The organism is Algoriphagus sp. 4150 (assembly GCF_031457395.1).
Classification (GTDB): Bacteria; Bacteroidota; Bacteroidia; order Cytophagales; family Cyclobacteriaceae; genus Algoriphagus.
The window spans coordinates 1-57,671 of the sequence record NZ_JAVDWS010000007.1; the positions used below are offsets into that span (position 1 = coordinate 1).

45 protein-coding genes (1 of these 45 running past the window's edge) are annotated in these 57,671 nt (G+C 42.3%); 23 read left to right on the plus strand and 22 right to left on the minus strand.

The genetic code is table 11. The features are described from left to right. Positions 1-336 precede the first annotated feature (336 nt). Positions 337-1,401 (minus strand): PA0069 family radical SAM protein, encoded by a 1,065-nt coding sequence (locus J2X69_RS11135; protein WP_310103102.1) that lies wholly within the window; start codon positions 1,399-1,401, stop codon positions 337-339. Between the two features lie 400 nt (positions 1,402-1,801). Here J2X69_RS11135 and J2X69_RS11140 point away from each other — a divergent pair, with 400 nt between their 5' ends. The 4 genes from J2X69_RS11140 (at position 1,802) to J2X69_RS11155 (ending at position 7,928) form a co-directional block, all read left to right on the plus strand. Further along, the gene (locus J2X69_RS11140) at positions 1,802-3,151 is read left to right on the plus strand and encodes a Gfo/Idh/MocA family oxidoreductase (protein ID WP_310103105.1); all 1,350 of its coding nucleotides are present in this window, start codon (positions 1,802-1,804) and stop codon (positions 3,149-3,151) included. A gap of 372 nt (positions 3,152-3,523) precedes the next feature. After that, on the plus strand, positions 3,524-5,887 hold the full coding sequence (locus tag J2X69_RS11145; protein ID WP_310103108.1) for an FtsX-like permease family protein: 2,364 nt from the start codon (positions 3,524-3,526) through the stop codon (positions 5,885-5,887). Between the two features lie 30 nt (positions 5,888-5,917). Beyond that, complete coding sequence (locus J2X69_RS11150; protein ID WP_310103111.1) at positions 5,918-6,601, plus strand: ABC transporter ATP-binding protein; 684 nt, start codon at positions 5,918-5,920, stop codon at positions 6,599-6,601. Further along, the gene (locus tag J2X69_RS11155; protein ID WP_310103113.1) at positions 6,579-7,928 is read left to right on the plus strand and encodes a TolC family protein; all 1,350 of its coding nucleotides are present in this window, start codon (positions 6,579-6,581) and stop codon (positions 7,926-7,928) included. The genes J2X69_RS11150 and J2X69_RS11155 overlap by 23 nt, the downstream gene beginning before the upstream one ends. Positions 7,929-8,055: 127 nt before the next feature. Here J2X69_RS11155 and J2X69_RS11160 read toward each other — a convergent pair whose 3' ends face one another. The 3 genes from J2X69_RS11160 to J2X69_RS11170 all read right to left on the minus strand — a co-directional run bounded on the left by J2X69_RS11160 (position 8,056) and on the right by J2X69_RS11170 (position 10,225). Then, positions 8,056-8,466 (minus strand): GxxExxY protein, encoded by a 411-nt coding sequence (locus J2X69_RS11160; protein ID WP_310103116.1) that lies wholly within the window; start codon positions 8,464-8,466, stop codon positions 8,056-8,058. A gap of 111 nt (positions 8,467-8,577) precedes the next feature. Next, positions 8,578-9,426 carry an OmpA family protein gene (locus J2X69_RS11165; protein ID WP_310103118.1) on the minus strand — a complete coding sequence of 283 codons (849 nt, stop codon included), beginning with the start codon at positions 9,424-9,426 and terminating at the stop codon, positions 8,578-8,580. 217 nt (positions 9,427-9,643) lie between these two features. Further along, positions 9,644-10,225: a DUF4136 domain-containing protein gene (locus J2X69_RS11170; protein ID WP_310103123.1), complete on the minus strand. Its 582-nt coding sequence runs from the start codon at positions 10,223-10,225 to the stop codon at positions 9,644-9,646. Positions 10,226-10,434: 209 nt separating this feature from the next. On the opposite strand from J2X69_RS11170, the gene J2X69_RS11175 reads away from it, so the two are divergent. Next, positions 10,435-11,019, plus strand: coding sequence for a uracil-DNA glycosylase family protein (locus J2X69_RS11175; RefSeq protein ID WP_310103125.1), 585 nt, complete (start codon positions 10,435-10,437; stop codon positions 11,017-11,019). Between the two features lie 24 nt (positions 11,020-11,043). On the opposite strand, the gene J2X69_RS11180 is transcribed toward J2X69_RS11175, so the two are convergent. The 3 genes from J2X69_RS11180 to J2X69_RS11190 all read right to left on the minus strand — a co-directional run bounded on the left by J2X69_RS11180 (position 11,044) and on the right by J2X69_RS11190 (position 13,199). Beyond that, entirely contained in the window at positions 11,044-12,288 is a 1,245-nt protein-coding gene (locus tag J2X69_RS11180; RefSeq protein ID WP_310103128.1) for a DUF6596 domain-containing protein, read from the minus strand. Positions 12,289-12,366: 78 nt separating this feature from the next. Beyond that, complete coding sequence (locus J2X69_RS11185) at positions 12,367-12,720, minus strand: YciI family protein (protein ID WP_310103132.1); 354 nt, start codon at positions 12,718-12,720, stop codon at positions 12,367-12,369. Between the two features lie 26 nt (positions 12,721-12,746). After that, a complete protein-coding gene (locus J2X69_RS11190; protein ID WP_310103135.1) occupies positions 12,747-13,199 on the minus strand; it encodes a carboxymuconolactone decarboxylase family protein in 453 nt (150 codons plus the stop codon). 546 nt (positions 13,200-13,745) lie between these two features. Here J2X69_RS11190 and J2X69_RS11195 point away from each other — a divergent pair. Together J2X69_RS11195 and J2X69_RS11200 are read left to right on the plus strand one after the other, a co-directional pair. Further along, the gene (locus tag J2X69_RS11195; RefSeq protein ID WP_310103138.1) at positions 13,746-14,900 is read left to right on the plus strand and encodes a hypothetical protein; all 1,155 of its coding nucleotides are present in this window, start codon (positions 13,746-13,748) and stop codon (positions 14,898-14,900) included. Positions 14,901-15,115: 215 nt separating this feature from the next. Continuing rightward, a complete protein-coding gene (locus J2X69_RS11200; protein WP_310103140.1) occupies positions 15,116-16,279 on the plus strand; it encodes a hypothetical protein in 1,164 nt (387 codons plus the stop codon). A gap of 2 nt (positions 16,280-16,281) precedes the next feature. Here J2X69_RS11200 and J2X69_RS11205 read toward each other — a convergent pair whose 3' ends face one another. Further along, positions 16,282-17,205: an NAD-dependent epimerase/dehydratase family protein gene (locus tag J2X69_RS11205; RefSeq protein WP_310103142.1), complete on the minus strand. Its 924-nt coding sequence runs from the start codon at positions 17,203-17,205 to the stop codon at positions 16,282-16,284. Between the two features lie 313 nt (positions 17,206-17,518). Here J2X69_RS11205 and J2X69_RS11210 point away from each other — a divergent pair, with 313 nt between their 5' ends. The 5 genes from J2X69_RS11210 (at position 17,519) to J2X69_RS11230 (ending at position 25,499) form a co-directional block, all read left to right on the plus strand. Continuing rightward, the gene (locus J2X69_RS11210) at positions 17,519-17,860 is read left to right on the plus strand and encodes a PadR family transcriptional regulator (RefSeq protein WP_310103146.1); all 342 of its coding nucleotides are present in this window, start codon (positions 17,519-17,521) and stop codon (positions 17,858-17,860) included. Continuing rightward, positions 17,850-20,456 (plus strand): FtsX-like permease family protein, encoded by a 2,607-nt coding sequence (locus J2X69_RS11215; RefSeq protein ID WP_310103149.1) that lies wholly within the window; start codon positions 17,850-17,852, stop codon positions 20,454-20,456. The genes J2X69_RS11210 and J2X69_RS11215 overlap by 11 nt, the downstream gene beginning before the upstream one ends. Positions 20,457-20,766: 310 nt before the next feature. After that, on the plus strand, positions 20,767-23,247 hold the full coding sequence (gene lon, locus J2X69_RS11220; RefSeq protein WP_310103152.1) for an endopeptidase La: 2,481 nt from the start codon (positions 20,767-20,769) through the stop codon (positions 23,245-23,247). A gap of 108 nt (positions 23,248-23,355) precedes the next feature. After that, positions 23,356-24,753 carry an ATP-dependent protease ATPase subunit HslU gene (hslU, locus tag J2X69_RS11225; protein WP_310103154.1) on the plus strand — a complete coding sequence of 466 codons (1,398 nt, stop codon included), beginning with the start codon at positions 23,356-23,358 and terminating at the stop codon, positions 24,751-24,753. Between the two features lie 11 nt (positions 24,754-24,764). Next, positions 24,765-25,499: an SDR family NAD(P)-dependent oxidoreductase gene (locus J2X69_RS11230; RefSeq protein ID WP_310103157.1), complete on the plus strand. Its 735-nt coding sequence runs from the start codon at positions 24,765-24,767 to the stop codon at positions 25,497-25,499. Positions 25,500-25,670: 171 nt separating this feature from the next. On the opposite strand, the gene J2X69_RS11235 is transcribed toward J2X69_RS11230, so the two are convergent. Next, on the minus strand, positions 25,671-26,159 hold the full coding sequence (locus tag J2X69_RS11235) for a histidine phosphatase family protein (RefSeq protein ID WP_310103159.1): 489 nt from the start codon (positions 26,157-26,159) through the stop codon (positions 25,671-25,673). 88 nt (positions 26,160-26,247) lie between these two features. Between J2X69_RS11235 and J2X69_RS11240 the strand changes: the two genes are divergently transcribed. After that, on the plus strand, positions 26,248-26,439 hold the full coding sequence (locus J2X69_RS11240) for a cold-shock protein (RefSeq protein ID WP_057935595.1): 192 nt from the start codon (positions 26,248-26,250) through the stop codon (positions 26,437-26,439). A 40-nt stretch (positions 26,440-26,479) separates the two neighbouring features. Here the strand turns inward: J2X69_RS11240 and J2X69_RS11245 are convergent, their stop codons facing one another. Further along, a complete protein-coding gene (locus tag J2X69_RS11245; RefSeq protein ID WP_310103170.1) occupies positions 26,480-29,038 on the minus strand; it encodes a mechanosensitive ion channel domain-containing protein in 2,559 nt (852 codons plus the stop codon). 345 nt (positions 29,039-29,383) lie between these two features. Here J2X69_RS11245 and J2X69_RS11250 point away from each other — a divergent pair, with 345 nt between their 5' ends. Further along, positions 29,384-30,883, plus strand: a complete 1,500-nt coding sequence (locus tag J2X69_RS11250) for a trypsin-like peptidase domain-containing protein (protein WP_310103172.1) — start codon at positions 29,384-29,386, stop codon at positions 30,881-30,883. Positions 30,884-31,017: 134 nt separating this feature from the next. Beyond that, positions 31,018-32,310: a serine hydrolase domain-containing protein gene (locus J2X69_RS11255; protein WP_310103176.1), complete on the plus strand. Its 1,293-nt coding sequence runs from the start codon at positions 31,018-31,020 to the stop codon at positions 32,308-32,310. A 171-nt stretch (positions 32,311-32,481) separates the two neighbouring features. On the opposite strand, the gene J2X69_RS11260 is transcribed toward J2X69_RS11255, so the two are convergent. From J2X69_RS11260 to J2X69_RS11270, 3 genes are all read right to left on the minus strand, one after another. After that, the gene (locus J2X69_RS11260; protein WP_310103182.1) at positions 32,482-33,858 is read right to left on the minus strand and encodes a DUF6600 domain-containing protein; all 1,377 of its coding nucleotides are present in this window, start codon (positions 33,856-33,858) and stop codon (positions 32,482-32,484) included. A gap of 714 nt (positions 33,859-34,572) precedes the next feature. Further along, complete coding sequence (locus tag J2X69_RS11265) at positions 34,573-35,193, minus strand: dihydrofolate reductase family protein (protein WP_310103185.1); 621 nt, start codon at positions 35,191-35,193, stop codon at positions 34,573-34,575. Between the two features lie 6 nt (positions 35,194-35,199). After that, positions 35,200-36,525 carry a Gfo/Idh/MocA family oxidoreductase gene (locus tag J2X69_RS11270; protein ID WP_310103189.1) on the minus strand — a complete coding sequence of 442 codons (1,326 nt, stop codon included), beginning with the start codon at positions 36,523-36,525 and terminating at the stop codon, positions 35,200-35,202. Positions 36,526-37,501: 976 nt separating this feature from the next. Here J2X69_RS11270 and tnpA point away from each other — a divergent pair. Next, complete coding sequence (tnpA, locus tag J2X69_RS11275) at positions 37,502-37,948, plus strand: IS200/IS605 family transposase (protein WP_310103193.1); 447 nt, start codon at positions 37,502-37,504, stop codon at positions 37,946-37,948. Between the two features lie 914 nt (positions 37,949-38,862). Further along, the gene (locus tag J2X69_RS11280; protein WP_310103196.1) at positions 38,863-39,741 is read left to right on the plus strand and encodes a hypothetical protein; all 879 of its coding nucleotides are present in this window, start codon (positions 38,863-38,865) and stop codon (positions 39,739-39,741) included. A 782-nt stretch (positions 39,742-40,523) separates the two neighbouring features. On the opposite strand, the gene J2X69_RS11285 is transcribed toward J2X69_RS11280, so the two are convergent. Further along, the gene (locus J2X69_RS11285) at positions 40,524-40,928 is read right to left on the minus strand and encodes an XRE family transcriptional regulator (protein WP_310103199.1); all 405 of its coding nucleotides are present in this window, start codon (positions 40,926-40,928) and stop codon (positions 40,524-40,526) included. Positions 40,929-41,335: 407 nt separating this feature from the next. On the opposite strand from J2X69_RS11285, the gene J2X69_RS11290 reads away from it, so the two are divergent. From J2X69_RS11290 to J2X69_RS11300, 3 genes are read left to right on the plus strand one after another with little or no spacing between them, the layout of a single operon-like run. Then, positions 41,336-41,593, plus strand: coding sequence for a hypothetical protein (locus J2X69_RS11290; protein ID WP_310103202.1), 258 nt, complete (start codon positions 41,336-41,338; stop codon positions 41,591-41,593). A 21-nt stretch (positions 41,594-41,614) separates the two neighbouring features. After that, a complete protein-coding gene (locus J2X69_RS11295) occupies positions 41,615-41,923 on the plus strand; it encodes a hypothetical protein (protein ID WP_310103207.1) in 309 nt (102 codons plus the stop codon). 36 nt (positions 41,924-41,959) lie between these two features. After that, positions 41,960-42,154 carry a helix-turn-helix transcriptional regulator gene (locus J2X69_RS11300; protein ID WP_310103210.1) on the plus strand — a complete coding sequence of 65 codons (195 nt, stop codon included), beginning with the start codon at positions 41,960-41,962 and terminating at the stop codon, positions 42,152-42,154. On the opposite strand, the gene J2X69_RS11305 is transcribed toward J2X69_RS11300, so the two are convergent. The 6 genes from J2X69_RS11305 to J2X69_RS11330 all read right to left on the minus strand — a co-directional run bounded on the left by J2X69_RS11305 (position 42,140) and on the right by J2X69_RS11330 (position 52,383). Beyond that, on the minus strand, positions 42,140-43,312 hold the full coding sequence (locus tag J2X69_RS11305; protein WP_310103213.1) for an alpha/beta hydrolase-fold protein: 1,173 nt from the start codon (positions 43,310-43,312) through the stop codon (positions 42,140-42,142). The two genes, J2X69_RS11300 and J2X69_RS11305, sit on opposite strands and share 15 nt — an antisense overlap. 588 nt (positions 43,313-43,900) lie before the next feature. Next, positions 43,901-46,708 (minus strand): PQQ-dependent sugar dehydrogenase, encoded by a 2,808-nt coding sequence (locus J2X69_RS11310; protein ID WP_310103216.1) that lies wholly within the window; start codon positions 46,706-46,708, stop codon positions 43,901-43,903. 1,124 nt (positions 46,709-47,832) lie between these two features. Beyond that, positions 47,833-48,627 carry an SDR family oxidoreductase gene (locus tag J2X69_RS11315; protein WP_310103217.1) on the minus strand — a complete coding sequence of 265 codons (795 nt, stop codon included), beginning with the start codon at positions 48,625-48,627 and terminating at the stop codon, positions 47,833-47,835. Between the two features lie 303 nt (positions 48,628-48,930). Then, a complete protein-coding gene (locus J2X69_RS11320; RefSeq protein ID WP_310103220.1) occupies positions 48,931-49,932 on the minus strand; it encodes a Gfo/Idh/MocA family oxidoreductase in 1,002 nt (333 codons plus the stop codon). 452 nt (positions 49,933-50,384) lie between these two features. Beyond that, a complete protein-coding gene (locus J2X69_RS11325; protein WP_310103222.1) occupies positions 50,385-50,642 on the minus strand; it encodes a sialidase family protein in 258 nt (85 codons plus the stop codon). Positions 50,643-50,922: 280 nt separating this feature from the next. Further along, positions 50,923-52,383: a Gfo/Idh/MocA family oxidoreductase gene (locus J2X69_RS11330; protein WP_310103225.1), complete on the minus strand. Its 1,461-nt coding sequence runs from the start codon at positions 52,381-52,383 to the stop codon at positions 50,923-50,925. A gap of 408 nt (positions 52,384-52,791) precedes the next feature. Here J2X69_RS11330 and J2X69_RS11335 point away from each other — a divergent pair, with 408 nt between their 5' ends. The 3 genes from J2X69_RS11335 to J2X69_RS11345 are packed head-to-tail and all read left to right on the plus strand — an operon-like array spanning position 52,792 to position 55,605. Then, entirely contained in the window at positions 52,792-53,916 is a 1,125-nt protein-coding gene (locus tag J2X69_RS11335) for a Re/Si-specific NAD(P)(+) transhydrogenase subunit alpha (protein WP_310103228.1), read from the plus strand. 19 nt (positions 53,917-53,935) lie between these two features. Further along, complete coding sequence (locus tag J2X69_RS11340; RefSeq protein ID WP_057935611.1) at positions 53,936-54,223, plus strand: NAD(P) transhydrogenase subunit alpha; 288 nt, start codon at positions 53,936-53,938, stop codon at positions 54,221-54,223. Then, complete coding sequence (locus tag J2X69_RS11345) at positions 54,220-55,605, plus strand: NAD(P)(+) transhydrogenase (Re/Si-specific) subunit beta (RefSeq protein ID WP_310103233.1); 1,386 nt, start codon at positions 54,220-54,222, stop codon at positions 55,603-55,605. The genes J2X69_RS11340 and J2X69_RS11345 overlap by 4 nt, the downstream gene beginning before the upstream one ends. A 131-nt stretch (positions 55,606-55,736) precedes the next feature. Here the strand turns inward: J2X69_RS11345 and J2X69_RS11350 are convergent, their stop codons facing one another. Together J2X69_RS11350 and J2X69_RS11355 are read right to left on the minus strand one after the other, a co-directional pair. Then, positions 55,737-56,678 carry a dihydrodipicolinate synthase family protein gene (locus J2X69_RS11350; RefSeq protein WP_310103236.1) on the minus strand — a complete coding sequence of 314 codons (942 nt, stop codon included), beginning with the start codon at positions 56,676-56,678 and terminating at the stop codon, positions 55,737-55,739. Positions 56,679-56,751: 73 nt separating this feature from the next. After that, a protein-coding gene (locus J2X69_RS11355; RefSeq protein ID WP_310103239.1) for a hypothetical protein crosses the window boundary here: on the minus strand, positions 56,752-57,671 show its 3' portion. The gene runs 874 nt beyond the window's last position; 920 of the gene's 1,794 nt are visible here — the last part of the coding sequence; its start codon lies off the right edge, out of view; it ends in the stop codon at positions 56,752-56,754.

Consider the following 57,671-nt stretch of genomic DNA (forward strand, 5'->3'; position numbering starts at 1 on the left):
TCTGCCCAACTCAGAGATCCTATGCCCCTTGTTTTTTTTTCTTTTTGTCGTTTCATAGTAGTTTACTTTGTGTAAACTCAATTCAGGACGAGTCAAATCCTAGAAATCCCCCTTGCCCCCTTAAAAAGGGGGAATTGTCTCGATGGAACTTCTAGTATTAATAGTGATATTGATCACTTTTTTAATTGCAGATCTGAAGTACAGTTGACACGACTCTCCCTTTACAAAGGGGGCTAGGGGGATTTATTTTAAAAATTAATGTAAGTCCCTCTGCCGTGAAGGATGGCAAAGTGGGTAGGTTATCTTGATACTAAATTCTTGCTACTTAGTACTCTTTTAAAACAAATTCAAATTTCCACCCTTTCGAAACTTGCTAAGGTCAAATTCGGGCATGGCTTTGCCCGCAAAATGTTTCCGTTTTGATGTAGCAAATAGCAGATTGATCATTTCTGCGACTTTGCCTTCTCCCCGCATCCTTCTTCCAAACAGCGAATCATTGAGTTGCCCGCCATGCATCGAGCAGATTTGAGCTATTACTTTATGTGCCCGGTCGGGAAAGTTTTTATGAATCCAGTCTTCGAAAATCGGCCCTACACTGCCATTGAGCCGAACTACGGTCATTCCTGCGGTAAGAGCTCCGTGGTCTGCAGCGGCTTTGAGGATGGCGGGAGTCTCGTGATCAGTCAGACCCGGGATGATGGGGGCACACATGACCCCCACCGGAATACCTGCCAAAGAAAGTTCTTCTATTGTTTTCAGCCTCTTGGATGCACTGGCAGTTCGCGGTTCCATGGTACGTCTCACATGCTCATCGAGTGAAGTGATGGAAATAAAAACTTTGATCAGTCTATCCTGAGCCAGATCCTGAAGCAGATCTTTGTCCCGTAAGATCAGGCTGTTTTTAGTGATCATTCCTACAGGATGACGATACCGGGCAAAGATTTTCAGCAGACTTCTGGTAAGTTCCATCTTACGCTCCAGCGGCTGGTAGCAGTCGGTGTTGCCTGCTATGCTGATCGGCACGGGTTTCCAGGTAGCTTTATGAAACAATTTTTCCAGAAGCTGGGCTGCATTTGCCTTAGCTATAATTTTACTTTCGAAGTCCAGTCCCGCATCAAACCCATAGTATTCATGCGTATTTCTTGCATAGCAATAGCTGCACCCGTGTTCGCAACCTTGGTACGGATTAAGTGAGTACATCATGCCCAAGTCAGGGCTTTCGATTTTGTTTACTATACTTTTGGAATGCTCGTGATAGACTTTGGTGTGAGGTGATTGGATCAGCGGTTCATCCAGTCCCTCAATATGCTCGCTGACATAGCGGTACTTGAGGAATTTGTTGTCAGTTTTAATCTGTGACCCACGTCCTTTGAAATAGCTTTCTGCTTCGTTCTTCTCCATTTGATATCAATGTAGTGGTAGTTTGGGATACGAAAAAGGAAAGAAAATGATCCGGACGGTAGATGTCCGGTTTAGGAGGGGTAGGTTCTGTTGACAGTGCGATTTGGGATAATCATAAAAAACTATCTTTTCCAAAAAAATCAATAAATAACCAGTGACGTAAATAAAATTTTTAATTAAGTTTTTTACGCCAAAATTGGTTTGAAAAGTTAAATTGCATTTCGATTATTCTTATAATCCAATACTTAGAACAAATGAACTTCTTAGTGACAAAATTCGAGCTTCTGATTTTTACAGCAGTTTTCCCCGGTGCTGTCCTTATATTGTCCTGTAGTAGTCCGTTTTGAAAATATCAGAATCAAAGAACTATAAAATAACCTGGAAATAAATTCATTAAAACATGAGTAAGAATATTGAAAGTATTGACCGTAGAGATTTTGTCAAAAAGAGTGGTTTAGGACTGTTAGGCGCTGCTTTGGCTCCTTCACTCTTAGCCAGATTAAATGCCGGTGAACGTCTGAGGACGGCTCATATCGGTCTTGGAATGATGGGGATGGCTGATTTGGATGCGATTTCTTCCCATGAGCTGGTAGATGTGGTGGCGCTTTGCGATGTAGATTCCGCCATGATGGCCAATGCAAAGGCACTTCATCCAAATGCCAAAACCTATGCTGACTATCGGGAGATGTTGGCAGATATGAAAAATGAAATAGATGCAGTGATCGTTTCTACCCCGGATCATACGCATGCTCCTGCATCTATGATGGCTATGGAAATGAACAAGCCTGTTTATTGTCAAAAACCACTTACGCATCATGTCAGTGAAGCAAGGGCGATGAATGAGTTAGCTACAAAGAAGAATCTAGTAACCCAGATGGGTATTCAGGTTCATTCTTTTTATGATTACAAGTTGGCGACCTTACTTATTCAATCCGGAATCATAGGTAAAGTGCATACCGTTCGCGCCTGGTCACCAAAAGACTGGGGGTACGATGGGCCTGAGCCAGAAGGAGCAGATCCTGTGCCTGCTAATTTGGATTGGAATCTATGGCAAGGAACTGCCCCGGAGCGTCCATACAAAGAAGATTTCTATCATCCGGGAAACTGGAGAAAAGTCATGGATTACGGTTGTGGTACACTTGGTGATATGGGGGTGCATATTTTTGACACCCCATACAATGCGCTTGAACTCGACGTGCCCCGTACGATTATCAATGAGTGCCGGGAGCCTACAGGATTCGGTTTTCCTGCAAATAATGTAGTAACCTATGAATTTCCCGGGACTAAGCATACTGCTGAGACGTTGAAATGGGTATGGTATGATGGAATCGGGGCTCCGGCGTCACATGAGGATTTGGTATTGCCAAATGGAGATGAGCTGCCAGACCAAGGGGCAATGTTTATGGGAGAAAAGGGCAGACTGTTGCTTCCGCACTTCCAACAGTTGCCTCGAAAAATTGTCGATGGCAAGTATGTAGAGATGGATATAGAATCATTTAATCTGGGTAAGCCTGTGAAAGATTACGATTCCGAAAGCAAGAAACATTACCATCAGTTTGTGGATGCATGCCTAGGAAAGGGTGAAACCACTGCACCATTCTCCTATGCATCTAGATTGACAGAAACTATTTTGCTTGGAGTGATTGCAGGCCGGTTCCCCAACGAGACACTGCACTGGAATAGCAAAAAAGCGAAGTTTACTGAGAAGAAGGCCAATAAATTCCTGAAAGGAAAGTATCGCAAGTTTTGATTCTAGTAGAAAGTATCAAGATATAAGATTTTAGATTCAAGAGCCAAGATTTTAGATTGGATTTGAGGTGTGACATTGGTCTTAAGAATTGATCATTGAATTTGAAACTTGGTCATTGATAATTTTTTTTGTTCGCCAGCGAACAAAAATGTTCGAGATAGTAATCCTGCCAAAAGTATAAAAATGCCTCTGGAGTTTATTCAGAGGCATTTTTTTGTGGCATAAAAGTGGAAAAGAATAAAAGCAGTAGTAAGTCACAGTCACAGTGGGGCAATGAAATCCTGCAACACAGTTCTTAACGATTAGCATTTAAATTTTCCAGTCTTCCAATTCCTTATGTGGAAAAACTACCTTAAAATATCCTTTCGCAATTTGCAGAAACGCAAACTGTACACCGGTATCAATCTTATTGGATTGACGGTAGCCATTGTGAGTTTTTTGGCTATTTGCCTCTATATCCAGCATGAGTGGAGTTATGATAAAATGTATTCCGGGTATGAGCGCATTTATAAGTTCAATCAGGAATTTGTGTCTGAGGGAGAAAGTCAGTTAGTCAGTTCCACTCCCTCCAGTCTGATCCCTACACTGATCGATGAAATTCCTGATGTGGAGACAGGCACACTGCTTTTTGACCTTAGTATTTTCTCCTCTGTACTGATAGATGCCGGCGAAGGAAATCAGGAGGAGGAATCCTTCGCATATGCAGATGAAAACTTTTTTAAGGTATTTGACTTTGATCTTTTGTCAGGGAATCCAAGCCAGGTATTGTCGGAACCAAATCTTCTTGTGCTGACCAGAAGTACTGCTGATCGCTATTTCGGTGATGCCGGATCGGCTGTGGGCAAAGTTCTAAAGGTTGAAGGTATGGACTTCACGGTATCCGGAGTGATGGAAGATTTCCCAAGCAACAGTCACATGGTATTTGACTTTTTGGCATCTTTCAAATCCCATAGACATGGGAAAAATCCTGAATGGTCTCCAAGCAATTACTACACTTACGTAAAACTGAAATCAGGAACGAATGTGGTTGATTTTCAGGATAAAGTAGAGAAAATCAAAGAAAAATATCTTGGCAAAGAACTGGCGCAATATGGCTATAGGACGTTTTTCCACCTGCAGCCGGTCAGTGATATACATTTGGGAGACCAATCGCTGGGCAGCATCAAGCCGGGAACCGACATTCGCTACTTATATATTTTCGGAATAGTTGCCTTGTTGCTTATTGCGATAGGGATTATCAATTATGTGAATTTGGCCACGGCAGAAGCTACCGAGCGTAACAAGGAAGTTGGGCTTCGCAAAGCGATGGGAGCGGGTAGGGGACAACTGTTTGGTCAGTTTGTCTCTGAATCTACGCTACTCACCTTTGCAGCTTCGGTATTGAGCGTGCTGCTTTTGTATTTGATTCTACCCAAATTCTCAGCAATCAGTGGCGTCTCGCTTAGCGCGGATTCTTTAATTAATCTTGGTGGGCTTGGCTTTATTATAGGATTGATTCTGATCGTTGGCTTGTTGGCAGGCATGTATCCGGCTTTGATTTTGTCAGGCATGGAGCCGATCAAAGCGCTGGCAAATAAAACGAAAATGGGTGGAGGAGCTTGGGTGAGAAAATCTCTGGTTGTATTCCAATTCTTTGTTTCCATCGGGCTGCTGATAGCTACTTTTATCGTGAAAAATCAGCTGGATCACATGCAAAATGTCAGTTTGGGCTACGATAGGGAACAAGTGATAACGTTACCCTATCACTATAGTATGCGAAATGCAGTAGAAACAATGAAGGCTGAAATGCTGAAAAGTGGTGCTGCGAGTTCCATAGCCCTTGCGGGAGATATACCTGTACATATCAAGGCAGGATATAGGATATTTCCGGGTGGAGACAATCAGCGTGAGTTTATGATTACGGGATATTCCACAGATGAAGATATAGTGAAAACATTAAACCTTACAATTCTCGCAGGTACTGATCTCAATGATAATGATTTCTCCAGAGAGGAAGCTAATGATAAGGAAGACTTGGTTCCGATTATCCTTAATGAATCAGCTATCAGGGAAATGGGCTGGAATGCTGAAGAGGCCATTGGAAAAACGGTGAATTTTGGGCATTCAGATGCAAGAATTAAAGCTGTGGTGGGGGATTTCTATTTTAATTCCTTGCATGAAAACATTGGCCCGCTGGGTATATTTAAGGATCAGGGAAATGCGAACGTGCTTCTGGTGAAAATACCTCCAGGAAATCCAGCTGCTACTCTTGCTACTCTTGAAGAAGTTTGGAAAAAACTTGTTCCGGAACGACCATTCAACTATAAATTCATAGATCAGGAATATGCACAGCTTTATCGCTCAGAAGAGCGGGTAGGTGTGATTTTTACCCTGTTCTCGGGCATAGCTGTTTTGATTGCATGCATGGGTTTATTTGGATTAGTCTCCTATGTAGCACTTCGCAGGACACGGGAGATCAGTATCCGAAAAGTGCATGGTGCTACTCAAAAGGATGTCATCTCGGTATTGGCATCTGATTTCTTCAAGTTGCTCTTAGTAGCCTCAGTATTGGCGATTGGTTTTGGACTTTGGTTTAGTGATACTTGGCTGCAGTCCTTTGCTAACCGGGTTTCATTCTCCCCATGGCCTTATATTTTGTCGATTTTGCCGGTGTTATTGCTGGCAGGATTGACTATAGGATATAGAAGCTGGAAGGTATTCAGATTGAATCCTGCCAAAACACTAAAAACAGATTAATTAAATACTAACTATATAAGTATCATTAAAATGATTGAACTCAAAAACTTAGATAAATACATAGAATCAAGATTCCAGCGTGTATTTATTCTCAAAGGAATAGATCTTACTATAAAAGAAGGGGAATTTATCACTCTTATGGGGCCGAGTGGAGCAGGTAAATCCACCTTGATGAATATTTTGGGTTTGCTGGATGAGGACTACGATGGGGAATATTTTTTTGGTGATAGAAATATTAAAAAAATGAAAGAGCGCGAACGGGCAGCACTGCATAAAAGTGAATTCGGATACATCTTCCAAGCCTATCATTTGATCGATGAATTGACAGTGTATGAGAATATAGAGACTCCGCTTCTGTACAGAAACGTATCTTCCAATGAGCGTAAAAGCATCATAGCGAATCTTCTGGATAGATTCAATATGGTAGCCAAAAAGGATCTTTTTCCAGCCCAACTTTCCGGAGGACAGCAGCAGCTGGTCGGTATAGCGAGAGCTGTGGCGGGAAAACCCCGGGTGCTTCTGGCTGATGAGCCTACGGGAAATTTACACTCCGGTCAGGCGAAGGAAATCATGGAGGTCTTTCAGGAATTGCACCGCGAAGGTACTACTATAGTTCAGGCTACGCATGCTAGAGAAAATGCGGATTACGGCACACGGCTAATCGATATGCTGGATGGTAAAATAGAAAAAGATGAAGCGATTGTTCATGTGTAAGAAGTATTTAGGCCTTATTACGGCAGTCTTGCTTGCAGGTACTCTTCAGGCTCAGGATACATTAAGGATTAACTTCCGTCAGGCAGTGGATTTGGCTTTGGCTGCAAACGTGGATTACCGGACCCAGTCCAATAATATGGAAGTATTAAAGCTGGAGAAGCAGTCAGCTCTGCTTTCCCATCTTCCGAATGCAAATTTCAATAGCTCATTTGGCCGACAGGCGGGACAGCAAACTCAACAAATAGAGGGTGAGATCGTCGTGACAAGTGTAACCAATGAAGTTGTGAATGCCGGATTGAATGTAAATATGCCAGTTTTCAATTCGAGAAGAAGGATTTTGGATACTCAATCAGCAAAATTGGCTTATGAAGCCGGAGAAAAGGGACTCGATAGAGCATCGCAGCAAGTGATGTTTGATGTGTCCAGAAGATACCTTCAAGTACTATTGGACAAGGAATTGGTGAGAATAGCTATTGAGAATCTGGAGAACCAGAAAGAAACATTAAGGCAGATTGATGGGTTTGTGGATGCAGGGCTTCGTACCCTGTCTGACAAGTACAATCAGCAATCTGAGGTGGCGAGACTGGAATCGGTACTGGTGGATGCTGAACTACAATACCAGAATGATGTGTGGGATCTGTCGGAATACCTGCAACTGGAGACAGGAGTAGTGCCTCTTCTGGAATCAGTCGATTCCCGTACAGATGAAATAAGCATGGGAAGTATGAGCATGGAGGAATTGTATGATATAGCCCAGTCAAATCGTGCTGATGGTACTCAGCAGAAGCTTTTGGCAACTTCCTACCAAAAGGATATGCAAGCCATCAAGGCAATGTATTACCCTAGAATAAATGCATTTTACAATTACAATACTTTCTTTACTACACTTGACGACAGGAGTCTCAGGAACCAACTCCTGAAAATATATCCTCAGAATATAATTGGACTTAGCCTAGCTGTTCCAATATTCAATAATTTCCAAAACAGAGTGGATGTAAGTAGAAGCCGGGTAGCTTATAAAAACCAAATTCTGCAGAAGGAATCAATAGACAGGAAGATCTACCAAGATGTGAAACTGGCCCATCTCAACTATATAGCTGCAGTGAAGAAGCAGGGAAATACCAGGGTACAGGTGATGGCAGCTGAGGAGGCTCAAAATGCAATTTCAGAGCGTTTTCGACTGGGGATTTCCAATTTCGTGGATTTGGCAACTGCCAATCAGCAACTAGTGAGCGCTCAGGCTGATCAGGCCCAGGCCATTTATACACTGTATTTCCAGGAAGTCTTGATGCAGCACGCCTTGGGTACCTTGAATGTGCTGGATTGAAACCGTTCTATTGATTGTTACCACAAAGTCGCAAAGTCAATAAAGAAGAGAAATTTAAAATATTTCAAAGTAGAAGAAAGCAAATCTAGCTTCTTTGCTTTCTTTATGACTTTGTGGTTAAACAATCTTAGCCTCTGTCTAAATTGGAGAAGTAATTATTGACAAAAGTTTTTTGTCCTTCATGATAGAGATTTACTACATTGAAATTCAGTAAAATACCTTTTGGGGCTTTCATTAATTTCATATAAGTCATTAATTGTGCTTGATGTATTGGAAGGATTTCAGAAACTGACTTTATTTCAACTATTACATTCTCTTCAATAAAAAAATCTACCCTTAAATCAGCTGTGACTGAAATTCCCTTGTACAGAATAGGAATACGAATTTCTTGATGGAAAAGAATATTTCTTTGTCTTAGTTCTTCTGCGAGGCATTTATGATATACACTTTCCAGCAGTCCGGGGCCTACATGCTTATGAACCTCAATGGCAGCACCATTTATTTTGTAAGTTAATTCATCTAATTTCTTCTGTGTCAAAATTATAAGCCCTTTAGTAGGGTTTAATTTACTGAAATTTTCATAAAAAAAGCAGGCTCGGAAGCCTGCTTTTTTGGTTGTGGTGGTTAATCGTAGTTGGTGGTTTTAATCTTATAGCATCGCAAAGAACATATCCAAATCAGGAATCAATACGATTCTTGTTCTTCTGTTAATCGCCATATTTTCAGGAGTATCATTGTCTACCAGTGGCATATAGCTCGCTCTTCCTGCTGCAATCATCTTTTCAGGAGCTACATTGTAATCTTCCTGAAGTTTTCTGACAATACTTGTGGCTCTTTTCACCGAAAGATCCCAGTTATCCTGAACTACTCCTGTAGAAATCGTTCTTGGATCCGTATGTCCCTCGATCATCACTTGTAAGCTTGGCTCTGCATTGATCACCTCAGCTAATTTTGCCAACAGAGGATCAGCTTTGGTGCTAATTCTGTAGCTACCTGTGTTGAATAGCAGTTTGTCAGATACTGAGATCATTACTACAGTCTGGTCAATGCTGATATTGACATCATCTTCATCTCCATCTACCGTAGTTTCTGTGATGTTCTTCTTTAGATTGTATTCAACTGCCAGATTGACAGAATCTTCCAGAGTTTGTGCCTGAGCCAGTTTATTAGGGTCTACATTGGCTAGGGTTTGCTTCATTTTTTCCTTAGAGTTTTTGGACATCAGTGTCGCACCCTCTAAGCTAAGCATACCGTCGTTTTGCAGTGTCAATGCGTCATTGGTGTCACGTAGAGAATTGATCCTTGCATTATACTCTGCCACTCTATTCTCTATGATTTGCATTTTCTCTTCGAGCTCGGCTTTTTCTTGAGCGGTAGTGGCCAGTTCAGTTTGGGTTTTAAAAAGATTGCCTTCTAGTTCTGTGTATTTTTTCTTTGAAACACATGAGACCATCACAGTGGCGCTCAACAGTCCGGTAACAATAAGTGATTTTTTCATAATTGATTTCTTTGTATTTCGATCACCTATTTCAAAGCCATTGCCACAACCGTAAATCTGTTGGTTTTTCCCCTGAAAGTATTCAAAAGGCTCAAATGAAGCGTGTAGGCTGGGGGTAGACAAAAAAAAGAAGCTCCAAAACAATAGGGGAACTTCTTTAAAAAACTGTGGAATGACTACACAACTTGCCTAGGGGATTACTCAGGAAAATGAATTATTATTCCAATTGCCTATTCAGAACTTTGAATTCATTCATTACGCGATAAGCCGCCCGGGTGATGTCAGATTGGAAATGTGGAGAATCCAAGTCAAAATTGGCAGCTGTATATCCTTGCCAGATCGTATTCCCTCTTTTGCTGTCAATCACATAGATTACCAGCATGCCTTGGTTTTGTGTGTACCTGACCTGATTGTAGGTCTCGTCTTTTTCCTGCTCTTTGTCGAGTTCGCCTTCATCTGTCTCAGGCACAGTTCCTACACGCTTTAACCAATAATCGAATTCGGGTTGAACATAGCCACGGTATCTAATGGAATCAGTGAAAATTTTATAACTCACCAATAAGTCCGGTTTGGTGTCATTTTCTCTAAATCCCTGAGAACCCAATCTAGCACCAATAGTTGCACTTAAAACAGGTGAAATTATGCTGGTGTCTTTTTCCGTAGGAACTACAAATGCAAAGGTTTTGTATCTTTTAAATGATGCTTGATAATTGTAGTCATAGTTGGTCACGTAATCCTTGGAAGAAAAACATCCTGAACAAATAAAAATAAGGATAAGAAAGGAGCAAGTATTTTTCATGATGTAAGGGATATGTGGTTGAAAGATATTTTACTAAATACGGGCTAACATGGTCAGGTGGATTTAACCGGTGGTGATAAAGTAATAGGTTGAAGCTCAAGAGGCTAGACCTTTAATTTACTACAAAATCAATATAATAAACAGATGAACACTGCATTACTTTCGGTTCCTCATAAAAAAATGTATAAAAACGATAAAAATGATTGCTGATGAATAGTTTTCTTAGGTTAGTTACTGAAGCACAGGCTTGTACTATATGCAAGGAGTTTTTGCCACTAGGTCCCTTGCCTGTCTTCTCGATCCATCCAAAAAGCAAAATTCTTGTCATTGGTCAGGCACCCGGAACAAAAGTCCATGCTACAGGAATTCCCTGGAACGATGCCAGCGGTAATGAACTCCGGCGATGGCTCGGGGTCGAAAAAGAGCAGTTTTATGACCCGAAGATCTTTGGGATCATGCCGATGGGATTCTGCTATCCCGGGAGGGGCAAAGGAGGAGATATGCCACCCCGGCCGGAATGCGCACCTACATGGCATGCTCAAATGAGGGCAGTGATGCCTGAGATCCGATTAACCTTGTTGATTGGGCAATATGCGCAGAAATATTATCTGGGAAAGAACTGTGGGAAAAGCCTGACTGAGACAGTGAGGAATTATGAGACTTATCTACCCGAGTTTATGCCCCTCGTACATCCCTCGCCCCGCAATCTTATGTGGAGGAGGAGAAATCCATGGTTTGAAGACGAAGTGGTGCCTACCTTAAAGGATATTGTCTCTCCATTTTTACTTCCGTAGGGACATGATATAGTATCCGAGGAATTAGTTTTCCGGACTTTTAAGTTCTTCCATATTTCTCCTGATCAACATTTGGTCACACGTTGCATTGGCCAGTTTTAAGGCAGTTTGATAGTGGGAGAGTGCGAGTTCTGGATCGACATCAGAATAGAGTTTTCCCAGAAGCGAATAATAGAATTGATTGTCTTTGAGGTCTAGTTTTTCTGCTTCTTTGATAGCGCTTTTTGCTCCTGATACTTTGGAGAGTGCATAGACTCTATTGAGGGCAGCTATCGGCGAGTATTCCAGCTGTAGCAGATGATCATAGCTTTGCAGGATTTGCTGCCATTTGGTCGGAGTATCGCCTTTCCGGGTATGGCAAGCTGCGATTCCTGCTTCCAAATGATATTTTGACAGGTGGGTTCCGGTAGCAGCATTGTTTAGAAAGTAGTTCCCACGCGCAATAAGTTCTTGGTTCCAGAGATTTTCATCCTGTTCATGGTACAGCACACTTTCTCCCAGTTTATTGGTGCGGGCATCGAAGCGGGAGGAGTGAAAGCACATTAGAGCCATCAAGGCGTTTACCTTCGGGACATTGGTAGCGGCATTTTGGATCAGCATATAATTTAAGCGCATCGCCTCCATACAAAAATCCTTTCGGAGGTTGGTCTGCTGTGAAGTAGAATAATAGCCTTCCGAAAACAAAAGATATAGCGTAGTCAGGACAGTCTCGAGTCTTTCGGTGATTTCAGTTATACTCGGTTGGGAGATGGGAAGATTTGCTTCTTTCAGTGTTTCTTTTGCCCGCTTTATGCGCTTATAGATCACCTCTTTATTGGTTACAAAAGCGTCAGCGATCTCCTGTGCGCCAAAGCCGCAAAGTAAATTCAGGGCTAAAGCAATCTGGGATGCAGTCGGAATGATTGGGCTGCAGACTGCGAATATCATTGCCAGCTGGCTGTCGGAGATATTCTGGTAAGATAAATCCAGTTCGATTTCCTCATTTAATGGCGAATCTCTTTTTAGTTGAGGGGAAAGTTTGGAGTCAAATAAATGGCTTCGTTTTAGATGATTTTTTGTTTTGTTTTTGGCTACGGTATAAAGCCAGGCTGTAGGATTGTCGGGTAATCCATGATGGCTCCAGTTCTCTGTAGCTGACAGAAAGGTATCACTGACAATATCTTCGGCCACTTCCACATGAGCTATCCCAAAAAGATTAATCAAGACTGACACGATCTTTTGGTATTCGTTTCGGAAGAGGTGGGGGAGCAAGTCTTCTTTGTCCGGCATTCTTGGATATAAAAAGTTAAAAACTTCGCTAAAGTCAGAAGGGAAAAGCGAATGTTAAAAGTCGCTTTTCCCTTCTAATTAATGATCTGCAGGTGTCACTGCTTTTCTTATCTCCACATTTCCGCCGAGTTCCAAGACCGGACATCCATTGGCTATTTCAGCCGCTTCATCATAGTTGGCAGCTTTGATGAAAATCATGCCTCCAATAGCTTCTTTGATCTCCACATAGGGGCCATTGAGAACCTGATTCTTTGATTTCACAATTTTCCCTTCACGGTCCCAGCGCTGGATTGGGCGGGAAAGTGTGTCTTCTGCCGTTAGTTTCTCAAACCAATCCTGCCACAGTTTCAGATTATTTTGTAATCCTTCCGCTGAGGGTTGGCTATCCTTGGAGTTGAAATCTCTTCTGAATATCAATAAGAACTCTTCCATAGTATTGTTTTTTTAAAGTTACAGAATCAACCGAATTGCCCCACTGTATAGGAGCCCGCTTTTACTGGAAAAGCTGACTGCAATCTGTTCCATGTATTAATATTGGTTGCGATCAATGTTAGATCTATCAATTCCTCTTCGGTGAAGTGTCCACTTACTTTTGCATAGACCTCATCGCTGACTTTGGCAACGGTAATCGCTTCTGCCCAAGCCAGGGCAGCTCTTTCACGATCTGTGTAATAGGGAGTTTCTCTCCATGCACTTAGGCCATACAGCCGCTGCTCAGTTTCGCCCGCTGCCCGGGCGTCCTTGGAATGCATATCCAGACAAAACGCACAGCTATTGATCTGAGAAACTCTGAAGACAATCAGCTCATGCAATGATTTTTCGATGCTCGCTTTTTTTAGATAGGTTCCCATTGCAAAGATTGGTTTAAGACCATCTGTTGCTTTTTCAAATAAATTAATTCGCTTTTCCATGACGTTAGAATTTTGATTGTTATACCTCTAAGACAATCGGATTTTTAGATCTGGACATAATCGAGACTTTTTTTAAGTTTTTTAATGTATTAGAAAGAGTTTCCGCTGATTAGCGCAGGAAAAGACGCGAATTTTCGCAGATAGCATTTTACAGAAGTTCCGCTTTTATAGCCGTGTGTGAAGTCCTAATTTGTGTTTTTTTTTAAATGTCTTTTTTAATCGCAAAGCACACGAAGGAAGTGCGGAGGACACAGTTGCTTTTGCCTGTGGTTTTTTTTCATAATCTACGGCAAGCATATCAAGTAGTGTAGGAGATTTGTCCCATCGGGACAGCGGCCGGTAGCTTATGAGACTCACAACCGCTTTTACATCTCTTAGGGACGTTTTGAAAACGCATTGTCCTTACTTTATCATACTCCTATTTCGTTAAAACCGGTTAACGTGCAATGGAGGTAGTTGGAGTTGCTTGTGATTTTTATTTCTTTAAAGTAAGATTTTGAAAATCATATAATTGACTCCGGTGTTTTTTATCCTAAAATTTTTCTCATGAAACTCAATTTATCGCAATTTGCTCTTTGCTCACTGGCTTTTGGACTTCTGTCCTGTGGCAAAAACAATGAAAGTAACACCGCCTCAAAAAGCTTTACTCTGGAAATCACTGACTCTGTTCAGATAGATTATCTCGGCGAAATGATGCTGATCGACTTTGATCCTGATGCAGACAAATATCTGTTGACTACGGATGTATATTATGAATATCTCGAAGTGGATGATAAGGGGAAAATCCTGAATCATAATAAATTCAATCCTGAAGGAATAGATGCTGTGGAGACATCTTTGGGCTTAGGATATGTAGATGGAAAGGTCACTGTTTTGACGCAAACCAGCGGGTACTATCAATTTGTGGATTCTTCCAAAGTTGGTAAAATCCCTATTCCATATAATTACCAAGTATTCATGTTTTACCCAAAGCTTGGAGTTTTTAGAGATAAGGACAAAACTTATTTCCCATCACTTTGGCCAGAGACATTTGCAGTGAATATGGATGAAGGAGAATTTTATAAAAAGTTGTACAGACTTCCCATACTCAGTTCGCTTGATAAAACTAACCAGGATACCATGGGAGTGGTGAGATTACCGGAAAATTCGAAACTATTAGATGGGCAAGTTCATGGGTTTCCTATACCGGTATATACCATGGATCAGAATAAGTTGCTCCTAAGCATGTGGTTAGAACCAAGAATCTATGTGTACAATAAGGTAGGGGATCAGTTTGAATATGAAAGAACTGTGGATGTGAATATTCCGGATTGGGTTCACTATGATCCTGTCCCTTTGGACAAGGCAGAGCAATTTTTTGAAGGTTTTTCAAAGAAATTGTCAGGCAGTCTGACCAACTTCTTCAAGGTGGGAGATAACTATGTGATTGTCTATAACAAAGGGATTTCAGAAGCGCAGATGTCTGAACTGGGTCCTCCAACCGACGGAGGGCTCTCCCGAAGGAAAAAGAATCCAAGTTATGCCGCAATTTTCGATAAGGACTTCAATCAGTTGGCTACGAATGTCGCGTTCCCTATTACAAGCAATTACCCGATGGTGGTCAATAATGAAAGAGAATTGGTCGTATCCAAGGTTGCCGGTTTATCCGAAACTGAAGATGATGGGATTATTTTGTATAAATTGAAATTGACTGAAAAGTAGACTTTCAATAGTTTTAATCAATCCATTTTATGTGTATCCGCTTAACTGCACGTATGTACTTTGAATTAATGCTAGAAGTTCAAATTTGGCAAATCCCTCCGCCGCGGCGGAGGGCAAGGGGGATTTTTCCAAGGCTAGCGCAAGACATAATTCTAGTACGTGCATAGATGCGGATACACATAATCCATTTAAAAAAAACTTTCAAATCAAGATCCATGTCACTTATTCTTAGAATAACATTTTTGTCAATAACTGCCTTGGCAATTTTTTCCTGCAGCAATCGAAAGACAGATGCTGTGAAGAATGAAGACATTTCTTTTTCTTTTGACATCATTGATTCCGTCGAAATTGATTATCTGGGAGAAATGAGGCTAATAGATTATGATTCTGAGCTAGACAAGTATCTGGTTGTAACAGATGATTTTATGGAGTATATGGAAGTGACACAAACCGGAGAAGTTCTCACTCATCATAAATTGAATCCTGACGGGGTAGATGCAGTTGCTTCGGTATTGGGCATAGGATATCTGGAAGGCGACGTGACTGTGATGTCTGAGACCAAAGGCTATTTGAGATTTAGGGATTCTGTTAAAGTAGGGGAGATTAAGATTCCATATGAATTTCAGCCTTATATGTTCTTTCAGAAATTGGGGGTTTTCCAGAATGAAAGCATGATATATTATCCAAAGCCATGGCCGGCTTCTTCAAGTATAGGAATGGGAGAAATTGATTTTTACCAAACACTTTATAATTCACCTATCATTGAAGGAAAGAATGTTGAGACAGGAGATACGGTAACTACTGTACGACTGCCAGAGTCTTCTGCTTTGCGAGATGGTCAGATGCATGGAATGTTGTTTCCTGTTTATACCCGAACGGAAGAAAATTTACTTTTAAGTACCTGGTTTGAGCCAAAAATCTATGTGTATCAGAAGGGGGATTTGGGATTTGATTATGAGAAAACAGTAACTATTGACATCCCCGGATGGGTAGAAAATATACCGAGTTCTTCAGATGATCCCTCGCAATATTATCTTTTGAACACTAAACAAATAGGAGGTGCAGTTACCAATCTCTTTAAGTCAGAAGAATATTATGTGGCGGTTTATCACAGAGGGCTCTCTGAGGAAAATCATACTGAAAGGGGAAATGATATGCATGCATACATGATGTCAGTACGGAAGGCTGATCCATTTTATGCTGCAATTTTTGACAAAGACTTCAATCAACTTGCAACAGACCTGGCATTTCCGGCCACTAGTGATAGTCCTACAGTGCTTAATAAAAACGGAGAATTTGTAGTCTCCAAAGTCGCAGGCTTATCCGAGACAGAAGATGATGGGATTATACTGTACACATTACAGCTTAACATCAAGTGATTTCAGTCTTTCAAGCAAAAACTCAACCCTTCCTTCATCGTTGTAGGTTTGAGTCCGTAGACTTTCTCAATCTTAGAGGAATCAAAACAATAGTTTGAATCCAACTGATAGCGAAGTTCTGCGATTTCTTTCATCACAGGCATAAAAAGCCCGAGGATGCTGACCAGCCAAGCCGGCATCACTTGCAGTTTGAGTTGGGTACCAAGCTGATGATTGATGATTTCCACAATTTCTTTTACCGAAGGATAGGAATCATCGGTGGGCAAATTCCATGTCTGATTCCAGGAATCTTCCTGCAAGGCTAGAAATGCTGTAGCTTTTCCTGCGTCGGGAATATAGATGAAGGAATGCTTTTTGTCTCTGGAATAGAGCCATTGTGCATTTTTACCGGTTTTCATCCGTTTGATTACCAATTCATCCAGTACAGAATTGCTGGCATCCGGCCCATAGAAATCAGGGGCTCTGGCTACAATTGCGGAAATTTTTCCGCTTTTCACCTCATTCCATAGCATGTCCAAGATCTTCTTTCTGACTTTTCCTTTTCTGCTTTTGGGATTGAGGGGTGTTTCTTCCGTGAGATGACTGACTTGGGACGGATCGCAGGCGTACATATTGTCGAAGAAGACCAGTTTGGATCCATGGGCAATGCAAGCATCCAATGTATTCCTCATGATAATAGGCCAGTCTCTTTCCCAAACAGCTGATTTGTATTGAATGCCAGCTAATAGAAATACTATGGCTGAGCCTTTTACTGCCTCAGCCACAGCAGTAGCATCCAACAAGTCGCCGGAAACCAGTTCATCTGTTGGATTTACTTTTTTGGGAGTTCTGCTGAATTGACGTACCTGTTTTCCTGATTTGGCAAGTTCGGAAGAAACGATCTTTGCTATGTTGCCATTGGCACCAAGGATGGTATGGACTGACATGGGAAATGGGTTAATAGGCAAGCGTGGATAAACTACATTATTTTGAGCATAGGACTTTTGTAAAGCAACATTCAATTTCCCAAGATAGGTTATTCACTATGAAATTTTTCCCATGTTTGTTTATCCTTCTATTAATCTTTGGTAGTGAGTGCAAAAGTACTGTCGGCATGATCCGGATTAGGTCTTCTATAGAGGAACTTCTGTTGCCAGTCAGGCTCAAAGAAAATAGCCTTGAAATTTTGCTCTTCATTTGTTTTACAAATATGAAAGTAAGTTATTACATTTATATTTGTAAATATAATAGAGTGGATTTATGAAAGGTTATCATTTAGGTGAATTGGAAGAGTTGATTCTATTGACCGTCGGGATATTAGATCAAGAGGCATACGGTGTCGCCGTATTGGAAGAGATCAAAAATCAAACGGGTAGAAAGGTCAATATCTCGGCGATTCATACCGTATTGAACAGACTTGAGGAAAAGGGTTTTTTGAAATCCCATATGGGAGGTGCCACTGAAGAAAGGGGAGGAAGAAGAAAGCGCTTATTTACGCTATCGGCCACCGGCAGATTGGCGATAGAAGAAGTCAAGAATCTGAGAAATAAACTTTTCGACCAACTTCCGCCATTGGCTTTGGATTTTTCCCATGGATACTAAATTCAAGCATTATCCTCCCAAATGGCCGGATCGCTTTTTGGAATTCTACTGCAACCCAAATCGGTTGGAGCAGATACAGGGAGATGCCTATGAGCTTTTCTACCTGAACTTAGCCGAGCGGGGAGTAAGCTATGCCAGATTCCGATTTTTTATCCATGTGCTCAGTTTTTTCAGATGGGGCAATATCAGACGTACCAAACCTTCTTATCGGTCATTTAACCAAGGGGCTATGTTAAAGAACTATTTTAAAATCGGCTGGAGGAACCTCCTGAATCAAAAAGGAACCACATTTATATCTGTTTTTGGGTTGGCTTGTGCAGTAGGGTGTTGTATGGTGGCCTATCTGTTTATTGCTCAGGTTTGGTTCAAAGGTATGCATCAGCCAAACAAGAATGATATCTATCAGCTCACTTATACAGCGGAAGGAGAAGATGGATTGGTGACTTATGGAACTATTGCTGAGCCAATTGCCGAATTGATTCCCGATAGATTGGATCAGGTTCAGAATGTTGCCCGAGTTTCGGTGGATTTTTCCATTTTGATTCAAAATAATGAGAGCTATTCTCAGCGTTCTCTTTATGTAGATCCTGCATTTATGGAGATGTTTGTTTATCGGATGGATTATGGATATTCCGGTGCATTGCTCGAGCCAAATCAGGTTATTTTGACACATGAGCTTTCGCGAAAACTTTTTGGAGATACACATCCCATAGGGCAGGAACTTGCCTTGGTGGTCAATGGTCAAGAAAAACCTTATAAGGTAGGAGGAGTACTGGCTGATTTGAATGATATGGATATGTTCAATTTTGACCTTATGGTGAATATAAACAGCCATCCAAAGTACGCTGCTGATATACCGCTAAAAGATGCATGGAATTCTGAGTTATGGATGTTTGTCCACTTACAGAACGGAGCGGATATTTCGCAGTTGGAATCGGGATTTGCCGGTATGACCAGTGTCCAAAAAGCTATCAATCCGGACAAACCTTACCAAAGTATTCAGCTGGAGGCTTTTACTGATCTAGTCCGAAATTCAGAGCGGATCAAACGCGGAGTAGTGAGCTCCTTGGTTATCGCTCCTCAGATCTTATTGGCTGCCATCGCTGCGTTTATCCTTATTTTAGCGGTGTTCAACTACATCAATATATCCGTATTGATGGCTTCGAGAAGGCTGAAAGAAATCGGGGTGCGTAAGGTAATCGGCAGTAGAAGGAGCCAGCTTGTATTTCAGTTTCTGAGTGAAAACCTGATGGTCTGTTTTTTCGCTATTTTGCTGGGGTGTCTTTTCGCCGGCTTTATCTTCCTTCCGGGATTCAATGATATCGCTTCTAAAAACCTCAAAATTGATTTGCTTCGAGACCGGTTTGTCTGGATTTTTTTGGGAGCAATGCTGCTGGGTATTACAGTGGTTTCCGGATTGTATCCGGCTATTTATGTGTCTTCTTTCAAGCCAATCAATATTCTCAAAGGCAATCAGAAGATCGGAAGCAAAAGTGTTTTTACCGGTGTTTTATTGACCTTTCAGTTTACGCTCGCGATCATCGGTATTGTAGCAGGAGTTGCTTTTGTTCAGACTAATTACATCAATGCCAATCGGGATTGGGGATATGACAGTGCGGATAAGATCATTGTAAATGTGCCTAATCCTGAAGATTATCTTCCGCTCAAAAACAAGCTGTCAGCGCTTGCTTCAGTAGACCAAATCAGCGGAAGCCAAGATTATATTGGGGATTGGATAAGGGAGGAAGAGCTGGTCTTTCGTGAAGAAAAGCATGAAATCAACCTTCTGGATGCTGAGGTTAATTATTCGGATGTGATGGGTTTGAAACTAAAAAAAGGCAGGTTGTTTAATCCTGAGCTGATTTCAGATACGCAGGAATCAGTTCTTGTAAACCAAGCTTTCCTAAATCGGTTGGGTTTGGAATTCCCTTTAACTGAAAAAATAATGCTTGACAGCACCGGTTTTGAGGTAGTGGGAGTGGTGGAGGATTTTCATACTGTTTTCTTCCAAAAAACAATTGAACCTATGGTGATCCGGGCATCACGGGATACTACGTTTAACTACCTTACACTGAAAATGACGCCGGGAACGGCAGGATCTACTATGACATCGGTTAAGAAGATCTGGCACAAAACCGTCCCAAGAGGACTTTTTGAAGGGAAGTTGCAGACGGATGTGTTTGACCGTGAGGCTGCAGATGTACAGGGAGTAAGTAATATTATCCTGTTCTCAGCCATACTGGCGGTTATCCTCGCCGCTTTGGGACTGTTTGGGCTGGTGTCCTTGAATATGAATTCCCATATCAAGGATTACTGTGTAAGGAAGGTATTTGGGGCCAGTCCCGGGAATTTATCCATGAAGCTTGCCAGGCGCTATCTGATTATCTGGGGAATAGCTTCTGTACTGGGTGCCGGGATTTCTGTTGTATTGATATCTGCCTTTATGAATAGCTTCTTTGCTTTTCATTCGGGAGTGGGACTGTTTCCAATCGGGTTGGGATTGGTGATTTTGCTTATGGTAATAGGCACAACCGTCAGTTCTCAGATTTGGAAAATAGTGAAGGCAAACCCCGCCGCAATTTTGAAAACAGAGTAGAAACGGAGGTTTGCTGGGAGTTTTTTGTGTCATTAAGGATGGAAATCTGCCCAAGCAGCACCATAGATGGGATTACCATTATGGTCAACCTCCTTATTTGTTTTTATGAAAAGGTATGCAATACACAGCTTCTTACCATGATTGGGGCCTGGACCGATTAGATTCCGCATATTTTAGAAATTGATAACTGCCATTCTGACCACTTCCCCCTTTGGCATGCACCTTGACCTTTTAGGAAGAACCTTCGTATTTTGAGGGTTCTTCTTTTATTTTAGCATAAAACAGACAGCCTGGCTGTCATTCTGTCTATATGAGCCAATTCGAAAATTCTGTGTTTCAAAACTTAATGGTCGGTGAATTTGCCGGTGAGGGAGATCTGATCCAGCTGATTACCGACGAGGAGGATGATGCACAAGGAAAGGAAATCTTGGATGAAGAGATTCCTATCCTTTCAGTGAGAAATACAGTACTGTTTCCCGGAGTAGTAATTCCTATCACAGTCGGAAGACAACGATCCATCCGTCTGGTGAAGAAAGCACAAAGGGGAAATAAAATGATCGGAGTGTGTGCCCAGATCAATCCTAACATAGATGACCCGGGATGGGAGGATATCTATCAGTATGGCACAGTCGCCAAGATTATCAAAATGATCGTGCTTCCTGATGGGAATACTACTATTATTATTCAGGGCAAGAAGCGTTTCAGGATCAGTGAGCAGATTACTGATGATCCATATTTCATAGCGAAGGCAGAGTATTTGGAAGAGAATTTTCCCAAAAGCTCCAAGAAAATCCAGGCACTTGAAGAGTCTCTGAAAGAATCCGCTACGCGTATCCTTCATCTGAACCCGGAGATTCCCCGCGAAGCCCAGGTTGCGCTGGATAATATCGACAATACGCCTTTCCTTACCCATTTCCTCTCCTCCAATATCAATGCTCCCGTGGAAGCAAAACAACGCTTGCTGGAAATAAATGATGGCGTAGAGCGGGCGACACTCTTGCTTGAATTTATGATGAAGGATATCCAGATGCTGGAGCTGAAATCTGAGATTCAGAAGAAAGTGCATACCGATATCGACCAGCAGCAACGGGATTACTTCCTGCGCCAGCAGATGAAAGTCTTGCAGACTGAGCTTGGTGACGAAGGACCTGAGAAAGAAGTGGAAGATTTAAGAGTTCGGGGAGCATTGAAAAATTGGCCGACAGAAGTGAAAAAACACTTTGAGAAAGAACTCGATAAAATCCTTAGAATCAACCCTTCTGCGGCTGAATATCCCATTGCGCTCAATTATGCTGAAACCATGGTGGAATTGCCATGGAATGAGTTCACCCAGGATAACTTTGATCTGAATCACGCCAAGAAAGTCTTGGATGGAGATCACTTTGGGTTGGAGAAAGTCAAGGAAAGAATCATAGAATACTTGGCGGTATTGAAATTGAAAAATGACCTAAAAGGTCCGATACTTTGCCTGTATGGCCCTCCTGGTGTGGGTAAGACTTCTCTGGGGAAATCCATTGCGGCTGCACTGGGAAGAAAATACATCAGAATGTCCCTTGGAGGCATGCATGATGAGGCGGAGATCCGTGGTCACCGCAAAACTTACGTGGGAGCAATGCCCGGGAAGATCATTCAGAACATGAAAAAGGTGAAAATCTCCAACCCGGTTTATGTACTGGATGAGATAGATAAGCTTTCCTCTGATTTCCGGGGAGATCCTTCTTCTGCATTTTTGGAAGTGCTGGATCCGGAGCAAAACAATGCTTTTTTGGATAATTACCTGGAAGTGGAATATGACTTGAGCAAAGTGCTTTTCATTGCCACCGCCAATTCCCTGGATACGATACAGCCTGCATTGCGTGACAGAATGGAAATCATAGAGGTCACAGGATATACACAGGAAGAAAAGGTGGAGATAGCCAAGCGTCACCTGGTACCTAAGCAGAGAAAAGAGCATGGATTGAAATCCAAGCAAATCACCTTTGACAGGGCAGCTTTGGTGAAACTAATCGAGGATTATACCAGAGAGTCCGGCGTGAGAAGTTTGGAAAGAGCGATAGGGAAAGTGGTGAGAAATATTGCCAAATCCATTGCCATGGAAGAGGAGTACAGTCCCAAAATCACTGCTGCTGCTGTCAGGAAAATACTGGGTTCTGAAATATTCGACAAGGAGTCATACACCGATAATAGCATCGCCGGTGTAGTTACGGGCTTGGCATGGACAAGTGTAGGAGGTGAGATTTTGTTTATAGAAACCAGTCTGAGCAGAGGGAAAGGCAAGCTCACGCTTTCGGGGCAGTTGGGCGATGTGATGAAGGAATCGGCGATGACAGCTTTGTCTTACCTGAAATCCAAAGCTGATAGGTTGGGGATCGATCATAGAGTATTTGATCAATATGATCTTCATATACATGTTCCTGCGGGTGCTGTTCCCAAAGACGGACCTTCAGCCGGCATCACCATGCTTACTGCGATGGCTTCAGTGTTCACACAGCGTAAGGTAAAAGCAAAAGTGGCCATGACCGGAGAGATAAGTTTGATAGGCAAAGTGATGCCTGTGGGCGGGATAAAGGAAAAAATCCTGGCGGCAAAAAGAGCAGGAATCAAAGAAATCATCCTTTGTAGCAAAAACAAGCGGGATATTGAGGAAATCGATGAGCAATATGTGAAAGGAGTGGAGTTTCATTTTGTAAATAAAGTGGAAGAGGTGCTGGAGATTGCCTTACTCAAGACTAAAGTGGATAACCCGCTGCAGTTCAACCTGCAGTCCGAAAATGGAAAAGACAACAACTAGGAATATATGTGTTTTCTTCCGGGAGACGTTTTCTTTTAAATAACATACCTAATTAAAACCCGGACCGTAAGTAACCACAACGGTCTGGGCAGATTTTAACCTAACATCATGGAAAAAATACTTTCACTTACTCCGAGACAAATCGTCGCTGAGTTGGACAAATATATAATCGGGCAAAATGACGCGAAGAGGAACGTTGCTATTGCGCTGAGAAACAGAATTCGCCGTCTGATGGTGAAAACAGATATTCAAAAGGATATCGTACCGAACAATATTCTCATGATCGGATCTACCGGTGTGGGTAAGACTGAGATTGCCAGAAGATTGGCGAAAATAGCCAATGCGCCATTCACTAAGGTGGAAGCTTCCAAATTTACAGAAGTTGGCTATGTAGGGCGTGATGTGGAAAGCATGGTACGTGATCTGGTAGAGCAGTCGGTAGCACTGGTAAGAGAGCAGAAAAACGAGTCGGTGAAAGCGAAAGCTACCGAAGCAGTGGAAGAAATTATATTGGATGTTTTGATTCCACCGGTAAAAAGTGCCGGTTTTACCCGTACTATTCCTATAGATACCGACCAGAGTGCTGAGCCAAGCAATGATGCGGAATTGAATGAAAGAACACGTGAGCGATTCAGAGAGAAGCTTAGGGATGGGGAATTGGATGATCGAAAAATTGAGATCAGTGTAAAAGCCGGTTCGCCGGTGGGCGTGGGAATGATTGGAAACGGTATGATGGACGATGCCAGTATGGCAGGTCTTCAGGATATGATTTCCAATATGATGCCTAAGAAAACCAAAAAGCGAAAAGTGAGCATTTCCGAAGCTAGAAAGATTCTTTTGGAAGAGGAAATGTCCAAGTTGGTTGACTTCGAAGAGGTGAAGGAGGAAGCGATCCAACTTGCCGAAAATAACGGGATTATTTTCATAGATGAGATAGATAAGATTGCATCCAGATCCGGTAAAAATGGCGGTGGTCCTGATGTGAGCCGGGAAGGCGTACAGCGGGATTTGCTTCCGATTGTCGAGGGATCGGCGGTCAATACCAAATACGGTGTAATCAATACTGACCACGTGTTATTTATTGCAGCCGGTGCATTCCATGTGGCGAAGCCTTCAGATTTGATTCCTGAGCTACAAGGGAGATTTCCTATCCGGGTAGAGTTGCAAAGCTTGACACAGGAGGATTTTTCAAGAATCTTACGGGAACCAAAAAATGCACTCACCAAGCAATATCAAGCACTGTTTGAGTCAGAGGAAGTGTATCTTGAATTCAATGATGAGTCCATCGAGGAGATCGCCCGGTTGGCATTCCTGATCAATCAGGAAGTTGAGAATATCGGAGCAAGAAGACTTCATACGGTGATGAGTCATTTGCTCAATGACTTCCTGTTTGATGTGCCTGATACCATCACTGCGAATTCCAAAATCATGGTAACCAAGGAAATGGTACAAGAACGGTTGGATTCTCTTGTCCAAAACAGAGACCTGTCCCAGTACATTCTATAAATCGAACCCACATGTCGCAGAAATCACTTCTTATACTTACAGGCCACAGCAAGGGTCTTGGTAGAGCTGTTTTAGATGCTTATCTGCAACATGGCGGGTTTGAAATCATTGGCATTTCTAGGACCAAACTTGGACTGGGCAATCCCAATCTCACCGAAATCAGCATTGATTTTGGTGAGATTGATTTATTGGAGACTGAACTCCCGAAGCTGTTCCCTTCGGGAGATTACAGGGAAATTATACTGATCAATAATGCGGGATTGATAGGAGAGATCAAGCCCGTAGGCAAGCTTCAATTCGATAGTTTGAGAACCCAGGTCAATGTCAATTTGCTTGCTCCCATGTATCTGACTAACGCTTTTGTGTCGGCTTTCAGGAACTCGACGGCAAGGAGGATTATTTGCAATATCAGCTCCGGAGCTGCTTCCAAGCCGGTAGAAGGCTGGGCAGGGTATTGTAGCACCAAAGCCGCGCTGGCAATGTTTACCCAGATTGCGGCTAAAGAAAATAATAATATTCGATTTTTTAGTGTTGCCCCGGGAATAGTGGATACACTGATGCAGGGTGAAATCAGGCAGGCTGATGGATCAGATTTTCCACAAATCGATCGGTTCAAAAGCTACAAAGAAAATGGTGAACTCTCTACACCGGAGTCAGTGGCGGCAAAAATCAAGTATATGCTGGAAAACGAAAGTGAGTTTGAGGAAGTGATCCAGGATGTCAGGAGCTTTGAATTGCCGATGTAGCTACTGGGACTGCGATTTAACCACAGTGGGCACAGAGTTTTTCACAGAAGACACAGTTTTGAGTCGTAATTACTTCCGTTCGTGTGATATTATTCGAGGCCTCAGCAACTGAGACTGAGACTGAAAACTGAGACCGATAATTTTCACTCGCTTTCCATCCTGTCCATTTTCTCACCCTTTCTTCGGGTAATCAACAAACCAAAACTTTGCATTTTCAGGGCGTAGCCGGATCCAGTGATCGGTATCCACAAGCAATCCATAGTGTCCTGAAGTAGGTAGATTGTCCAAGCTCCCTCCGAAATACTCAATGAAATCATTCATTCCGGGATTGTGGCCTACTACAAAGATCAATTCATGAGAATCATCCTGCTTTTGAATGCATTTCAAAATCATAGCGTAAGATGCATGATAAAGATTTTTGTCGTACGCCAATTTCGACTTAGGGACAGCCAATACTTCTGCGAGTATTTCGGCTGTTTGAGAAGCTCTGGTAGCAGTGGAACTCAAAATCAGGTCGGGAGAAATGCCTTTTTCTTTTAATCGAAAACCCATTTCAGGCACATCATTCCAGCCCCGCACAGCCAAAGGTCTGTCGTGATCGCTCAGAGTAGGGTTGTTCCACGCTGATTTTCCGTGTCTGACCAGAATTATTTTCTTCATTTTCTGAAAATAAGAATGATTATTTTGTTTTTTTTAATCGAATATTTACTTTTAGCTCTCTTTCAATTCCAATTTATCACAATTTATTATGTTTACCGGAACAGTAAAATTTTACAATGAAGCCAAAGGGTTCGGATTTATCGTTGACGATGAGTCTCAAAGCGAAGTATTCGTACACGCAACCGGTTTGGTTGATCAAGTCGCACAGAATGACAAAGTAACTTATGACATCAAGGATGGCAAAAAAGGACCAAATGCTGTCAATGTCAAAAGAGCTTAATAAAGATCTTTTTTGTTAGCGAGAATCAATCCTCTGAAGCCTAGTCCTCAGAGGATTTTTTATTCTCATCAGTAGAATTAGGCTCGGATTTAGTATCAGGGATTATGGGACTTATATCTTCTCCGGGTCGTGAGATTTTTTCCTGCCAATTAGATGGGACACTCTTTAGATAAAGATCCCTTTTCGGAAAGGGAATTTCAATGCTGTTTTCTGCGAATTTTTCAAAAATAGCATTCATTACTTCGGCCCTTACATCTACCCAAATATCCATGCTTTCTACCCAAAACAGTACGCGAAAGTCCACAGAACTATCGTTGAAAGTCTGCATATAGACACGTGGAGAGGGGGCCTTCATGATTCGATCTCTTCTCACTACCTCTTCTAAAACTGATTTTACCAGCTTCATATCAGATCCGTATCCTACCCCAATAATCAGTTCTACTCTTCGCTTTTTGTCAGAAAGAGTCCAGTTGATCAAGCTCTGGGATAGCAAATCACCGTTGGGGATTACAATTTCGGAGCCATCGTAGGCCTGGATTTTACTCGCCCTGATTCCTACATCTTTGACTGTGCCTGCATTTGGTCCTACTTGGATTTCATCTCCGATCTGTATAGGGCGTTCGAAGGCAAGAATTATCCCGGATACCAGATTGTTTATAATTGTCTGTAAACCAAAACCAATACCCACCGATAAGGCACCCAGCACGATAGCTATTTTGTCAAGGGGGATTTTGGCGGCAGTCATACCGATAAAAAAACCCATAATCAATACTGCAAGACGAATTAGTAGGATGGAGCTTCCCAGCCGCTGCTTTCTGGAGGATGCATTTTTCTGATCTTTGACAGAAGCGAAGTAGGCAATGTTGTTTGCCAGAAATGTAGAGACATAGAGGATAATAATAAAAAGAAGAATACTTCCGAATTGGAATACGGTGTCTCCCAATGTACGGTCCTGACGCAGAAATTCTGAAAACCAACTATAGACTTCATCGAAATATCCAAGATGCCATATTACACCATATAGCCATATCGTAGTGGCAAATGCGTATAGAAAGCCTTTCATGCGCTTCTGCAAATCCTGAAAATCAAAATAGGAGGTAAACACGTCGCTCTCTTTCTTACTGTGTTCTATGAACAGATAGATGGCTTCCAGAAAAACATTGACAAAAAGAAATAATCCTATACCCCGATAGAATAGGATAGCTCCCGTGACTGAGTAGGTTTTTGAAAGATTAAACCTGCCCATGACATTGCTGAAGAATGCAAACCCTTCCATCACAATAAGAAATAAGGCGAGGTACTTTATCAACGTATGGTACTTGTTTTTGCTTTTAATAGCATGCCTTAACAGCAAAATCCCCATTCCTAGAAATAATAGTGAGGACAGAAGTATATACCATCGTTCTTGATATACTACTTTCCAGTTCAAACTACTAAGTGCCAGTAATAAGTAAGGAATAAGGAAGGCAAACCAGATTTTACTGAAGTATTTTCCAAACTGCTCTTTTACGAGTAGGCTTGATGCCAGTACCATCGAAAATGAAAGAATTGAAATAAAAATTAATGGCGGTTTACTGAAAACAATTAAAAATATAGGGAGTAAAATCAGTAGCGTGGAAGAAAATGTCTGTTTTTTGAAATACTTGACACGGTCAAGAATAAGGGAGGCAAACTCCTTTTGGTTGTCTATCTCGCGGATTGTAGATCTGATTTTCAGATACACCAGAATCAGTATAATACTGCATATCAAGAAAATGTACCACATCCGCTCCACATACGATTTCATCAACGTGGTATTGAGTTCCACTGACTCCCTGGCTACAGAAGGAAGATTGGTTGTTTTGGCATAATTAATTGGCTCCCAGGGATAATTGATCTCCTTGGTCCAATACTGCCGGTCAAGTCTCTTCTTATTCTGGTCTAGGTATTGGTTCAAAGTCAGAAACACCAAGGTATTTTCAGAAACTCTGGCTTGAAATTTCGCAGTAATAATCTCCTGTTGCAAATAGATACTGTCAACTGTTCGTAAAGATTTTTTCAGCATGTTGAGCTCACTGTTGATCGCGGGAATCAGCGTAGTGTCCCGAAGAGTCATGGCAAAAAGAGAGTCGGACTTAATTGCATCTAATTTATTTCCCAATCCGGAAAGCATATCGATTCTATCTTGGATTCTTTTTTGGTAGGTTTTATTTAAATTCCCTACAGTGGATACCAGATTCTCCATGCCTATCAAGTAGCGATGATTGAGATATTGTGAGTCCGCTTCTGTTCTATCTTTGATCCTTCTAGCCAAAAGATGGATTTTTGGCAGCTTTTCAGACATTTCCACCGTATCCAATTGTTCGGAGAGTTCCAGGTTTAAACCATTAAGATCGAAAACGTAGCGCTGGACTTTATTTATGACCTGGGTGAGTATGGTGCCGGTGGATTTGTTGTTTTTAGCGGGGATATTTACGGTGTCCGAATAATTAAAAAGGGTGTCAATAGTTCCTGTAAGCGGGTTAGAAGGAATATTGTTGGATTGGCGGCTATTCTCTTGGGCTAGCGAAAAGGATGAGAGAAAGAGAATAACCGGGAATAATGTTAAAAAGCGTCTCATAAAAACATATTTGCGTATAATATAGAGAAAATCGATTGAAATGAACAGCTATGGGATTCTGGGTTACGTGGCTTAAAATAGTTCATCCTACAGAAGAAAATGTCTTACACGGATAAATGGACTTTGTTTGTATTGCATAGCAATATGCGGAAAACATGCATGCTTACATCTTGTTTATGTCGGAAATGCTGCTGTGCGAATGGTAACTTTCTTTTGTGTATTTTAAGCCTTCTAAAAAGCGGTTAAATCATGTTAATTTCATGGTTTAGTCGGTTTTTCAGGTGTAATATTTGGATCAAATATGCTAGTCACTCTGTTTAAATACTTAAAAATAAATCTACAAATATGAGCAACAAACAATTCTTTCTGGGAATGATTATTGCCTCTTTAATAGGAGGCATTGTCGCCTTGGCTGGCGTCAGCTTTCTTACACAACCTCAAAATGCAACCAGCTTCGATGAGAAGCAGCAGGCCAGTTTTGTCAATTTACTTTCCGGTGAAAATTTCACTATTCCCGACGGGATCAATTTTGTCGCATCCGCAGAGGTGGTCACCCCGGCGGTAGTCCACGTGAAAAGCAAAGTAGGAATGACCGGTAGCAGTAGAATTCAGCGTGATCCACTTCAGGAATTTTTTGGGATCCCTCCACAAGGCGGAGGGGGACAGCCCCAAAGGGCTATGCCTATCAGTTCAGGCTCTGGAGTGATTATATCTTCAGATGGCTACATAGTGACTAATAACCATGTAGTGGACAAGGCTACTGAAGTTGAGATCTCTTTGGAGAACAATAAAAGATACATTGCCAAAGTGGTTGGGACTGATCCGACCACTGACTTGGCTTTGCTGAAGGTGGATGCACAAGGCTTGCCTTTTGTGAGATTCGGTGACTCTGATGACACTAAGGTTGGGGAGTGGGTATTGGCTGTGGGAAATCCGTTCGACTTAAATTCTACCGTCACTGCCGGGATTATTTCCGCCAAAGCAAGAAATATTGGGATTCTGCGTAGCGTGGAGGACAACCTGTCCGTGGAATCATTTCTTCAGACTGACGCAGTGGTAAACCCCGGTAATTCCGGAGGGGCTTTGGTGAATCTGGCTGGAGAGTTGATCGGAATCAATACTGCTATAGCTTCTCAGACGGGGACATTTGCAGGGTACTCATTCGCAGTTCCAAGCACATTGGTAAAAAAGGTGATGGATGACCTGTTGAAACATGGAACTGTGCAGAGAGCCTTGCTTGGTGTGAGTATCGTAAATGTAAATCCAGAGCTTGCGGATAGGCTGGGTATAGACTTGCCTGTGGAGCAAGGTGTCTATATCGGTGGTGTAAATGAAAATAGCGGTGGAAAAGAAGCCGGTCTTAAAGAAGGAGATATTATCATAAGTGTGGATGGCCGAAGAACAAACAATGTGGCCAACCTGCAGGAAATGGTGGCTAGAAAGCGGCCAGGAGATAAGGTAGAGCTGGAGTATATCCGGGATGGAAAAACATTCAAAACCAATGCTACACTGAGGAATTTCTCGGGTACCACTGATATCGTCGAAAAAGTTGTTCCAAAAACGTTTGAATTTGAAGGTGTGAATTTTGAAGAAGTTCCCGCACAGGTAAAGGGTCAGCTGAACCTCTCGGGAGGAGCATTGATTTCATCTGTTACCGGTGAAAAATGGAGGAAATCAGGTGCAAAATCAGGTTTCATCATTACTTCTATTATTACGGAATCAGGAAGGGTGAAAATATCCGGAGTAGACAATCTGTTGGAGGTATTGGGCGCTTCCCAGGGTGAGTCTATTGTAGTGCTGGGGATGTTCCAAGATGGAACGGAATACTACTTCGAGGTTGACTGATTGATTTTATAGTTTTAAATAAAGTAAGCAGGCTGATGATTTTTCATCGGCCTGTTTTTTTTACATATCAGCAGCATGATAATTATTTCAATGAGATTTTCTATTTTTCTTTTTTTACTCCAATTCCATAACCTATGAAAAAGTACTTCGGCATATTATGCTACGTTGTTTGCCAGATTTTATTTAGCGGGGATATCCTAGCTCAGAGTCCATCTACAAGTATTGCTCCGCAGGGGAAGCAGCCGCTAGCCGGAGTGTCTGCGGAGCGACTCGATAGGATTGATCAGATGCTGGATGAGACTGTCCGTTCCAATCAAGTTCCCGGATTGGTCGCGTTGATCGTAAAAGACGGAAAGATAGTCTATCATGAAGCAAAAGGACTGGCGGATGTCCGATCAGGTACAAGAATGGGCAAAGACCGGGTTTTCAGAATCGCATCCCAATCTAAAGCAATTACTTCCACGGCTGTGATGATGCTTTGGGAAGAAGGGAAGTTCAGATTGGACGATCCTATTTCCAAGTACATCCCCGAGTTCGCAGATCCACAGATTTTGGCAGGGTTCCGCTATGGAGATTCCTCTTACTCTACCAAACCTTCACCACGGGAGATTACTGTCAGGCATTTGCTAACCCATACTTCCGGACTGGGATACGGGATGATCGATAGTAATGAGCAGATGAAAATGATTTATCAGAAAGCAGGTATAGTGGATCTATTCACCACAGAGGAAGTTACCATAAGCGATAATATCAAGAAGCTTGCAAAGTTGCCCCTACATCACGAGCCTGGGACGAAATTCACTTACAGTGAAGGTCTGGACGTTTTAGGATATTTTGTAGAAGTTGTGTCGGGAATGCCATTTGACCAATTTCTCCAAAAAAGAATTTTTGATCCCATGGGTATGAGCAATACGGGATTTTATCTGACTGATAAGCAAGGTGAAAAACTGGTTACGATCCACCACAAAGTAAATGGGGCGTGGGAACCTTTCCCCGTTACATTTTATGATCCTGATTATCCAAAATCAGGCGCTAGAACTTTTTTCTCCGGAGGAGCGGGACTTTCTTCGACTACAGAAGATTATGCCAAATTTCTTCAGATGTACTTAAATGGAGGAGCGTACAACGGCACAAGATTTTTGAGTCCGATTACCGTGCAAACAATTATGAGTAACCAAGTGGGAGACTTGTTGGGTGATGGGGGTAAGGATTATGGATTGGCGTTCGGGATTGTTGATGAAAAAGGTGTTGCGCAAGGCGGAATTGGCAGCTTGGGGACATTTGATTGGGGAGGGTATTTCAATACCCAATACTTTGCCGATCCGGTGACTAATACGATCGGGATTATCATGAAGCAAACGCAGGGCGGTACCGGGGATGAGTCTGCTTGGAAGTTTCGACAGATGGTGTTTTCGGCTATTGAATAAAATCAACAGGGGAAGTCCAATTGACTTCCCCTGTTGATTTTATATTGTCCACTGTCAGTTCATTTAAAGTCTCTATGCTTGACAGGGCTGTCATTCGAACACGGTTAGCCGGCATTTGTTCATAAAAAAAGCATAGCCCCCGGGCTATGCTTTTAATGGTTCTGCTTAAGACTAATTATTTCCTCTGGTAGAGGAAGTCCCTCTTGAAGATGAACTACCGGATGAAGATCTAGAGGCCGGAGCCGGTGTAGATGACCTTGTAGGTGCACTTTTTACCTCCTGGGTAGATCTGCTTGGAGCAGGAGTTGCTTCTCTAGTTTGAGTAGTTTTAGCAGGTGTGCTTCTGGTAGCAGGACTTGAAGCTTGAGTTCTAGCTGGAGTCGAACGCTGCGCCGGGGCTGTTTGCGTACGGGCTGGGGTAGATCTCTGCTGAGGTTGTGCGGTGCTTTGAGGCCTTACTGCAGGGCTCGAAGATTTTACTTCATTGCTTCGGGAATTAGTAGGGCTTGCTTGACTTTGACGGGTTGGGCTGGCAGTTCTGGTTTGTGTACCCGAACTTGGCCTAGTCTCAACACTACCTCGGTTAGAAGAAGGAGCGGTTGACTTTACTCCTGGATTTTCAGATCTACTACTAGGGGCAGTTGCTCTTTCTGTAGAACCGGAAGTTCTTGCAGGAGTAGTTACTGTCCTTCCCGATGCAGCTTCTGTTCTGCCATTTGTTCTGGAAGGAGCAGCAGCAGGTTGTGTTCTGGCTTGTCCGGAAGTAAGCACTCTGGATGGCCTTGCATCAGTGGAAGTTCCTCTGGCGCTCTGTAGGTCAGGTCTATAGGCACTTACTGAGTTTCTCGAAGCCACTGTTCTACCTGGAGCTTTGCTGTTTTCAATTCTACGCTCAGGGTAGGATCTTTTGGTTACCCGCTCAATGTCTCTTCGGGCTGGTCCCGCATAGTAGTGGTTGTTGTTGTATACCACCGTATTGTTGATGATAGTGGTTCTATTGTAAATTTTGACACGATTGGCTCTAGGAACAGAATAGCTGTACACATTGTGGTGGATAAATCTGTTCTGTGGTACAAATACCCAATAAGATGTTGGTATAGTCATTCTTACGTTCAGCGTGAAGCCCGGTCCCATAGGAGCCCAGCCATAATATCCCCCGCCTGTTCTCCAGTCTACCCACGCAGGACCCCAATTGTAATCAGGAATCCAAGCCCAGCTTCTGTAATTATCGTCAAAATACCATCTTCCATAGTGGAAAGTTGCCCATCCCCAATCGTAATCAGACACCCAGGTATTTCCATATCTGGTCATGACCCAATGCCCATTCGTCCCATAAGGATGGAAATCCTCATAAACTGCCGGTAACCAAACATAGCCATATCGGCCATCTTTGACCCAGTCGCCGTAGGGCATTAATTCATCGTAGAACACTTGAAAAGAAACGCCGGCAGGATTTTTTGCCTCAGCTTCATTTGGATTAATCAAGATCAAAGCGATGATTCCCATCATCAAATTTCTCATCCATCGCGGTACTCGGGGAGTTTTCATATCTAGTGGATTTAGTGGTTCAATAGTTGGTTAGGTATTTCTTTTGGGTTGTTGTTTTAGTAGGACATCCTAATTAGGTAGATGCTGTTTTCCATGAAAAGGATGCATGCATACTAAAACCAAAATCACGCCAATTTTTCAATCTTCTTTAAAACGGTCGGTTGTTAGGTGTGGTTTACGTAAAAAATTAGATCAATGGTTTCGTTAATTCTTAATTTTAGCTTAATAATAGTTGTTAATTTTTATACTTAACTAAAAAAATTAAATAACTGATTTTAGGCAGAATGATTATTTTTAGGATGGATCTTAGCTTTTGCCAGAAAAATGGGAGTGAGGAGTAATAATTAATTTTCAAAAAAAATAAACGACTTGCCGGCAGATTATACCCGGAAGTCAAAAGGGTGGGGAAACTTGGGTTGGATGATGCTTGCAGTTACATCTAGAGGTTTCAATTGCTCATAGTTACTGTTGTTTTTCGGTCTGTGGAGCAGAGACCGAAGCAGGGAATAAGTGGCTTAACGGAAAATTAGCCCTAAGGACAAAAAGGTAGGGAAACTTAGGTTGGATAAAGCTTGCCGTTCCACCCTGAGGCCTGAATGTCTAAGTTTACGCTTAGTGAGGGTCTTGCTCATAGTTGCCGTTGTTTTTCGGTCTATGAGACACCGACCGAGGCGGGAGCAGTCTCAATGCAAAAGCCTACGCTCAGGGATAGCTCTATTTCTTCTTCAGTGTGTATCTCAAGTGCGTGGTCAAGCCTGAGGGAATAACTTCTGCGATTTGAATATCATAGATCCCGGGATTTATGCCCTCAAATAATCTGATACCGGCTCCTAAAAAAACAGGGGCTATATGGATGAAAAACTCATCCACAAATCCTGCATTCAGGAACTGCTGAATGGTGTCTGCGCCGCCTTGAATCCTGATATCCTTACCTTTGGCGGATTGTCTTGCTTTTTCCAATGCACTTTCTATTCCATCATTGATAAAATAAAAAGTAGTGGTCCCCTTCTGAACCCAAGGTTCCCGTTTTTCATGTGTCAGCACATAGACATCCGCTTCGTATAGGTCCTCTGCCCAGACGGCTTCGCCCTCCTCAAACATCCGTTTTCCCATAATGTAAGCGCCGGTTCTGGCAAAAACTGCATCGATCAGTTCACTGTCTGCACCGGATTCTTCACCGCCTTCCATTTTGATGTGTTTCCAGAATGCTTTCTGTTTAAACATCCATTGGTGAATTTTCGGTGAGACGCCGCCCATAGGGTTGCTTGGGCTTCTGTGTTCGCCTGCAAAAAAGCCATCAAGCGATATTCCACTGTCAAAGATTATTTTGCTCATAGTTAGTTAAGAAGTTATTTTCGGTAAAGTCCAAGGTGCTCTATAGTTTGGCCAAATTAATTCATTGGCAGCTGCATTTCCGGTAAATTCTCTTTTGGCTTCATCCCAAATCAACTCCTCAGCTCCAATTCTTGCGGCGATATTCGGAATATGGGCGTGCAAGGCAGCGATCCGTCCAGCCTCAGGAGGACAGATGGGCTGATTTCGGGTTTTAATGCATTCGACAAAATTTGCCACATGTAGGTTGTGGCTTTCAGTCATTCCTTCTAGTTTTTTTGCTTCTATTTTTGGGGCTTTTGCTTCCGGATCCCATTCCGGATAGATGTCATAGCCACCACGATTCACTACCAGCGTGCCTTTTTCTCCAACATACCCAATTCCGTAAGGTTTGTCGTAAGGCCCCGTTTGGAGTCCGCCATTCATGTCGTAATTAATAAGGAAGTCCTTTTTAGGATAGAGAACATTCATGGTATCGAAGGTGTCCCGATCCCGATTCTCTTTGTTGACATTGGCGGCGTAAGTAAGTACTCTGGAAGGTACTGTCGGATTTTCTTCCACCCAGATCGCCATATCCAACAGGTGGACACCCCAGTCGGACATCAAGCCCCCTCCATAATCCCAAAAATGCCGCCAACTTCCGTGAAAGCGATTTGGGTTAAAGTTTCTGGAAGGTGCAGGTCCAAGCCAAAAATCATAATCTACTCCCTCGGGTATAGCAGTCGTAGGTTGGATCAGATTGCCAAGTCCATAATTGAAGTTTGACCAGATATTCACCTTTCTGATTTTGCCGATATAGCCGCTTTTTACCAAATCCCGGGCTTCGATAAAAGCTTGTCCTGACCGCTGCTGCTGACCCACTTGCATGATTCGATTGTACTGATTCTTAGCATTGACCATCAGCTCACACTCGCCGATGGTGTTTGCCATGGGTTTTTCTACATAGACATCCTTTCCGGCTTGGCAGGCGGCCACAGCGATGAGGCAATGCCAATGATCGGGAGTGCCGATAATTACCGCATCCACATCGCTACGTTCCAGTAAGAGTCTAAAGTCAGTGTAGCGCTCCGGTTTTTTACCTGTGGCTGTCTCCACTTCCGCGATTCTCCGATCGAGCACATTTTGGTCTATATCACAAAGGGCTACGCAGTCCACTTCCGGCAGTGCGATGTGATGACGAAGAATCCCAAATCCCATACTGTTGCATCCTATAAGTGCTACCCGGATCCGGTCACTTGCAGCGATGCCTTGCTTTGCTTGGAGTAGAGATGGAGCTATCCAAAGTCCTCCTGCGATGATTCCGGTGGATTTGATAAAGTTGCGACGGTCATTCATGGGTTTGGTTTGTTAAAAGAGTATCGAACTCAAAATACGGGAAATTGGGATGAATAGGAAAAGTGGTTGAAAAAAAGCCTGTTACTGTCATTTTTCGATGTAGAAGACTCTAAAAAAGTAAAGGGAGTGGAGACCGCCACTTGTCTTTAGAGGATAAAAAGTGTCTGGGTTTAGCAGGAGAGTTTGCGGTTCAGGCTGGGTGGAGTTTGTTATTACACCCTAATATTTTCTGGAATTTATAATTCCATTCCTTCCAAGTTCAACACCCTTCGGGGTTGTCCACTACCATCTTGGCCGCCATTTCCCTAGGTTTCACCTAGGGTTATTGAGAGGTTCGACCACTACGTGGTCAGGATTTCATACTATCCAAAATGCCAGATTCCAGACCCCTGATAAGGGGTCAAACTTCTGAATAACCGCGGGTGAAACCCGTGGAGAATAGAACATACGAATGATTCCCCGACCCCGCAGGGTGTCGAACTATTTCCGGAATTTTTATAGTCCTTTTCCTAAATGGTTAAAGCTATTCCTTATAATTTACCGGAATCCATAGACCCACCTCGGCGTAATCTTTTGTCTTTCAAATTTTGAGGTTCCGTTGACACTGGGTGTAGATTGTGTCCACATCTTTCTGTTTTTTTGGAATTCGTAATCCCATTTCCCTGCCAGTTCAACCCACTTCGGGGTTGTCCCCTACCATCTTGGCCGCCATTTCCCTAGGTTTCACCTAGGGTTATTGAGAGGTTCGACGGCTTCACCGTCGTTTTTCACTCATTTGATACTTATAGGCAATTTTTCCAGACCCCTGATAAGGGGTCAAACTTCTGAATAACCGCGGGTGAAACCCGTGGACAAGGTGCCATGCCAACGACCCAACGACCCCGAAGGGTGTCGAACTCTTCCTAAGACCATTTGTCAAAATCATGCAAAATTCCGAAATTCATTCAATTCATTTTTCCACCAAAACCTGATTTTTATGGGAACTCACACACAATTGATTTACCACATTGTCTACTCCACCAAACACCGCGAACCAACAATCGTCCGGGATGAGAAAAAGAGGATGTTCGGATTTATCCACCACCTGCTGACCAATAAAAATTGCCATCTATACAGAATCAATGGCGTGGAAGATCATATTCACATATTGACGCATGTACATCCTACGATTGCTATTTCATCATTGGTGAAAGACATCAAATTGGCAAGTGATGATTTCATAAGACGAGAAGGGATTTTTCCAAGATTCAAAGGTTGGCAAGATGGTTATGGCGCTTTTTCCGAATCCATTAAGTCAAAGGATCGATTGATAAATTATCTCAAAAACCAAGAGGAACATCATAAAAAAATACCGTTTCTAGATGAATACAGGGCATTGTTGATGGAACATGAAATTGAATTTGATGAGAAATATTTGCTATAGGTTCAACCCCATTCGGGGTTGTCGTCTCCGTCCCCGTTTGCATTATTCCCTAGGTTTCACCTAGGGTTATTGAAAAGTTCGACCACTTCGTGGTCAGATTGACGATAACAGGAATATTATTTCCGACCCTGAACGGGGTCAAACTTCTGAATACTGCGTCCGCCGTGGCGGAACCGGGGGTGCAACCCGTGGAAAATAAATGCATAAAACCCGTATGCCGTAAGACCGCGATAGGGTCGAACATTTTACCATAAAGGGGGTACTTCATAGGTAGAGTGGGTACGACTAACCGAGAAAAGAAGAATGAAAAGCATTGTTCTTCCTTTCAATTATCTCAACACAGGGCAGGAATGCGCCATTATTCTTCAGTTTTTAGGAGTAGAGAGGAGATCGCCGCTTGTCTTTCGAGAATAAAAAGCGCCTTGGCTTAGTAAAGGGTTTGTCGTTTAGACTGGGTGAGTTTGCAACTTTACCCAAATATTCCTTTCAGTTTTTAATTGCTTTGATCCAGACTACCACTTGCAAATTGAATAGATAGAAAGGTAGGGTTGAGCGTTTAGAATCCAATGGAACATTTTTTCGGATTTCTCGAGACCGAGGTTGCTGCGCCTGAGCTACTAAAGGTAGGAGTAGGCAAAAGAATAAAGCGTAGCAAAGATTTTTCATAGGATTTGTTTTCATGATTATCCGCAATGCTGGTGTATGATGCAACTTAATCTAACTATTCATTTCAACTTAAAATAGCATCTATTCCTCATTTGCCAATTGAAATTGGATTGGATAGAAAAGCGTAATTACTCCCGAACACTGTGCGGACTACTCTTAAAGCAACGCCTAATTTACGGACAGTTCGGGAACCTTTAACTCAAAACTAAAGTTTAGAATTTATCACTAAACTACTAGCTCTTCAACAAATGACTTATAAAAAAACCTTACTTCTAATTATTCATCTGTTGATTTTTAATAGTAGCTTTTCCCAATCAGGAATTAATGTGCTTTTTGAGCAATTGAAAAAAGAGCGATTTATGCCGAAACAGCAAGAAATCGCCAATCAGATCTACGATTCTTTGGAGTTCAAATTGAAAGATCTTCCGGCGCATGAAGTTTTGTCCTTGATTGAGCCTGAGTATGCAGATCATATTCGCGTTCTCAACTCCGAATTTGACGATAAGAGCAGAGAACTGATTATTATTGTTTTAGTGCACAAAAATTACTTCAAAGAGGTGTATTTTCCTGACGCTACCGGCTTAAATGAAGAGCGTATCTATGCAGAGGAATATTATCCGATGATCCAATGGAGAGCAAGTGATGGAAACCTCAAATCCAGTAAGTTATTCACCAAAAAGGAACATAGGGATCCGGGGTCTGACTATAAATACCAATCTTATAAAGGAACAGAATCAGATTTCTACGAAATCCATAAACTGCCGGCTACAAACAATGAGTTATATCTATTGATATCCATGAATCCATCAGATCAAATGCCTGCATTACTCTCATTTTTTGTGCTTGAGATCAAAGATGATGAACTGAATTTTGAATACCCTGCTTTCGAGGCAATGTCTCCCTTACTTCAATGTACAATCTATGATAATTCGGCTCCTGATGCGTATTTCAACTATTTTGAATACAATAAACAAGAGCATCGTATCTCTTTGAAAAATCTAAAAAAGCAAGAGACAGTGACCGTGAATAAGGATGTGTATAGGTTCTCCTTTAAAATTTTAAATCCTAATAAAGAAGTTGAAATCCAGCTTGACTTTGACGGTGTGGAATTTCAAAAGGTTAATTAGGATCTGCTGAAAAACTTATGTATTTAAGCTATAAATTCTAGCCACACCCATGCGATCCTGCCAGTTTGATCAGGGGATGCAACCTCACCGATGAATTGGTATCAATTAAATTGAACTGGATAGGAAGGCGTAGTTGCAAGCTAAGCCACGCTCAGCATGCCCAAAACCATTGAATACTCATTCTGAACTTCTCCAGTTAATGATAGGCACCACCTTCGCTGATGAATTGTTGAACTGTGATACCGCCAATTCTTATCCCTAGGTTTCACCTAGGGTTATCCAAAGGTTCGATGGCTTCACCGTCTTTCTTGACTTAGTGATACTTATAGGTCATTTTTCCGACCCCAAACGGGGCCAAACTTCTCAATACTGCGTCCGCCGTGGCGGAACCGCGGGTGAAATCCGTGGACATAGGAGATACGAATGATTTCCCACGACCCCGAAGGGTGTCGAACTTTTTCCTGATTAGAAATCCATATCGGTCATGCCTACGGCATTTTTGAAACACATCATACACTCAAATCCAGCCAATAAATTGGCTGGCTAGCTAATCGGTCATGCCTACGGCATTTTTGCTTACCAGAAATAATTTGTCAAAGAATTATTCCTTTAAAATCCTGTAAGGACGACCCATATCCTAGCCAGCCGTTTTAACGGCTGGAAAAAAATGCTGGTTTTAGAGTCCCGTTGGGACGGCTCATATTTCAATCCAACCATTTATTCTAAAAAATAAAAAGCCCTCCTGTATGACAGAAAGGCTTCAATTAATATGTTTCAGAACTTTATCTATTCAACAACTTCTCCAATTTCCCCATCATCTCATCCTTTTCCTTTAGCATCCGCTCGTAAAGAGCGATTTTATCTTCGTGGAGTTGGATGATTTTGTCGATAGGATTATTCTGGAAAGTGGGGTTATAATTGACAATTCCTTGAGTATGGTGAAAAGTACTTGATATTATATTTATCGCCTGCTCCTCATCAAAATTCTGAAAGGCTTCCACCGGAATCCGGAGAATCTCACCGACTTGCCTGAGAAGTTCTTCTTCAACCTCTTCTTTTTGCTCCAGCAAGCTGATCTTCTTTTGAGACCATTCTTCGCCGAGTTCGTGGGCCAGGGCTTCCTGCTTGACGCCCATCATCTCCCGGAATCGCTTGATATTTCTGCCGTGGTGGATTTTTTCGTTCATAGTCTGTAAGTACAGTGGAAAAATAAGGATTTCTTCCCAAAGGGAATAAACTAAAGTATTCCATTGAATAGTATGATCCAAGAATATTTCAAATTTGCCCGACACTTTTTGTCTGAAAGAACTGATTGATTCGGCTAAAGCCCGTAAATCATAATTCTTGTTAATCGATCTCCCACCTAAAGGTGGAGGGAATTCATAGCTTGGAAATCAACTGTCATGAATAGGAATGTGGCTTTAGCCCATTCCATATGGATCATAATATGTTTTAGGCTTTAGCCAAATCAAAGGCCTCAAGCAGAACATTCTTCAGCATATTTTATTCCTAATACCCTTCTAATTCATCCTTTTCAGGAATAGGCTATTCCGCTGATATCCTGGAAATTGACCTGAAACAAATCAGAGAATCTATGCATCCAATCGTAATTCAGCTAGGCAATCTTTGTGACTCCCCTCTCAACATCACCGGAGATATTCATTTCCACCTTTCTGAATCTGATTCCCGGATGATGGACTTGTTACTGAAATCTCTGGAAATCAACCGGAAATTGATCGCGGGATTTTGCAACCAATGGGAAAATGAAGAAGAACTGTATCGGGAAATCCAAGTCCTGCTTGAGCAGCAAAAAGCCCTTGAACTTCAAGTAGCTCAAACTCTTAAGACTTAAATAACCGCAAATCCAAACAATATGGCAACTCAATTCAATACGATCAATTTCATCCGTAACTGTACAGTATCCGATAATAGCAATATCATTTATTCAGGATCTGGACAGGAATGGCTCATACTATTGAAAAGATTCATTCAGGAACAAGATCAAAGGAATGAAGCTATTAACCAACTATTACATATCATAATGGAAACGGGAGTTACAGAAAGCAAAGCTATTCTTCCAGAAATTATCGAGTTACAGAATGATAACATAAAATACCTCAATATTTTCAAAGAAGTCATCGGGGAAGATGGACAGGAAGAATGTGATAAAAATGGAAAATAATTTTCTAGAACAATAATCATTAACCCACTAACACATATGAAAGTCGCAGCACGCATCAAACAGATTCGCGAGAATCAAACAGGCTTATCCAGGAAAGAAATCGCACAGCTAGTGGGCATTAGTGCCCAAGAATATGACGATATAGAAAACGGTAACATCGATATCACTTTGACCAGATTTGGTGACGCATGCGACGAACCCCCAGTTGTTACCGGTTTATTTGGATTTTAATTTCTTCAGTATATCTTTTCCAATCTCATTATTGGGATTTAAGGAAATTGACTTTTCATAATTCTCAATAGCCATACTCGTTTTTCCTTTTAAGGCGTATACCTCTCCTAAACTGTCATAAGCATTCCATGAATCGGGGTAGTTTTTTACATTCTGTTTAAATATTTCAATCGCTTCATCAGTATTATTTGATCTGAGCTGTTTATAACCGAAGTTGTTCATAAACTCCTCTCCGGGTATCATAGTGTACCCAAACGCATTTGACAATTTCTCAAAGTGCAACCGGATTTCGTCATAGGTCATGTTGGTAGATGCATAATTGTCTATAAACCAATCTTTATAGATGAATTTTAGGGCATCAAACATGCTTTTGTAAGTCACCGAAAAATGGTTTTCATCCTCATATTTTTGAAAATCCCAATCTATCCTTTCAGATGCAAACATTGTTATTTGCTCCGCAAGGGTATCCACAGCCTGAGTGTTTTCATCCCCAATGGAAATGAAAAATTTATCTGAGCGGTTTTCGTGACTGATTAGGAAGGATTTGAAATCATCTAGGATTTTCATATTTCCCCCCTCAATATCAATAGCCGGACTTATAAGTATGGTAGACTGGAATAAGTCAGGGTCTGTTACTTTAGTATATAAACCAAAAAGCCCCGCTAAAGAATGTCCGGCTAAAATACGATATGGGGCAGTCCTATAACTGGAGTCGATAAAAGGTAGAAGTTCGTTTTTTATAAACTGCAAAAAATCATACCCACCGTCGTCGATATTTGTTTTTTTTGAATTATCTGTGTTCCCTTCAAATAAAGATGTTGGAATAAGATCCCTACCGCGGTTGACATTGGGAATAGCAACCACTATCATTTCCGGAATTCTGTTTCTATCATAACCGGAAAGGTAATCGATAAGGTTGGACACATAATTAAAATGTCCTTCACCGTCGAGTAAATAGATTACAGGATAACTTTTATTGGTTGAAGCGTAATCTGAAGGCAGATGTACCCAGATACTTCGTGGCTCATTGAGTGCTTTTGAGTCTAATAGGAATGCTTCATCATTATTTATCGGAATACTGTCCAATTGTGCATAGATAGCATGGCTTATTAAAAATAAAACTAATAGGTAGGGATAAGTTGTTTTTAATAAAATCATCTTTTGCATTTTGTCTTGAAACTATATATAGCTGACATTTGTGATCAAGGAAACCAAGAAGGAGGAAACTTTACCGTATCCTCTGTCTTCCATATATCCATTATAAAGATGCAGAATGTATATTGAAGGTTGCTTTGCAATATTGGAAAATTCCCAGCCTGAGTTTGTAGCTTCGCTCTAAGTTCAACCCCATTCGGGGTTGCCGTCCGCATTCTTGATTTCTATTTTCCCTAGGTTGCACCTAGGGTTATTGAAAGGTTCGATCCTTTCAGGATCGTTTCTCTAAGCAAAAATCATCATCAATTCTTACTGGTACTTCAATTTTTCAACTCACCAAAATCCCGACACCGAACGGGGTCAAACCTTACAGTAACCGCTATTCTTCAGTTTTCTATGCTTTTGAAAGGTCGTCCCTTTCAGCACTGTGCTAAAAGACACAGCAAAATGTCGTGCAAATCAATAGCTACTCAAGTCCTGCTTCTGGAGAAGCAGGATAACTGCGCTCTCCGTGAAAAACTCCGTGATCTCTGCGGTTAAAAAAAGCCCTGTCTCGCAATGAAACAGGGCTTTGGATTAATAAGCAAACTTTTACTGTAGTGTATTCGAGAACTGTACTTCGTTCACACTCATCAGAATCTCTTCGCCTTTTGCTTCAGGGTTTTTGAAAATAATGTACACATCATGCCTGCCGCTGACGGAAGAAAGAGTTACTTTTCCCAGACTGGAGTTTTGCCTTCTCCAATCTATAAAGTTCACATTAGGCGGCGGTCTGAAACCTACTACTTGTTTTGCTATTAGAGGTTCAGTTTGCCCGATTATTTCTCCGGTAGGGGAGTCAATTCTGATTTCTATAGACCCGCCTTTGGCATCTACCCGTTCACTTATGCCGGCATATACTATGATTTCCTTGATACCGCTTAGATCCAAGTTTTTGAAACCTATGTATGACTGATCACCCACCATAAAGAAATTCACGCTGGGGGTGGTCATCAGATTTACGCCTTTTCTTAGTTCGGCACTTTGCGGATCCAAATAGGGATTTCTCAAAGCTATAAAATCACTTCCGGACAAGGAAGGCACATCTCCGTTGCCTTTATCTGTATAGGATGCTTGCAATAGGAAACTTCCTTGACCGTCTTCTCCTTCTGGGATTGTAGTTTTCACCGATCCGGACAAAGGCAGTGATCTAACTGTTGCCTTCACCGTATTCATATTCATGATATAGTCCACCATACGTTTAGCATCAGCCTTTGATAATTGGGGATGTGCGCTCATCGCATGCTCTCCCCAGATTCCGGCTCCACCATTGATGATTTTATCTATCAGCATATCAGTAGTTTCGGAAGTGTTTTCATACTTGCTCGCTACGGCTTGATAGCTTGGCCCGATGGATGTTTCGGCGTATTGGTGACATGATTTACAGTCGCTGGCCTCGATTAGATTTCTGCCGATGTTTTGCAGGGCCTCAGATTCCACTCCACTTTGCTTGGAAGCGATCTCGATCGGGTCAAATCCGGAAGGGACATAGTCAAAGGTTACTGCCACTTCATTTGCGTGTATTCTACTGTCATCAGTACTTCCATCCTCATTGTCATTTACAGTAATGCTGTATGGAAGGGAATTATCTCCGAAGTAGAATGATTTATTGGCTCTTTTGAAGTCTATAGTGACTTGAGGTTTATCATTTCCGGCTATTACATCAAAGGAGGCAGCATTGGACTCACCCTTGGTGTCGGTCACAGTCAAGGTTACCTGATGTTTTCCCGCTGTTTCAAAGGTATAAGTTGCGTCAGCTCCTTTCAATTCGGTAGTCGTCCCATCAGCACCATTTATTTTCCAAGTGTAATCAAGTTTTCCTGCGTCATAATCATCGTAGTCGTTTGTGCCCTCCGAAGAGAAATTAGCAGTAAAAGGTATAGCTCCGGATATTTTATCGGAAGTAGCATTTACATTTGGCTTACGGTTGCCGGCATTGTATTCGATCTTCACAATTCGGGAATTTGCATTTCCCCGGAACCAAGCGCTTCCATATTCTAAGATGTATAAGGCTCCATCCGGGCCAAAGTCCATATCAATCGCTGAACTGAATGTGCTATTTGGCAGAAAGCGCTCCATGGATTCATAGTCACCATTGTCATTCATGGTCACCGACATGATCCAGCCTCGCATAAAGTCCACAATTAGCCATTTGCCTTCATAGTAAGCCGGGAAAACATAAGGAGCATCTGCCTTGAAATCTGCTTTTCTAAATACCGGTCCTCCCGTAGCACTTCTTCCTGAGCTTCCCAGAATTGGGAATTCCTCAGAAACCCCGTAAGGGTACCAGATCAGGGCCGGTACTACCGGGGTTGGCAAATCGCGGAGCCCTGTATTGTTTACAGATTCATTTACCGGCTTATTCACATCATAGGGCTCGCCGTAAGTGTCGGTTTCTAAGTCATGACGGTTGTAGGGAATATTGTCACCAATGAAATAGGGCCAGCCGAAGAATCCCGGCCCCTTGGCTTGATTGAATTCGTCGTATCCACGTGGTCCCCAGATGGAATCTTTTCCCGCATCAGGTCCCACTTCTCCCCAGTATAAATAGCCTGTTTTGCTATCCAAAGTTGGTCTCCAGGGATTTCTATGCCCCATGGTGTAGATTTCTGGTTTTGTTTTCTCTGTGCCTTCCGGAAAAAGATTGCCTTTGGGAATAGTATAGGTGCCGTCATCTTCCGGGTGAATTCTAAGGATTTTTCCTCTCAAATCATTGGTGTTTCCGGGAGCTCGCTGGTCATCGGAGTTTTCATGTCCCGGACGCTCGTCCAGATTGGAAGTTCCGGACGCTGGATTCACCGTGTTGTTTCCCACGGTTAAGTACAAGTTGCCTTCCTGGTCAAAGACCATCCCACCGCCTGTATGGCAGCATTCTTCCCGCTGGGTAGGAACGGTTAAAATAACTTTTTTGGATGATTCGACCAGCGTGTTTCCGTCCAATTCCCATCTAGTAAGTACATGTTGTTTGTCTTCAGGATCAGCGTAATAGAGATAGATCCAATGGTTTTTCGTAAAGTCCGGATGGGCAATGACTCCCATCAGCCCCTCTTCCGCCTCACGGACTACCCCCTCTTTATTTGTGTATTTGGTGTTGACCGGAATAGTGGCTACGAGGGTGACTTTACCTGTATTTTCATCCAGAATTTTAACTCCGCCTTTTCGCTCTACAAATAGGATCTTACTGTCTGGCAGAAAAGTCATCTCCATGGGCTCATCCATGCCTTCCGTGAGGACCACCTGTGTGAACCTGTTTTCATCAGGTTTTTCAGTTGATTCTTTTTTTTCGGGTTCCGAACAGGAGAGAATTCCCGACAACAGCGCTAGGCTCAGTACTGCAATTGATCGGTAAGTTTGTTTCATTGGTTATTGGATTGGGTGTATTGTTTGCAAAAGGGATAAGGCAATTCACTTTTTCCTACTCTTATCTAATGTTTGCTAAATACCACAGAAAAAACAAGTTACAAGTTGATTTTCGGTATTTTTTTGGGATAAGATGCCTTGATAATAAATATATTGTGTCAGATTGATAAATTATGAATTTAAGCGAATTATTTTTCAGTATGTGCTATTAACGAGAGGTCTTACCGACGGGCAGTTTTGGGCAAGCCAGCAAGAGATTTTTCACTATACCTACCAATCATCACAGGGCAAACTAGCTTCTGCAGCTGAACCTTTGTGAGTGTTTCTGATGGGAAAAAGATTGTTGAAGGCCGTTCGTGATGACACGAACGGCGGCGGAGATTGATAAATTATAAATTTAAGCGAATTATTTTTCAGTATGTGCTATTAACGGGAGGCCTTACCGACGGGCAGTTTTAGGCAAGCCAGCAAGAGATTTTTCACTATACCTACCAACCACCACAGGGCAAACTAGCTTCTGCAGCTGAACCTTTGTGAGTGTTTCTGATGGGAAAAAGATTGTTGAAGGCCGTTCGTGGACACGAACGGCGGCGGAGATTGATAGATTATGAATTTAAGAGAATTATTTTTCAGTATGTGCTATTAACGGGAGGTCTTACCGACGGGCAGTTTTGGGCAAGCCAGCAAGAGATTTTTCACTATACCTACCAATCATCACAGGGCAAACTAGCTTCTGCAGCTGAACCTTTGTGAGTGTTTCTGATGGGAAAAAGATTGTTGAAGGCCGTTCGTGATGACACGAACGGCGGCGGAGATTGATAAATTATGAATTTAAGCGAATTATTTTTCAGTATGTGCTATTAACGAGAGGCCTTACCGACGGGCAGTTTTGGGCAAGCGAGCAAGAGATTTTTCACTATAGCTGCCAACCACCACAGGGCAAACTAGCTTCTGCAGCTGAACCTTTGTGAGTGTTTCTGATGGGAAAAAGATTGTTGAAAGCCGTTCGTGATGACACGAACGGCGGCGGAGCTGATGATACGAATGGTGGCAGAGCTGATGACACAAGCTTCGAGGAAGTGGTTACACGAACGGCTGTAGCGGAATTTCACGCCTAATCCTGATTACAGTATGGATCTTACCAGTCCTCCTTCTACCCTGATAGAAGCTCCATTGGTGGCGGAAGCCAGTGGGCTGGAATAATAGACCACCGTATCTGCCACTTCTTCCACCGATGCGAATCGCTGAATCAATGAAGTGGGCCGCATATCCTGAAAGAATTCTTCCTCGACTTTCTGTATTGATTTACCGGTGGATTCGGATAAGTCTTCTAAGAATTTGCCTACACCTTTTGATTTGGTTGGACCGGGCAGGATTGAGTTTACCGTGACATTACTTCCTTTGGTAAGCTCAGCCAATCCTCTTGCTACTGCTAATTGGGCTGTTTTGGTCATGCCATAATGGATCATTTCGTCAGGTATGAAAACGCCAGACTCACTGGAAATGAAAATTATCCTTCCCCAATTTTTTGCGAGCATTTTCGGGAAATACTGTCTGGAAAGGCGGATTCCGCTCATCACGTTCATTTCGAAGAATCTAAACCAATCTTCATCAGGGATTTCTGCAAAGGCTTTCGGCTCAAAAATCCCTGCGTTATTGATCAAAATATCGACTTCAGGAAGGACGTTTAGTAGGTTGTTTACTTCTTCCACTTTGGAGAAATCAGCAGGGATTCCACTTACTTTATCACTGCCGGTTTCTGATTTCAGTATTGCAATTGCCGTGTCCACACTCTCCTGTGATCTGCCGTTAACAACTACTGAGGCTCCTTCCACTAGAAATCTCTTTGCGATAGCAAATCCAATCCCTGCGGTGGATCCGCTTATAAATGCTTTTTTGTCTTCTAATTTTAAATCCATTGCTTATACTAATTAAAAAGGGTTAGCTGAAAAGCAGCGAAATGCCACCTGCTAGAGTAAACTCAAGTGAGGGTAAGAAAATTCGGATGATGGCAAGGAATATTCACGTATGGCAGTTAAAGCCTATGTGAGTGTCACTCACGAAAAAGTTATCGAAGTTATCGATTTTTAGGTTTGGTTAAGTTTCCAATCATATTTCGGTTTGTGACACAAACCGAGGCGGAAAAACCGAGATGATGGAAATGAAGTTAAAGATCAGCTGCGTACTTTGCGTGTCCTTTGTGCTCTTCGTGGTTAAAAAACTCAGATTTTCTGTTTCACCAGTTGATCCATCACCCAGTTTGCTCTTGCTCCACTGGTTCCTGTACTTTTGCACGTTTCGGTTCCAAGTAGATCGCCTACTATAGTTTTGATCAAGGGTTCCTGAATGTGCTTGGGAAGGGCAAAGTTGAAACTTTCAATTCCCCTTTCATCTGTAATAAGGGTAAATTCCCCTTTTCCAAAGGTCTCAAATTGGATTGTTCCTTCACTTCCATAGATCGTTGTCTCATCTATTTCAGCATTTGCAGCGGTGCTGAAGCACCAATTTCCCGTGCCCAGAACTCCGCTTTCAAATACAAAACTCCCTATGACGATGTCTTCAGCTTTATAAGTATTTGCTTGGTTAGCCGCAAATCCATTTGCATGGGTGATTTTTCCAAAGAAAAAATCTAATAAGTCTAGCTGATGAGATGCCAGGTCAAAGAAGTATCCACCACCGGCAAGTTCGGGATCTACCCGCCAATTGGTGTCCACTTTTGTGATTAAAGTGGCATCGGGCTTTTGCTTCAGATTTATATGAACAGTACGGATATCCCCAAGAGCCCCTTCTGTGATCAGCTCTTTGATTTTGCGAAAGTGCGGCAGCTCTCTTCGATAATAGGCTACATAAAGTGGGACGTTGGCTTTCTCGCAAACTTCAATCATCTCCAGGCACTCAGCATGTGATCGGGCCATGGGCTTTTCCACATACACAGGTTTGCCGGCCGCTGCAGCAAGTTTTGCCAGTTCCAAATGAGCATTTGGAGGGGTGGCGATGTAGATCGCATTTACTTCCGGGTCATTAATCAGCTCGTTGGCTGAAGTGTACCACTTGGGGATCCCATGCCGTCCGGCGTAGTCTCTTACTTTCTCTTCCGAGCGGCGCATGACCGCCGCGATTTTGCTATTGGGGATGAGATTCATTGCCGGTGCGGATTTGACTTCGCAGACATTTCCCACGCCTAGAATCCCCCATCTTACTTCGGTGTCTTGGATTTTGCCCATAAGCTAAAATAGGGGTTAAGCTTTAATTAAGATTGCTTTATTCGTAGATGTTTCCAACAAACTCCGGAGTTTGATTAACCGGATCAACAAATGCATTGAAAGACAAGTAGAACTGTGTGTGCACTGAGCTTGGTTTTGGTTAACCTTCGTTCCCGGATGCAATAGATGGATTGAGCTTTCAAGTGAATTAGATGATTTTAAAATCCGCTGAGTATCATTCAGGTTTATCACCGGAATCGGAATAAGTATTCATGACAGCTGATGTGTAAATTATTTCAATGTTTATCCGCTATGATGCCAATGATCCCTACCATCTTCACTTGTGAAGTGAGCTATAGGTGTGCACCTCAGCTTGATAAGGTGAAGTTTATTTTAACCTCAATACTGGCATAAATTCGGAAACAAAGAACAACTAAATAGCTATACTAATAGAGGATATTTCTGAAGGATTATTATCTTTTATGCCAGGATTTACCTTTGTTCTTAGAGTAAAAACTGCCTTTTGGGCCTTCTGCAAGTAATTCTTTGCCACCATCTGCCAAGTCGGTAAATTCTCCGGGACTGGCTGGATTTCCCATATATCGTTGACTCCAAGTCTCGCCTTCATCGACAGAATATTCAATTTTAAGCGTGTTGGTCGGGCAGATACGAATTAGCTCTTTTCCCTTTTTAATCATTTGTGCCATTTTTAATTGTTTAATTCCTGCCAATCTAAGAATGCTTATGGTTTAAAAAAAAAATAAGCAAAGTATTTATGGATAAAATCCTATTTACTATTACTTCCTTCTACAGTTTTTATTGGTTTTTTTATTCAAAAAACTGTATTTCTCACCCAAAAAAACCTTCAGATTCACTCAAACTAGAGGAAAACTTAAGATTTTGGGCTTGGAAGATTCTCGATATGGCTAATTTATACTTCTATACTAAAATATCGAAACCCGTTCAAAATCAGCTTGAACGGGTTTCGAATGATTTATTCTGAGGGATGAATTATATCTCCCATCCTTTCCTATACGTCCTTCCTACGAATTGGTTGGCTTCTTCAAAGTTTGTGATGAGAAGTTTGTCCCCATCCCAAAGTAATTTTTTGCGTCCATAGAATTCAGGCTGACCTTTGCTGTTTTCTCTGCGAAGCATATAGCTACGGATAGCAAGATTACCCATCAGAACAGTTTCGGTCATCGGCCCTGCATAGTCAAACGAGGAAGTAAGTCCTTTGTGTTCTTCGCTTCCAAAACCCGCCTTACATGCATCCACCCATTTTCTCTGGTGACCGTATTCAGGTTCGATATTTTCTTCAGTTTCCGGGCCGAATTCTTGTGTCCCGTCATTGAGATACAATTTTGGCATCAAAGGAGAGCTGTCATTGATATTGGTGGAGATTATGCCTTTTTCACCTATGATCAAAACACCATTTGCCCCACCTCCGATTTCATGATCTGTAGGAATGATGTCCGGATGTGCAGGCTTGATGCCGCCGTCCATCCACGTCATGGTGATAGGGGATTTACTTTTGGCGGTAGCCGCAAAATTCAATGTGATGAACGAGGAAGCAGGACAGCCATCAGGATGATAATCCGGAGTCCACATGCCGCTGTACACTGAACCTACGCTGCATTCAGCATCGGTAGGATAGTGTAAGCCTAGTGTTCTGAAAGGTATATCGATCAAGTGACACCCTACATCGCCTAGTGCACCTGTACCGTAATTCCACCAGCCTCTCCAGCTGAAGGGGTGAAGTTCCGGGGTGTAAGGAATCTCGGGGGATGGACCTAGCCATAGATCCCAGTTCAAAGCATCTGGCTTGGTGCCGGGCTGAGGCTTGGGAAAAGCGCCTCCTTGGGGCCATACAGGTCTGTTAGTCCAGACTTCTACTTTGGATATCTTACCTATTTTGTCATCATCTACCCATTTTTGTACCATTTTCAGCAGCTCATTGGAGCCACCCTGATTACCCATTTGAGTGACCACTTTTTGGCTTCTGGCCATCTCAGTGAGCATCCTTGCCTCTTTGATGTTATGGGTCATGGGTTTTTGCACATACACGTGCTTTCCACGTTCCATGGCATATTTGGCAGCAGGTCCATGGACATGATCGGGAGTGGAAATAGTCACTGCATCGATATCTTTCTCTTTGTCCAGCATTTCGCGGAAATCAGCATAGCGCTTCGCGTCAGGGAATCTCTCTACCGATGCTTTGGCAGATCCCGAAAAATCAACATCACAAAGTGCAGTCACACGTTCGCGGCCATTTACTGATGCGTTTCTAATATCGCTGGCACCTTTTCCACCGGCTCCGATTGCCGCTAGATTCAATTGGTCACTTGGAGCTATAAATCCCACTCCACCCAGAACATGCCGGGGAACAATCATAAAAGAGGAGGCAATCGCTGCATTTTTAATAAAATCCCGTCGGGTTTGCCCGTTAGAATTTTTCTGGGGTTTGCGCATGAGGTTATTAGTTTAAGGTCAATTAAGTAATCTAAAATAGAAATTTATTTTTTTGGATGAGTCCTGTTTGTTTTTAACCATTAAAAAAGAATGACCAGTGGTAAAATCTAAAAACGGTTAAAAAGCAAATTTCAGCCAAGATAGGGTGCTGGAAGCGGTTATGTTTTACAAAATTGTTACCATATCCGGGAAGTAGGTTATGAAATTCTGTGCAATCGATGGCATAAAGCGGATTAATGTGATTTTTTGGTTAAATAAAATTCCATAAACTATTCGTTTGGCAATAGATAATATCAAGAAATAGTAAAAAATCAGGCTAATGCAGGTAGCCTTTACAAAATAATCCTAGTTTCTTTGAATATATTGAAACGCAATAGCTTTGAAAGAAACAATTCAAACAAGCCTAAAATGAAAATAGGAGTTTTAAAAGAGACGAAGGAGGGTGAGCACAGGGTTGCACTCAGTCCTGAAGTCATCAAGCAATTAATCAAGAAAGAGTTTTCTGTTACTGTAGAGCATGGAGCCGGACTGGGGTCAAATTTTTCTGATGAGGATTATAGTAATGCAGGAGCAACTCTAGGGAATCCTCAGGAAGTATTCTCATCGGATGTGCTGCTGAAAGTCAACCTTTTCTCCAAAGAGGAAATAGCCCAAATGCAAAATGGCAGTGCCTGTATCTCCATTATGTATGCCTACAACTATCCGGAGATACTGGACGAAATGAATAAGAAATCCATCATGTCCTTTTCCATGGATGCTGTCCCTAGGATTTCCAGAGCACAGAAAATGGACTGCTTGAGTTCACAGGCTAATCTTGCAGGATATAAATCTGTGATTTTGGGAGCTAATTATTTGGAGAAGATTTTTCCGCTGATGATGACAGCCTCGGGTACGATTACTCCCGCGAAGGTCTTGATTTTCGGAGCCGGTGTGGCAGGTCTTCAGGCGATAGCTACCGCCAAGAGACTTGGCGCAGTGGTGGAAGTCACTGATGTGCGACCTGAGACCAAGGAGCAGGTGGAGTCTTTGGGTGGTCGGTTTTTGACTGTAGAAGGAGCCGGGGATGTGAAAGTAGAAGGAGGATATGCTTCTGAAGTTTCTGCGGAATTTTTGCAAAAGCAAAAGGAACTCATCCAAAGTAAAATCAAGGATTCTGATCTTGTAATTACCACTGCGCTGGTCATGGGAAAAAAATCGCCCATTCTAGTGACGGAGGAAATGGTCAAGAGTATGAAAAAAGGTGCTGTGATCGTGGATATGGCGGTAGAATCCGGAGGAAATTGTGAGATATCCGAGAAGGATCAAATTGTGCGCAAACATGGCGTGACCATCATAGGTGAGTCAAACTTGCCTTCATTGATGTCCACCAATGCAAGCCAGCTCTATGCGACCAATATCAGTACACTGCTGCTTCATTTGGCTACCAAAGACGGATTTAATCTCGACCGTGAGGAAGAAATCACCAAAGGTGTTTTGATCACTTATGAAGGTCAGATAGTTCATGAATTCACAAATAAAATATTAAATAAGTAAGAAATAACCTCTTCAAATTATGAGCTCAGAAGCATTGATTATTCTGATTTATATACTTGTTCTTGCAAGTTTCTTGGGATTTGAGCTGATCGCGAAAGTTCCCCCCACCTTGCACACACCGTTGATGTCCGGATCCAACGCGATTTCCGGGATTACCATCGTGGGAGCACTTTTGGCCTGCAATGAAATGGGCTATACCACCCTAAGCAAATGGCTGGGAATGGCAGCCTTGGTGCTGGCCACCATCAACGTAGTCGGCGGCTACACTGTCACAGATCGTATGCTTAAAATGTTCAAGAAAAAATGAGTTTAGCAATAGAATTAGCCTATTTGATCGCCTCCATCTTGTTTGTGCTGGGGATCAAAATGTTGAATAAAACCCAGTCGGCCAGAAAAGGAAACCGTATTTCTGCGTTGGGGATGTTTATAGCCATATTGGCTACGATGGTTCAGATTGATGCCATTTCTTTGGTTGAGATTTTTGCATGTATTGTCTTGGGATCGGCCATTGGCCTTTATTATGCCAATAAAGTGGAAATGACCAAAATGCCCGAAATGGTTGCAATATTCAACGGATTCGGTGGATTGGCCTCATTTTCAGTAGCCCTTTCAGACTATTTCCTAAGGACTGATGTCAATATGGAATCTATCGAACTGGTGACAGTGATCAGTATCATTGTTTCTGTGTTTATAGGTGGACTCACCTTCACCGGATCATTGGTAGCCTACTTGAAGCTAAATGGGAATATCTCTGGTTCGCCGATTACATTCAAAGGGCAGCATCCTATAAATCTGATTTTGTTTTTAGGGTTTTTGACCGCAGCGGTCTTCACCGTAATTGACCAGACTGACCCGATCTTGATAATCGTTCTGATAGCGATTGCATTGGTTTTGGGGATCCTGACTGTGATTCCTATCGGAGGTGCAGATATGCCGGTAGTGATTTCCTTACTGAATTCTTACTCAGGGATGGCGGCTTGTGCTACCGGTTTTATTCTGAACAACAATGTGCTGATCGTAGCAGGTTCTCTAGTAGGAGCGTCCGGAATTATCCTTACTCAGATTATGTGCAAAGCCATGAACCGATCGTTGATCAATGTGCTTTTGGGTGGATTTGGGCAGACAGTGAATGAGACTCAAGGCGACGGTCCTTCTATTTCTGTGAAGGAAATAGGAGTGGAAGAGACCGCTATGCTGTTTGACGGAGTTTCTTCTGTCATCGTGGTTCCGGGTTATGGAATGGCTGTAGCCCAGGCTCAGCATGTCATTCGTGAGCTGATGGAGCAATGCGAAAAACGTAACATTGATTTCAAATTTGCCATTCACCCGGTGGCAGGCAGAATGCCGGGACATATGAACGTACTGCTGGCGGAGGCAAATATCTCCTATGACAAGCTGATAGAAATGGAATCCATCAACGACGAATTTCCAAATACGGATTTGGTTCTTATCGTCGGAGCAAATGATGTGGTAAATCCTGCTGCCAGAAACAATCCCCAAAGTCCGATTTACGGAATGCCTATCTTAAATGCGGATAAAGCCAGGACGGTAATCGTCAGTAAGAGAAGTATGGGCAAGGGCTATGCAGGTGTGGAAAACGAGTTGTTCGGCTATCCAAATTGCCTGATGCTATTCGGAGATGCAAAACAGACCATCACCAAAATAGTCTCTGAAATGAAAGAGATGTAAATCTGTGTCCAGAGAGAAAAATTGACTAAAACGAGCGATTTGGATTACAAGTCGCTCGTTTTTTATTGCGGAAAAACTATAGTTGAAGCAATTTTCAATGCTCAGAATCTTGTATTGGAATTTGAAGCGGATTATTCAGTTTGCTTGTAAAGGCTAGTTTTTACTCTGGATTCTACCACATTATATTTCTTGCGAAGACTTTCTTTTTCTTCATCTGTATAAGCAAAAAGCGGCAGTGCCAAGATATCTTTACATAGGCCTGAGAAGGACATGGAAGCTTTTAGCCCTTTCAGATAGTCAGATTGATAATTTCCATGACTATAGAGATTTTTGCTTAAAAAAAGCACAGTCACTTCTAGGGTTTCGATACGGTCTGCATTTTTGGACCGAACAGCCTCATAGAGCTTGACATAGAGCTCAGGAAATAGATTGGCTCCTCCGCAGACTCCGCCATGTCCGCCCATGTTCATCGTTTCTACCAGATATTCCTCAGGTCCCACCAAAATGGTAAAATCCGGTTTTTCAGTAAGCAATGCTGTTAGGAATTCAAAGTAGGATAGGTCCCCTGAACTGTCTTTAATGCCTATAATATTCGGATGCCCTGAGAGTGTCAGAACAGAGTCCGGATCAATTTTGAGCCCTGTGTGGGAGGGGATATTATATAGCAAAAGCGGTAGTTCAACACGGTCAGCAAGCTTTTCATAATAATTGATTAGTTCTTTCTGATCCAGATTCATATAGAAAGGTGGAGCAGCGACTACAGCCTTTGCTCCGGAGTCCTTAGCCTTCACGGCAAGATTTAAACTCTCATTGAATGAGCAGTCGGTAATTCCAACTAGGACCGGTATGCGCCCATCGACTTTGGCGCAGGTCATGGAAATCAGCTCATTTTTCACATCTGAACTTAGGCTGGAAAACTCTCCAGTAGTACCAAGTATGAAAAGCCCGTGGACACCATTCGAAATGATGTACTCGATGGTTTTGATTAAACTAGGATAATCCAGCGTAAAATCTTCATGAATTGGTGTGATCATAGGCGGAATAATTCCGCGGATAGGTTTAGGTAAAGGCATAGTTTGTGGCTGTTGGTGGTTTTAAATTTCTTCTTCTAAGTTCCTCCAAATCGGCATAGTTCGGGTTCAAAAATTAATTGTAATTGATCAGTGAAGGCTGATTTACATACACATCAGATCTTCTAAACCGCAAGTTTTTACGGAAACTAACGGCAAATTTGGGCTGTCCTTCATCATCATTTGGGATATAAGTTCCTTTTATTTCTAGGGTTCCAAAGATTAGGTTCTCATTCCGCGTTCTCAACCCAAGGCTTATACCCGTGAAATTCCGGTATTTATCTTCGCATGTAGAGCATTTCAGTTTTGCCCAATAAAAAGAGGAAAAAGGCGCTATACGAAATCCAATAAGCGACCAAGGTGTGAAGAGACTGGATTCAAAACTAAGGGACATCCGCTGGGTGGCATCGACTTCCTCTACTCTCAGTCCCGGAATAGTGTTGCCGCGAATCGTCAGCCACTCGTTGGTGACTCCGTCGAAAAGCTGGGTATAAAATGCTGATGCATTACTTCTGATTTTGTATTTGCCTATAGAATAGGCTTGGGTATAGAAGGTTCCGCCAGTTTGGATTGCGACATCTTCCGTTCTTCCATTTCGAAAATAGCTAGCAGCATTCAACGTCACGTCATAGAAACTCCCATTACCGGGTGCTCCTTTATAGTTCAGATTTACATCTGCGTAAGGTCTTGCAAATCCCAGGGTCTTGGTATACCCTAATGTGGCGGATAGGTTACACCCAAAAGGAATATCTTCTGTAAGTCCAAAGCCATAAACATATTGGGTTTTGAAGAAGTCTTGCTCATACAGGGTAAACTCAGCCAAAACCCCTCTACTGTTGCGGTACTTCCTCTCCAGCCCTATCTCCTCTTGGTCGGGATAACTGAGAAAATACCCATCAAAAGCCCGAAGTGCGACAAATTTTCTACTTCTGTCCTGTAGTGCTTTCTCCGAGCCAAAGTTATATCCTATCCACAGATTGCTCACATTGTATTTAT

Excerpts from the sequence above, each read along its gene's own strand:
- J2X69_RS11345 (WP_310103233.1), top strand. The coding sequence starts at position 54,220 with ATGAGTTTAGCAATAGAATTAGCCTATTTGATCGCCTCCATCTTGTTT.
- J2X69_RS11230 (WP_310103157.1), top strand. The coding sequence starts at position 24,765 with ATGTCGCAGAAATCACTTCTTATACTTACAGGCCACAGCAAGGGTCTT.
- J2X69_RS11300 (WP_310103210.1), top strand. The coding sequence starts at position 41,960 with ATGAAAGTCGCAGCACGCATCAAACAGATTCGCGAGAATCAAACAGGC.
- J2X69_RS11155 (WP_310103113.1), top strand. The coding sequence starts at position 6,579 with ATGAAGCGATTGTTCATGTGTAAGAAGTATTTAGGCCTTATTACGGCA.
- J2X69_RS11140 (WP_310103105.1), top strand. The coding sequence starts at position 1,802 with ATGAGTAAGAATATTGAAAGTATTGACCGTAGAGATTTTGTCAAAAAG.
- J2X69_RS11335 (WP_310103228.1), top strand. The coding sequence starts at position 52,792 with ATGAAAATAGGAGTTTTAAAAGAGACGAAGGAGGGTGAGCACAGGGTT.
- J2X69_RS11330 (WP_310103225.1), bottom strand. The coding sequence starts at position 52,383 with ATGCGCAAACCCCAGAAAAATTCTAACGGGCAAACCCGACGGGATTTT.
- J2X69_RS11150 (WP_310103111.1), top strand. The coding sequence starts at position 5,918 with ATGATTGAACTCAAAAACTTAGATAAATACATAGAATCAAGATTCCAG.
- J2X69_RS11180 (WP_310103128.1), bottom strand. The coding sequence starts at position 12,288 with ATGCCGGACAAAGAAGACTTGCTCCCCCACCTCTTCCGAAACGAATAC.
- J2X69_RS11310 (WP_310103216.1), bottom strand. The coding sequence starts at position 46,708 with ATGAAACAAACTTACCGATCAATTGCAGTACTGAGCCTAGCGCTGTTG.
- J2X69_RS11135 (WP_310103102.1), bottom strand. The coding sequence starts at position 1,401 with ATGGAGAAGAACGAAGCAGAAAGCTATTTCAAAGGACGTGGGTCACAG.
- J2X69_RS11295 (WP_310103207.1), top strand. The coding sequence starts at position 41,615 with ATGGCAACTCAATTCAATACGATCAATTTCATCCGTAACTGTACAGTA.
- J2X69_RS11285 (WP_310103199.1), bottom strand. The coding sequence starts at position 40,928 with ATGAACGAAAAAATCCACCACGGCAGAAATATCAAGCGATTCCGGGAG.
- J2X69_RS11200 (WP_310103140.1), top strand. The coding sequence starts at position 15,116 with ATGTCACTTATTCTTAGAATAACATTTTTGTCAATAACTGCCTTGGCA.
- J2X69_RS11315 (WP_310103217.1), bottom strand. The coding sequence starts at position 48,627 with ATGGATTTAAAATTAGAAGACAAAAAAGCATTTATAAGCGGATCCACC.
- J2X69_RS11265 (WP_310103185.1), bottom strand. The coding sequence starts at position 35,193 with ATGAGCAAAATAATCTTTGACAGTGGAATATCGCTTGATGGCTTTTTT.
- tnpA (WP_310103193.1), top strand. The coding sequence starts at position 37,502 with ATGGGAACTCACACACAATTGATTTACCACATTGTCTACTCCACCAAA.
- J2X69_RS11195 (WP_310103138.1), top strand. The coding sequence starts at position 13,746 with ATGAAACTCAATTTATCGCAATTTGCTCTTTGCTCACTGGCTTTTGGA.
- J2X69_RS11175 (WP_310103125.1), top strand. The coding sequence starts at position 10,435 with ATGAATAGTTTTCTTAGGTTAGTTACTGAAGCACAGGCTTGTACTATA.
- J2X69_RS11210 (WP_310103146.1), top strand. The coding sequence starts at position 17,519 with ATGAAAGGTTATCATTTAGGTGAATTGGAAGAGTTGATTCTATTGACC.
- J2X69_RS11245 (WP_310103170.1), bottom strand. The coding sequence starts at position 29,038 with ATGAGACGCTTTTTAACATTATTCCCGGTTATTCTCTTTCTCTCATCC.
- J2X69_RS11215 (WP_310103149.1), top strand. The coding sequence starts at position 17,850 with ATGGATACTAAATTCAAGCATTATCCTCCCAAATGGCCGGATCGCTTT.
- J2X69_RS11255 (WP_310103176.1), top strand. The coding sequence starts at position 31,018 with ATGAAAAAGTACTTCGGCATATTATGCTACGTTGTTTGCCAGATTTTA.
- hslU (WP_310103154.1), top strand. The coding sequence starts at position 23,356 with ATGGAAAAAATACTTTCACTTACTCCGAGACAAATCGTCGCTGAGTTG.
- J2X69_RS11290 (WP_310103202.1), top strand. The coding sequence starts at position 41,336 with ATGCATCCAATCGTAATTCAGCTAGGCAATCTTTGTGACTCCCCTCTC.
- J2X69_RS11240 (WP_057935595.1), top strand. The coding sequence starts at position 26,248 with ATGTTTACCGGAACAGTAAAATTTTACAATGAAGCCAAAGGGTTCGGA.
- J2X69_RS11205 (WP_310103142.1), bottom strand. The coding sequence starts at position 17,205 with ATGTCAGTCCATACCATCCTTGGTGCCAATGGCAACATAGCAAAGATC.
- J2X69_RS11305 (WP_310103213.1), bottom strand. The coding sequence starts at position 43,312 with ATGATTTTATTAAAAACAACTTATCCCTACCTATTAGTTTTATTTTTA.
- J2X69_RS11260 (WP_310103182.1), bottom strand. The coding sequence starts at position 33,858 with ATGAAAACTCCCCGAGTACCGCGATGGATGAGAAATTTGATGATGGGA.
- J2X69_RS11170 (WP_310103123.1), bottom strand. The coding sequence starts at position 10,225 with ATGAAAAATACTTGCTCCTTTCTTATCCTTATTTTTATTTGTTCAGGA.
- J2X69_RS11165 (WP_310103118.1), bottom strand. The coding sequence starts at position 9,426 with ATGAAAAAATCACTTATTGTTACCGGACTGTTGAGCGCCACTGTGATG.
- J2X69_RS11235 (WP_310103159.1), bottom strand. The coding sequence starts at position 26,159 with ATGAAGAAAATAATTCTGGTCAGACACGGAAAATCAGCGTGGAACAAC.
- J2X69_RS11185 (WP_310103132.1), bottom strand. The coding sequence starts at position 12,720 with ATGGAAGAGTTCTTATTGATATTCAGAAGAGATTTCAACTCCAAGGAT.
- J2X69_RS11320 (WP_310103220.1), bottom strand. The coding sequence starts at position 49,932 with ATGGGCAAAATCCAAGACACCGAAGTAAGATGGGGGATTCTAGGCGTG.
- J2X69_RS11190 (WP_310103135.1), bottom strand. The coding sequence starts at position 13,199 with ATGGAAAAGCGAATTAATTTATTTGAAAAAGCAACAGATGGTCTTAAA.
- J2X69_RS11340 (WP_057935611.1), top strand. The coding sequence starts at position 53,936 with ATGAGCTCAGAAGCATTGATTATTCTGATTTATATACTTGTTCTTGCA.
- J2X69_RS11270 (WP_310103189.1), bottom strand. The coding sequence starts at position 36,525 with ATGAATGACCGTCGCAACTTTATCAAATCCACCGGAATCATCGCAGGA.
- lon (WP_310103152.1), top strand. The coding sequence starts at position 20,767 with ATGAGCCAATTCGAAAATTCTGTGTTTCAAAACTTAATGGTCGGTGAA.
- J2X69_RS11280 (WP_310103196.1), top strand. The coding sequence starts at position 38,863 with ATGACTTATAAAAAAACCTTACTTCTAATTATTCATCTGTTGATTTTT.
- J2X69_RS11250 (WP_310103172.1), top strand. The coding sequence starts at position 29,384 with ATGAGCAACAAACAATTCTTTCTGGGAATGATTATTGCCTCTTTAATA.
- J2X69_RS11350 (WP_310103236.1), bottom strand. The coding sequence starts at position 56,678 with ATGCCTTTACCTAAACCTATCCGCGGAATTATTCCGCCTATGATCACA.